At 67.8% G+C, this 57,671-nt stretch carries 43 protein-coding genes (2 of these 43 running past the window's edge); 10 read left to right on the top strand and 33 right to left on the bottom strand.

Going from position 1 to position 57,671, the window contains the following annotated elements; genetic code table 11:
* From ACZ3HV_RS35520 to ACZ3HV_RS35490, 7 genes are all read right to left on the bottom strand, one after another.
* On the bottom strand, positions 1–886 hold the 5' portion of the coding sequence (locus ACZ3HV_RS35520; RefSeq protein WP_465690953.1) for a sugar phosphate isomerase/epimerase family protein. The gene continues 8 nt to the left of window position 1, outside the view; 886 of the gene's 894 nt are visible here — the first part of the coding sequence; the start codon lies at positions 884–886; its stop codon lies off the left edge, out of view.
* A gap of 1 nt (position 887) precedes the next feature.
* Positions 888–2,801, bottom strand: a complete 1,914-nt coding sequence (iolD, locus tag ACZ3HV_RS35515) for a 3D-(3,5/4)-trihydroxycyclohexane-1,2-dione acylhydrolase (decyclizing) (protein WP_465690951.1) — start codon at positions 2,799–2,801, stop codon at positions 888–890.
* A gap of 54 nt (positions 2,802–2,855) precedes the next feature.
* A complete protein-coding gene (iolB, locus tag ACZ3HV_RS35510; RefSeq protein ID WP_465690949.1) occupies positions 2,856–3,758 on the bottom strand; it encodes a 5-deoxy-glucuronate isomerase in 903 nt (300 codons plus the stop codon).
* Positions 3,755–4,633, bottom strand: coding sequence for a Cgl0159 family (beta/alpha)8-fold protein (locus tag ACZ3HV_RS35505; protein ID WP_465691050.1), 879 nt, complete (start codon positions 4,631–4,633; stop codon positions 3,755–3,757). Before ACZ3HV_RS35505 ends, iolB begins: the two co-directional genes overlap by 4 nt.
* A 341-nt stretch (positions 4,634–4,974) precedes the next feature.
* Positions 4,975–5,925, bottom strand: coding sequence for a 5-dehydro-2-deoxygluconokinase (gene iolC, locus ACZ3HV_RS35500; protein ID WP_465690947.1), 951 nt, complete (start codon positions 5,923–5,925; stop codon positions 4,975–4,977).
* Positions 5,925–6,806, bottom strand: coding sequence for a TIM barrel protein (locus tag ACZ3HV_RS35495; RefSeq protein WP_465690945.1), 882 nt, complete (start codon positions 6,804–6,806; stop codon positions 5,925–5,927). The genes iolC and ACZ3HV_RS35495 overlap by 1 nt, the downstream gene beginning before the upstream one ends.
* A gap of 154 nt (positions 6,807–6,960) precedes the next feature.
* On the bottom strand, positions 6,961–7,959 hold the full coding sequence (locus ACZ3HV_RS35490) for a Gfo/Idh/MocA family protein (protein ID WP_465690943.1): 999 nt from the start codon (positions 7,957–7,959) through the stop codon (positions 6,961–6,963).
* Positions 7,960–8,223: 264 nt separating this feature from the next.
* Here ACZ3HV_RS35490 and ACZ3HV_RS35485 point away from each other — a divergent pair, with 264 nt between their 5' ends.
* A complete protein-coding gene (locus ACZ3HV_RS35485) occupies positions 8,224–8,964 on the top strand; it encodes a GntR family transcriptional regulator (protein WP_465690941.1) in 741 nt (246 codons plus the stop codon).
* Here ACZ3HV_RS35485 and ACZ3HV_RS35480 read toward each other — a convergent pair whose 3' ends face one another.
* From ACZ3HV_RS35480 to ACZ3HV_RS35440, 9 genes are all read right to left on the bottom strand, one after another.
* Complete coding sequence (locus ACZ3HV_RS35480) at positions 8,965–9,270, bottom strand: hypothetical protein (RefSeq protein WP_465690939.1); 306 nt, start codon at positions 9,268–9,270, stop codon at positions 8,965–8,967. It lies immediately after the preceding gene.
* A 4-nt stretch (positions 9,271–9,274) separates the two neighbouring features.
* Positions 9,275–15,613 carry an RHS repeat-associated core domain-containing protein gene (locus tag ACZ3HV_RS35475; protein ID WP_465690937.1) on the bottom strand — a complete coding sequence of 2,113 codons (6,339 nt, stop codon included), beginning with the start codon at positions 15,611–15,613 and terminating at the stop codon, positions 9,275–9,277.
* A 476-nt stretch (positions 15,614–16,089) separates the two neighbouring features.
* Positions 16,090–18,138 carry an HNH endonuclease signature motif containing protein gene (locus ACZ3HV_RS35470; protein WP_465690935.1) on the bottom strand — a complete coding sequence of 683 codons (2,049 nt, stop codon included), beginning with the start codon at positions 18,136–18,138 and terminating at the stop codon, positions 16,090–16,092.
* 338 nt (positions 18,139–18,476) lie between these two features.
* The gene (locus ACZ3HV_RS35465; RefSeq protein ID WP_465690933.1) at positions 18,477–19,151 is read right to left on the bottom strand and encodes an IMP cyclohydrolase; all 675 of its coding nucleotides are present in this window, start codon (positions 19,149–19,151) and stop codon (positions 18,477–18,479) included.
* 45 nt (positions 19,152–19,196) lie between these two features.
* On the bottom strand, positions 19,197–24,059 hold the full coding sequence (locus tag ACZ3HV_RS35460; protein WP_465690931.1) for an NAD-glutamate dehydrogenase: 4,863 nt from the start codon (positions 24,057–24,059) through the stop codon (positions 19,197–19,199).
* A 115-nt stretch (positions 24,060–24,174) separates the two neighbouring features.
* The gene (locus ACZ3HV_RS35455; RefSeq protein WP_360379945.1) at positions 24,175–24,372 is read right to left on the bottom strand and encodes a ferredoxin; all 198 of its coding nucleotides are present in this window, start codon (positions 24,370–24,372) and stop codon (positions 24,175–24,177) included.
* On the bottom strand, positions 24,369–25,577 hold the full coding sequence (locus tag ACZ3HV_RS35450) for an NADH-ubiquinone oxidoreductase-F iron-sulfur binding region domain-containing protein (protein WP_465690929.1): 1,209 nt from the start codon (positions 25,575–25,577) through the stop codon (positions 24,369–24,371). Before ACZ3HV_RS35450 ends, ACZ3HV_RS35455 begins: the two co-directional genes overlap by 4 nt.
* A complete protein-coding gene (locus tag ACZ3HV_RS35445) occupies positions 25,574–26,131 on the bottom strand; it encodes a hypothetical protein (protein ID WP_465690928.1) in 558 nt (185 codons plus the stop codon). The genes ACZ3HV_RS35450 and ACZ3HV_RS35445 overlap by 4 nt, the downstream gene beginning before the upstream one ends.
* Positions 26,131–27,039 carry an FAD:protein FMN transferase gene (locus ACZ3HV_RS35440; RefSeq protein ID WP_465690926.1) on the bottom strand — a complete coding sequence of 303 codons (909 nt, stop codon included), beginning with the start codon at positions 27,037–27,039 and terminating at the stop codon, positions 26,131–26,133. Before ACZ3HV_RS35440 ends, ACZ3HV_RS35445 begins: the two co-directional genes overlap by 1 nt.
* Before the next feature lie 24 nt (positions 27,040–27,063).
* Here ACZ3HV_RS35440 and ACZ3HV_RS35435 point away from each other — a divergent pair, with 24 nt between their 5' ends.
* Complete coding sequence (locus ACZ3HV_RS35435) at positions 27,064–27,441, top strand: hypothetical protein (protein ID WP_465690924.1); 378 nt, start codon at positions 27,064–27,066, stop codon at positions 27,439–27,441.
* 91 nt (positions 27,442–27,532) lie between these two features.
* Here the strand turns inward: ACZ3HV_RS35435 and ACZ3HV_RS35430 are convergent, their stop codons facing one another.
* Entirely contained in the window at positions 27,533–28,027 is a 495-nt protein-coding gene (locus ACZ3HV_RS35430; RefSeq protein WP_360379930.1) for a MarR family winged helix-turn-helix transcriptional regulator, read from the bottom strand.
* Between the two features lie 106 nt (positions 28,028–28,133).
* Between ACZ3HV_RS35430 and ACZ3HV_RS35425 the strand changes: the two genes are divergently transcribed.
* Positions 28,134–29,129 (top strand): NmrA/HSCARG family protein, encoded by a 996-nt coding sequence (locus ACZ3HV_RS35425; RefSeq protein ID WP_465690922.1) that lies wholly within the window; start codon positions 28,134–28,136, stop codon positions 29,127–29,129.
* 189 nt (positions 29,130–29,318) lie between these two features.
* Here ACZ3HV_RS35425 and ACZ3HV_RS35420 read toward each other — a convergent pair whose 3' ends face one another.
* The 7 genes from ACZ3HV_RS35420 to ACZ3HV_RS35390 all read right to left on the bottom strand — a co-directional run bounded on the left by ACZ3HV_RS35420 (position 29,319) and on the right by ACZ3HV_RS35390 (position 38,851).
* Positions 29,319–30,185 (bottom strand): GNAT family N-acetyltransferase, encoded by an 867-nt coding sequence (locus ACZ3HV_RS35420; protein WP_465690921.1) that lies wholly within the window; start codon positions 30,183–30,185, stop codon positions 29,319–29,321.
* A gap of 146 nt (positions 30,186–30,331) precedes the next feature.
* The gene (locus ACZ3HV_RS35415) at positions 30,332–31,282 is read right to left on the bottom strand and encodes a glycoside hydrolase family 43 protein (RefSeq protein WP_465690919.1); all 951 of its coding nucleotides are present in this window, start codon (positions 31,280–31,282) and stop codon (positions 30,332–30,334) included.
* A gap of 11 nt (positions 31,283–31,293) precedes the next feature.
* Entirely contained in the window at positions 31,294–32,721 is a 1,428-nt protein-coding gene (locus ACZ3HV_RS35410) for an alpha-L-fucosidase (protein WP_465690917.1), read from the bottom strand.
* Between the two features lie 65 nt (positions 32,722–32,786).
* Complete coding sequence (locus ACZ3HV_RS35405; protein WP_465690915.1) at positions 32,787–34,475, bottom strand: type 2 periplasmic-binding domain-containing protein; 1,689 nt, start codon at positions 34,473–34,475, stop codon at positions 32,787–32,789.
* Positions 34,476–34,510: 35 nt separating this feature from the next.
* Positions 34,511–35,461, bottom strand: a complete 951-nt coding sequence (locus ACZ3HV_RS35400) for a carbohydrate ABC transporter permease (RefSeq protein ID WP_465690913.1) — start codon at positions 35,459–35,461, stop codon at positions 34,511–34,513.
* The gene (locus ACZ3HV_RS35395) at positions 35,458–36,450 is read right to left on the bottom strand and encodes an ABC transporter permease (protein ID WP_329479041.1); all 993 of its coding nucleotides are present in this window, start codon (positions 36,448–36,450) and stop codon (positions 35,458–35,460) included. The genes ACZ3HV_RS35400 and ACZ3HV_RS35395 overlap by 4 nt, the downstream gene beginning before the upstream one ends.
* Positions 36,451–36,475: 25 nt before the next feature.
* Positions 36,476–38,851: a glycoside hydrolase family 95 protein gene (locus tag ACZ3HV_RS35390; protein ID WP_465690911.1), complete on the bottom strand. Its 2,376-nt coding sequence runs from the start codon at positions 38,849–38,851 to the stop codon at positions 36,476–36,478.
* Positions 38,852–38,991: 140 nt separating this feature from the next.
* Here ACZ3HV_RS35390 and ACZ3HV_RS35385 point away from each other — a divergent pair, with 140 nt between their 5' ends.
* The 3 genes from ACZ3HV_RS35385 to ACZ3HV_RS35375 are packed head-to-tail and all read left to right on the top strand — an operon-like array spanning position 38,992 to position 43,109.
* Entirely contained in the window at positions 38,992–40,311 is a 1,320-nt protein-coding gene (locus ACZ3HV_RS35385) for an L-fuconate dehydratase (RefSeq protein ID WP_465690909.1), read from the top strand.
* Complete coding sequence (locus ACZ3HV_RS35380) at positions 40,308–41,057, top strand: FadR/GntR family transcriptional regulator (RefSeq protein WP_465690907.1); 750 nt, start codon at positions 40,308–40,310, stop codon at positions 41,055–41,057. The genes ACZ3HV_RS35385 and ACZ3HV_RS35380 overlap by 4 nt, the downstream gene beginning before the upstream one ends.
* A gap of 9 nt (positions 41,058–41,066) precedes the next feature.
* Entirely contained in the window at positions 41,067–43,109 is a 2,043-nt protein-coding gene (locus ACZ3HV_RS35375; protein WP_465690905.1) for a glycoside hydrolase family 36 protein, read from the top strand.
* A gap of 21 nt (positions 43,110–43,130) precedes the next feature.
* Here the strand turns inward: ACZ3HV_RS35375 and ACZ3HV_RS35370 are convergent, their stop codons facing one another.
* Positions 43,131–43,940 carry an alpha/beta fold hydrolase gene (locus ACZ3HV_RS35370; RefSeq protein WP_465690903.1) on the bottom strand — a complete coding sequence of 270 codons (810 nt, stop codon included), beginning with the start codon at positions 43,938–43,940 and terminating at the stop codon, positions 43,131–43,133.
* Between the two features lie 105 nt (positions 43,941–44,045).
* Here ACZ3HV_RS35370 and ACZ3HV_RS35365 point away from each other — a divergent pair, with 105 nt between their 5' ends.
* Together ACZ3HV_RS35365 and ACZ3HV_RS35360 are read left to right on the top strand one after the other, a co-directional pair.
* On the top strand, positions 44,046–45,113 hold the full coding sequence (locus tag ACZ3HV_RS35365; RefSeq protein ID WP_465690901.1) for a LacI family DNA-binding transcriptional regulator: 1,068 nt from the start codon (positions 44,046–44,048) through the stop codon (positions 45,111–45,113).
* Positions 45,114–45,146: 33 nt separating this feature from the next.
* Positions 45,147–46,253: a LacI family DNA-binding transcriptional regulator gene (locus ACZ3HV_RS35360; RefSeq protein ID WP_465690899.1), complete on the top strand. Its 1,107-nt coding sequence runs from the start codon at positions 45,147–45,149 to the stop codon at positions 46,251–46,253.
* A gap of 31 nt (positions 46,254–46,284) precedes the next feature.
* Here the strand turns inward: ACZ3HV_RS35360 and ACZ3HV_RS35355 are convergent, their stop codons facing one another.
* The 5 genes from ACZ3HV_RS35355 to ACZ3HV_RS35335 form a co-directional block, all read right to left on the bottom strand.
* Complete coding sequence (locus tag ACZ3HV_RS35355; RefSeq protein ID WP_465690897.1) at positions 46,285–46,815, bottom strand: LacI family DNA-binding transcriptional regulator; 531 nt, start codon at positions 46,813–46,815, stop codon at positions 46,285–46,287.
* Positions 46,816–46,826: 11 nt separating this feature from the next.
* The gene (locus ACZ3HV_RS35350) at positions 46,827–48,383 is read right to left on the bottom strand and encodes an ABC transporter substrate-binding protein (protein WP_465690895.1); all 1,557 of its coding nucleotides are present in this window, start codon (positions 48,381–48,383) and stop codon (positions 46,827–46,829) included.
* A 28-nt stretch (positions 48,384–48,411) separates the two neighbouring features.
* Positions 48,412–49,323, bottom strand: coding sequence for a carbohydrate ABC transporter permease (locus ACZ3HV_RS35345; RefSeq protein WP_465691048.1), 912 nt, complete (start codon positions 49,321–49,323; stop codon positions 48,412–48,414).
* Positions 49,324–49,328: 5 nt separating this feature from the next.
* Positions 49,329–50,249, bottom strand: coding sequence for an ABC transporter permease (locus ACZ3HV_RS35340; RefSeq protein WP_465690893.1), 921 nt, complete (start codon positions 50,247–50,249; stop codon positions 49,329–49,331).
* Positions 50,250–50,355: 106 nt separating this feature from the next.
* The gene (locus ACZ3HV_RS35335; RefSeq protein WP_465690891.1) at positions 50,356–51,357 is read right to left on the bottom strand and encodes a hydroxyacid dehydrogenase; all 1,002 of its coding nucleotides are present in this window, start codon (positions 51,355–51,357) and stop codon (positions 50,356–50,358) included.
* 151 nt (positions 51,358–51,508) lie between these two features.
* Here ACZ3HV_RS35335 and ACZ3HV_RS35330 point away from each other — a divergent pair, with 151 nt between their 5' ends.
* On the top strand, positions 51,509–54,955 hold the full coding sequence (locus ACZ3HV_RS35330) for a putative Ig domain-containing protein (RefSeq protein ID WP_465690889.1): 3,447 nt from the start codon (positions 51,509–51,511) through the stop codon (positions 54,953–54,955).
* Between the two features lie 13 nt (positions 54,956–54,968).
* On the opposite strand, the gene ACZ3HV_RS35325 is transcribed toward ACZ3HV_RS35330, so the two are convergent.
* From ACZ3HV_RS35325 to ACZ3HV_RS35315, 3 genes are all read right to left on the bottom strand, one after another.
* Complete coding sequence (locus tag ACZ3HV_RS35325; protein WP_465690887.1) at positions 54,969–55,406, bottom strand: nitroreductase/quinone reductase family protein; 438 nt, start codon at positions 55,404–55,406, stop codon at positions 54,969–54,971.
* Positions 55,403–55,981: a dihydrofolate reductase family protein gene (locus ACZ3HV_RS35320; RefSeq protein WP_360371171.1), complete on the bottom strand. Its 579-nt coding sequence runs from the start codon at positions 55,979–55,981 to the stop codon at positions 55,403–55,405. The genes ACZ3HV_RS35325 and ACZ3HV_RS35320 overlap by 4 nt, the downstream gene beginning before the upstream one ends.
* 96 nt (positions 55,982–56,077) lie before the next feature.
* Positions 56,078–57,037 carry a sigma-70 family RNA polymerase sigma factor gene (locus ACZ3HV_RS35315; RefSeq protein ID WP_465690885.1) on the bottom strand — a complete coding sequence of 320 codons (960 nt, stop codon included), beginning with the start codon at positions 57,035–57,037 and terminating at the stop codon, positions 56,078–56,080.
* Positions 57,038–57,323: 286 nt separating this feature from the next.
* Here ACZ3HV_RS35315 and ACZ3HV_RS35310 point away from each other — a divergent pair, with 286 nt between their 5' ends.
* Positions 57,324–57,671: the 5' portion of an alpha/beta fold hydrolase gene (locus ACZ3HV_RS35310; RefSeq protein ID WP_465690883.1), read on the top strand. It continues 435 nt past the right edge of the window; the window shows 348 of its 783 coding nt (coding positions 1–348); its start codon is at positions 57,324–57,326; its stop codon lies off the right edge, out of view.

The following is a 57,671-nucleotide window of genomic DNA, read 5'->3' as shown; positions in this document are numbered from 1 at the left end:
ATTCGCCACCCCCGTGGGATCTCAGATAGGCCAGCGTGCGTTCCGCGATCGGGAGCGGCACGTCGGGCGGGCACGGGAACATGTCCTGCTCGACGATCGCGAACAGGTCGACGTCCAGTGCTGCGAGCGCGTCCAGCACCGGCGGCAGCTCGGGCACGCCGTACGGCGGCTCGCACATCACACCGCGCCGGACCGCCTCGTCGAGGCCGATCCCCTCGGCCTCGACCTCGGCCAGGACCTTCGGATCGACCTGCTTGAGGTGGACATAGCCGATGCGATCCGGGTACTTGCGGATCAGATCGAGGTTGTCACCGCCGCAGTAGCTGATGTGACCGGTGTCGAGGCAGAGGTTCACGTAGTCGCTGTCGGTCTCGTCGAGGAAGCGCTCGACGGTGTCCTGCGTGTCCACATGCCCGTCCGCGTGCGGATGGTACTGCGTCTGGAGCCCGAACTCCTCGGCGAGGCGCCGGCCGAGCTCGGTCACTTGCCGGCCGTGCCTGGCCTGGCCCTCGTGGTCGAGCCGGTCTTCGACGACTTCATCGTTGTCACCACGCCACATCGACGGCATGACAACCAGATGCTTGGCGCCCATTGCGGCTGTCAGCTCGGCGGTCGCGGCGACGTCTCGCCAGGTCGTCTCCCACCCGTCGGGCCGATGCAGTTGCTCGAACGTGGTGCCGGCGGTCATCGTCAGCCCGCGCCGGTCCAGCTCGTCCTTCAGCCGGGCCGGGTCGGTCGGCAGGTAGCCGTACGGTCCCAGCTCGATCCGGGTGTACCCCGCCGCCGCCACCTCATCGAGGAACCGGGTCCACGGTGTCTGCCGCGGATCGTCGGCGTACCAGACTCCCCAAGAGTCCGGCGCCGTACCGATGCTGACCTCGCCCATCTCAGTGGTTTCCCTCGGTCGGGGCCAGGTACGGCCGCTGGGTCTTCTTGGATTCCTCGTATGCCGCGGACGCCGCGCGGGTGGATCCGAGCTCGGACACCTCGCTGACCGGGACATCCCACCAGGACTCGCTGTCCGGGGCACCGATCAGCGGGTCGGTGGTGACGTGGATCGCGATCGGCCCGGTCGCGGCCTTCGCCGTCTCGATCGCCTTCTCCAGCTCGGCCCGGCTGTGCGCGTCCAGCACCTCGATGCCGAAGCTGCGCACGTTCGCGGCCAGGTCGACCGGAAGGTGATCGCCGTCCAATCGACCGTCCCCGGTGCGCTTGCGGTACGACGTACCGAAGCGCTGGGAGCCGAGTGACTCCGACAGTGCGCCGATCGAGGCGAACCCGTGGTTCTGCACGAGAACCACGATGATCTTGAGGTTCTCCTGGACCGCGGTCGCGAGCTCGCTGGACATCATCAGGTACGACCCGTCGCCGACCATGACGAACACGTCGCGGTCCGGCGCGCCGAGGCGGACGCCGAGACCGCCGGCGATCTCATAACCCATGCAGGAGAAGCCATATTCGACGTGGTACCCCTTCGGGTCGCGAGTCCGCCAGAGTTTGTGCAGGTCGCCCGGCATCGAACCGGCCGCGCACACCACCACATCAGACGGCGCCGACAATTCGTTGACCGCGCCGAGCACCTGGCCCTGGGTGAGCAGACCTTCGGCCAGCTTGGCAGTCACGTCCTCGGGAGGGTTGTAGGCGGCCTGCACAATGCCGTCCCAGTTCCTTGCGAGTTCCGTGGCCGAGGCCGTGTACTGGTCCGACACAGACCAGTCGCCGAGCGCGGATCCCAACGCAACAAGGGCTTCCCGGGCATCGGCCACCACCGGGAGGCCGGCATGCTTACCACCGTCGAACCGCGCCACATTGATGTTGACGAACTTGACCGCAGGGTTCTGGAAGACCGTCCGCGACGCGGTCGTGAAGTCGCCGTAGCGGGTGCCGATGCCGATGACCAGGTCCGCCTCCCGGGCGAGCGCGTTCGCGGCCGTGGTTCCGGTCGAGCCGATCGAGCCGACCGACTGCGGGTGGTCGTAGCGCAGCGATCCCTTGCCCGCTTGGGATTCCGCGACCGGGATGCCGGTCGCCTCGGCGAACTCGCGCAGCGCGTCCTGCGCGCGAGAATAGGCGACGCCGCCGCCGGCCACGATCAGCGGCCGATCGGCCGCCTTGAGGAGATCCGCCGCTCTGCCGACAATCGATGCCTCAGGCAATGGACGGGCGACGTACCAGGTGCGCTCCGCGAACAGCTCCTCCGGCCAGTCGTGGGCCTCGGCCTGCACGTCCTGCGGCAACGCGATCGTCGCCGCCCCGGTCTCGACCGGATCCGTGAGTACGCGCATCGCGTTCAGCAGCGCGGACGGCAGCTGTTCCGGTCGCCAGACCCGGTCGAAGTACTTCGAGACCGGACGGAAGGCGTCGTTGACCGAGACATCGCCGGCGTTGAAGGCCTCCAGCTCCTGCAACACCGGAGTGGCGACCCTGGTGGCGAACACGTCCGATGGGAGGAGCAGCACCGGCAGCCGGTTGACCGTAGCGAGTGCTGCACCAGTGATCATGTTGGTCGAGCCTGGCCCGATGCTCGCCGTGCAGGCGTAGGTCTGCAGCCGGTCACGGGTCCTGGCGAAGGCGGCGGCGGTGTGCACCATCGCCTGCTCGTTCCGAGCCAGGATGTAGGGCAGCGCGGCCGGATCCTCGAGCTCGGACTGCAACAGCGCCTGGCCGACCCCGGCGACATTGCCGTGGCCGAAGATCCCGAAGCAGCCCGCGAACAGCTTCTGCCGCTCGCCGTCGCGCTCCGAGAACTGGACGCTCAGGAATCGCACCAGCGCCTGCGCGACCGTGAGCCGTACCGTCATCGCTGTCCTCCGGGAAGAAGTGCGCGGGCCTCGGGCCGGCGCGGGTCGGTTGGGTCACTCATCGCCGGCCTCGCTACGCTCGAACGGCAGCCGGGGATCGATCTGCTGGGAGTTCCACAGCTCGCGGATCCAGGCGTGCCGGGGGTCGTCGCTGATCAGCCACGCACGTTCGGTGCCCGGGCCGGCCATCACGTTCAGGTAGTACATGTCGTAGCCGGGCGGTGCCATCGCCGGACCGTGCCAGCCGTGCGGGACGAGCACCAGGTCGCCGCTGCGGACCTCGGCGAGGACGTCGATCGGCCGGTCCTCGGTGCCGTACACCCGCTGGTAGCCGATCGGATCGTTGCTCTTGACACCTTCCGGTACGTCGTCGGACAGCTGCAGCTCGAAGTAGTAGATCTCCTCGAGCTCGCTCTCCTTGCCCGGCCGGTGCTCGTCGTGCTTGTGCGGTGGGTACGACGACCAGTTGCCGGCCGGCGTGATCACCTCGCAGGCGATGATCGAGTCGGCGTCGAGGACACCGGGGATGCCGAAGTTCCGGACCTGCCGGGAGGCGACGCCCGCACCGCGCAGTTCGGTCTCGACCTCGTCGGCCGCGATCCGCCGGAACGGGAAGTCCTTGGCGGCCTTGGCGTTCGGGAACGCGACCCGGGCGCCGCCGGCGCTGACGACGGCGAACGTCGTCTCGCGGGGGACGTAGGCGAGGTCGGTCGCGCCGGCGAACACGTCGGCACGACCGCCGAGCGGAACCGACTCGCCGTCGATGATGACCTCGGCCGATCCGCTCAGCGGGAGCACGAGGTACTCGCAGTCGCCGGTGTCGATCTCGACCGACTGGCCGGGAAGCAGGGTGCGAATCGACAGGCCTGTGTGATGCCAGTCGGCCTCGCCCGGGCGCACCACCAACTCGAACCCGTCGCGCGCAGTCGACCCCGCCGGCCTGAACCATTCGGTCATGCGGCACCTCCGTGGACGAGCGTCGCGGCGTGGTCGACGGCGGCCGCCACGTCACCGTCGGGTGGGAAGAGCAGCGCCCGGCCGACGACGAGACCGCGCACGGAGGGCAGGCTCAGCGCCTTGCCCCAGGACGCGTACGTCGCTTCCGGTGCGACCGTCGGGTCGCCGCCGAGCAGCAGCGTCGGGAGGGTCGTTGCCTCCATCACCCGCTCCAGTTCGTCCACGACCGGAAGCTTGAGCCAGGTGTAGGCGCTCGTCGCACCCAGCGCGGAGGCGATGTGGATCGACTTGATCACCGAGTCCGGGTCGAGCAGGTTCGTCACCCGGCCGTCCTCGGTGCGGGTCGACCAGAACGGTTCGACCATCGCCATCAGCTTGTGCTCGGCCAGGCCGGTGACGGCGGCAGCGCTGGACTCCAGCGTGGCCACGGTGCCGGCGTCGCCGAGGTCGATGCGGGTCAGCATCTTGCCGCCATCCAGCCGGCGGGCGGCGATCTCTTCCGCGGAGCGGTAGGCGGTGAAGCGGTCGTCGACCTCGAACGTGGCGCCCTGCAGGCCGCCGCGGTTCATCGAGCCGATGACGACCTTGCCCTCCAGCGCTCCGAGCAGCAGCAGGTCCTCCAGGATGTCCGGGGTCGCGAGGACTCCGTCGACGCCGGGGCGTTGCAGGGCGGTCATCAGGCGCGCGATCAGGTCGGGCCGGCTGGCCATCGCCATCCGGTCGCCACGGACACCGAGCGCACCGCGCGCCGGGTGGTCGGCGGCGACGATCAGCAGCCGGCCGTCGTCGCCGACGAGCCCCCTGGTCCGCCGCTGCTGCCAAGCCTCGGCCAGCCGCTCCGGGTGCCGCACCCGGATCTCGGTGAGCTCCGCCAGCCGATCGCCGTACTCCTGCCACCGCGGCGAGCTGACCAGCCGCCCCGGCTCGTCGACGGGCAGCTCGAGATCACCGATCACCGTGGTCTGCCCATCCGCCGCCCGCGGTACGGCGACCTCGACGGTGGGGTCGTTCGCACCCGGACGCTGGGCGACCACCGTCGGGTCGTTCGCACCCGGACGCTGGGCGACCACCGTCGGGTCGTTCGCACCCGGACGCTGGGCGGCGACCGTGGGGTCGTTGGGGCCGGGCTGGAAGACGGTTGGTCCGTCGTCGGGGCTCGCCTGTGGGCGCTGGATCGGGATCGGGCGCGCTTCTTCGGGGTATGGGTCCTGTGTGGTCATGCTTCCTCCCCCATGGATGTCAGGACTTCCTGGGTGGTGGGCATGGCGGTGGAGCACTCGAGGCGGGACGCGACGATCGCGCCGGCCGTGTTGGCGAAGCGGATGATCTTCTCCAGCGGCCAGCCGGAGAGCAGTCCGTGGCAGAGAGCACCACCGAAGCCGTCACCCGCGCCCAGGCCGTTGACGACCTCGACCGGGAACGGTGGCACCTCGACCCGCTCGTCCCGGGTGCGCGCGAGCGTACCCTTCGGTCCCTGCTTGACGACGGCGAGATCCAGGCCGCGGTCCAGCAGCGCCTGCGCCGCCTTGTCCGGGTCCGTCTCGCCGACCGCGACCTCGCACTCCTCGCGGTTGCCGACGGCAACGGTGCAGTGGTCGAGCGCGCGGCTGACCTGCTCGTGCGCCTCACTCGGATCGGCCCAGAACATCGGCCGGTAATCGAGGTCGAGCACGGTGATCGCCTTGCGGCCACGGGCTTCCCAGGCGGCGAAGTGCGCCGAGCGCGACGGCTCGGCCGACAGCCCGGTCACCGTCGACCAGTAGATCCGGGCGTCCCGGATCGCCTGCAGATCCAGCTCGGAGGGGTTGATGACGAGATCCGGCGCCTTCGGGAACCGGTAGAAATACAAGGGAAAGTTGTCCGGCGGAAAGATCTCGCAGAACGTGATCGGCGTCGGCAGCCCGTCGACCGGACTCACGAACCGGTCGTCGACCCCGAGCTCACCAAGCGTCCGGTGGATGAACGTGCCGAACGGATCGTTGCCGGTCCGGCTGATCACGGCCGACTTCCGCCCGTGCCGAGCCGCGGCCACCGCCACATTCGTCGCGCTGCCACCGAGGAACTTCCCGAACGACTCGACGTCCTCCAGGTGGGTGCCGACCTGCAACGGATACAGATCGACCCCGATCCGCCCGATCGTCAGCACGTCGTCCACTCGGCCGGCCATCACACGCTCCCCGCGATCTCGTGCAGGTGGGCGATACTCGCTCGTACGTCGACCACCGGGCCCTCGTCGGCCGGGCGATCCGGGAGAATCGTGTCCTGCTCCAGCACGTACCAGCCGTCGTACCCGGCCTTCTCCAGCGTGCTCACGATGGTGGCTAGGTCGATGTCGCCGGCACCGAGTGGGCGGTACATCCCCTGGCGGACGGCGTCGGTGTAGGTCACCTCACCGGACTGGACCTTCGCGGCCCACTGCGCGTCGACGTCCTTGAGGTGGATGTGCTTGATCCGGGCGGTGCTCCGGACGGTCAGCGCGACGGGGTCGACGCCGCCGATCAGGAGGTGGCCGGTGTCCAACGTCAGGCCGATCGACGAGCCGGCCAGTACGCGGTCGACGTCGTCCGCGTTCTCGACCATGGTGCCGACATGCGGGTGGATCGTGGCCAGCACTCCGCGGTCGGCGGCCAGCGCGGACAGCTTGTCCAGGTTGGCGAACAGGGTGCTCCAGCCGGTCGCGTCCAGCACCGGGCGGCCGTCGTACCCGTCCTGGCCGGTCGCTGCGGCCAGGACCAAGGTGGTCGCACCGGCGGCGACGAACCCTTCGAGCGCTGTGGCCACCTCGGGTGCCGGGTCGTGCGACGGATCGTGCAGGACGACCGGAACGAAGCCGCCGACGGCGCGCAGGCCCTGGTCGGCCAGCGTCTTCGCCTTCTCGGCCGGGTCGTCGGGCAGGAAACCGTCCGGGCCGAACTCGGTCGCAGCGATGCCGACGGCGCGCATCTCGGTGAGTACCGTCTGCGGGTCGTACTGCCAGCCCCACCCCGGGACCTCGCACACGCCCCACGAAATCGGGGCGCCGGCGATCCGGAGGCCAAGGTCAGTCATCGGTCGATCTCCCTACTTTTGGCCGGGCCTTCGGCGCCGGCGGGGTCATGGGGCCTTGGCTCCCGGCCTTCCCGCGTCGCTCCAGTCGCTTCGCTCCCTGCGCTCCTCAGTCCAGGCCGGGAGGCCCCATGACCGCGCCCGTTCGTCGACACTGTCATGCGATCTCGTCCAGGGTGACGACGCGGTTCTCGCGGCGGGAGAGTTCGCAGGCGTCGGCGGTCCGGAAAGCCTGGTAGGCGTCGCGGACCGTGCAGGGCACTCCGCGGCTGCCGGCGACGACCTCGGTGAATGCGGTCAGCTCGGCGACGTAGGCCGGGCGGAAGCGGTCCATGAACGTCGCGTGCGGCTCACCACCGGGGAAGCTGACACCGGCCTCAGCCGAGCGCAACGCGGTGTGCTCGTCCAGTCCGACCGCGACCGAGCCGAGGCTGCCGAGGACCTCCATCCGGACGTCGTGACCGGCGGCGTTGTACCGGGTCCCGCTCACTGAGACGAAGGTGTTGTCGTCCAGCGTGAGCAGAGCAGCCGCCGCGTCGACATCGCCGTACTCGCCGAAGAAGGCCTCACCACGGTTCGCGCCGGTCGCGAACACACTGACGACCTCGCGACCGGTGACGAACCGGAGGATGTCGAAGTCGTGCACGGTGCAGTCGCGGAAGAACCCGCCGCTCGTCGGGATGTACTCCTGCGGCGGCGGGAACGCGTCGTTGGTGTTCGCCCTGATGTGGTGGATGAACCCGAGCTCACCGGACCGCACCTGCGCGGCGACCGCCTGGTACCCGGCGTCGAAGCGGCGCTGGAAACCGATGTGCACCGGTACGGCGGAAGCCTCGACCAGCTCGACCACCCGCAGGGTCTCGGCAAGGTCGGTCGCGACCGGCTTCTCGCAGAACGTCGGGATCCCAGCGGCGACACCGGCGGCGATCAGGTCCGCGTGGGCCGACGTCGTGGCCGCGATCACGAACCCGTCCAGCCCGCTCGCCAGCAGCGCGTCCACGTCCGGGGCGAACTCCAGCCCCTGCTCCTTGGCCACCAGCTCGGCGCGGCTCGGGTCGGCATCCGCGACCACCACCTGGTCCACCGCCGGCAACCCCTTCAGCGTCGCGGCGTGGAACGCCCCGATCCGCCCGACCCCGACCAACCCGATCCGCATACGTCGACCTCTCTGCTCATCCCCGCACACCCCGGCTCCACCCCTTGTTGCCCGCCAGCTTCCCGGCCGCCGGAAGAGGTGTCAAGAGTTTGTTAACACATTTTGACGTCGAGACATACATACTGCTCTGTTGTAACATCCGTTCATGACTGTGCTATTGGCCTCGCTGCCGCTCGGCGGGTCATGGGGCTTCGACTCCCGCCCTTCCCTCGTCGCTCCGGTCGCTTCGCTCCCTGCACTCCTCAGTCCAGGGCGGGAGGCCCCATGACCGCCGCATTGCCGATCCAGCTCGATCGGTCGAGTCCGGTGCCGCTGTACCACCAGCTCGCCGAGCAGCTGACCGCTGCCATCACCGACGGCAGGCTGCGCCCCGGTGACCCGTTCGAGAACGAGCTCGGCATGTCCGACCGGCTCAGCCTGTCCCGCCCGACGGTCCGCCGGGCGATCTCCGAGCTGGTGAACCAGGGCCTGCTGATCCGCCGCCGCGGTATCGGCACCACGGTCGCGAACCAGATGGTGCACCGCAAGGCCGAGCTCACCAGCCTCTACGAGGACCTCCAACGCGAGGGCCGGACACCGCGCACCGAGGTCCTGTCGCTGGACTGCGAGGCCCAGGACGACCAGGCCGCCGCGGTCCTGGAGCTGCCGCCCGGCACCCCGCTGGTCTCGATCGTCCGGCTCCGGTACGCCGACGACCTGCCGCTCGCGATCATGCGCAACTGGTTGCCCCCAGCCCTCAACGACCTCACGCTGGAGCAACTCACCGCCTCCGGTCTGTACGCCGTACTCCGGGCCCGCGGGATCCGCCCCACGGTCGCCCGCCAGCGGATCGGCGCCCGCAACGCCACCGCCGACGAACGCCGCACCCTGCACATGTCCAAGGCCGAGCCCCTCGTCACCATGACCCGCTCCGCCTACGCCGCCGACGGCTCCCCCGTCGAATACGGCAACCACTGCTACCGAGCCGACCAATACTCAGTAGACGTCATAGTCTCCGAACGCTGATCACTCGATCGGCTCGGAGTCGTCGACCACGAGGGTGTAGTCGGGCACGTCCTCGGTGCCGGAGAGCGCGCGCGGCGCACCGGGAGGCACCACGGCTCTGAAGGGCATCAGGCCGAACAAGCAGTGGCTGCACCAGAACACCCCCGATCCGGACTCCGAGGCTTCGTCCAGGACGACGTACAGCAAGTTCAAGCAGGTGTGGCCGCAGTGCGGACAAGGCACAGATCGCACCTTGTCCGCACTCGCGTACACCACCTGGTAGGCATCCATCCAGGCCGCGAACTCCACACCCGGTTTGTAGGTCATACACCTATCCTGTCGGACCCTGCTGCGCAGCCCACCAAGCATCCTCGAACTCGTGTGCGGCCCGCTCCCACGCGTTGCCCTCGTCGTAGCTCTTCGGATACCCCATCCCGGACCGGATCTGGTCGACGTGGAAGCGCTCGTGAGCAAGCGTCCGAGCCAACTGCTCCTCGTTCTTGAACGCGTCCCGGTACAAGGTGACCCGCTGGTTCGGAGCGGTCGAGCCGGCCAGACCCGCCTTCGACTTGTCGATGCCGACCTTCACGTCCGAGATGTCGACCCCGTACTTCTTGGCGACCGCGCAGACGCACTCCATCGTCATCGGCAGCTTGGGGCCGCTGCCGGATGCCTTGGTGCTGCGGAGCGCGGGAGACTTGGCGGCCTTGGACGCGACCGACTTCGCCGCCGTGGCGACCTTGCCGGCCCCGGCCTTCACCGCGCCCGAGACGGCCGAGGTCGCCGATCTGGCGGAGTTGGCCAGCGAGGATCCGACCTTGCTCGCCGCGGCCGTGACAGCCTTGCCGGCCGTAGTACTGGCCAGGGCTCGGGCTCCGGCGCCGACACCGGCACCGATGCCCGCGCTGAGCCCGCCGATCGCGGCTCCCACGCCCACCTCGGTGGCGAATCCGCCCCAGGAGAAGTCCTTCTTGCCGTCGGCAACGTCGACTCCGTACCCGGCCGCGGCCCCGGCCGCACCGGCTGCCACGCCGGCCGCGATCACGCACCCGACACCCGTTGCGCAGACCGCGCCGATCGCGATGCCGACCCCGATGCCGACGGCGATGTTGGTGATCAGGCCCTTGTGTTCATCGACCCAGTCGACGGCGTTGCTGACGCCGCTCTTCACCGCGTTCCACGCTCCCGACAGACTCCACAGACCGGTCGGGTCGAGGTAGGTGACGGGGTTGTTCTCCGCATAGGAGTAGGCGTTCGCGGCCTGTGCGCTGGTGACGTCACTTGCCGGGTCGGTGGACAGGAACCGGCCCAGGTCCGGGTCGTAATAGCGAGCACCGAGCGCGACAAGTCCGGTCGTCGGATCCTTGGTCTTGCCGAGCCAGCCGTGCTCGGTGGGCAGGGCCGGCAGCAGGTTCCGGATCTCGCCGAACGGCGTGTAGTAGGTCCGGGCGGCAATCGACGTACCGTCGGCGACCGAGATCTGCGCGGAGCCCTGGGTATCGTTGAGCTGCCAGACCTTGTTGCCGAGGGTGAGTCGTTGTGCGACCCCCACACCGGCCTGGTCGTAGAACCGGGTGGCGGTCTTCAGCACCCCGGCCACCACGGTGATCTCGGCGCCGTCGATGTACAGCGTCGCCGCGATCCCGAGCGGATCCACCCGGGCCATCCGGGTGCCGTCCGGCGAGTACACGAACTCGGTCTTGCTGACGAGCGTGCTGGTCTCCGACTCCAGCTGGTGCTGCGAGTTCCAGGCGAGCCTGGTCGGGATCAGCCCACCGAGCAGTCCGGGCCGCTCGACCATCGCGCCGTTGGCGTCGTACGCGAACGACTCGACGCCTGCCCGGGTGACCGCATGCGGATGCGCGCTGTCGCCGTACGTGTAGTTCCTGGTGTGACCGAGCGACGTCGCGGACAGGACGTTCCCGTCCGGTGAGTAGGTCCACGACTGGTTGAATCCGGCTGGGCCGTCGTGGACCGACTGCTCCGACGCGTCGGAGCAATCGGTCTGGTACGTCGTCCAGCCATGCGCCAGCCTGTTCAGTCCGTCGTAGTCGAAACAGGTCGCGACCGGCTTCGCACCGGTCGTGTCGGTGATCTGCTGGATGTTGCCGGCGGGATCCCAGCCGTAGGTGTCGTCCTGCTCGGACTTCTCGTCGCCGGTCAGCGGATTGCCCACCAGAGTCTGGATCCGAGCCAGGCGCTGGGTGTCCTCGGCGTATCCGTACGCGCGCCGCAGGGAATGGTTGGCGTTCGCGTAGACTCGCGCGCCGAGCTTGCCGTCCGCGGCGTAACTCGTCGAGTCGATGTAGGCGTCGGTTCGCTTGTCGCCGGTCAGCGGATCGGTCAGTTCGCCGGACAGTGTCGAGGGATTGCCCAGTGCGTCGTACCCGGTGGTGACAGTCTCCTTCGGTGTGCCGAGCACGGCGTCCGCGTAGGTCTTGGTGACCACGTGATCCGCGTCGTCGTAGCCGTAGGCCACCGTGAAGTCCGAGCCGTGCAGCAGGCCACCGACGCCTTGCGGGAAGCTCCAGCGCTGCCCGCTCGCGCGGCCTCGCTGGTCGTAGCCGACGACCGATCGGGTGAACTCCCTTCCGTTCGCGATGGTGGTCTGCGCGGCGGCCCGGCCGATGCCGTTGGGAATCTCGGTCGAGTCGTAGCTCCACGTGGCGACCTGCTTCCCGGTGCCGACCGGACCGGACCAGCGAGCCGTCGGCCGGTTCAGTTTGTCGTACTGGGTCGAGAGCGTGGGTCCGCCGCCGGTGGCCAGCGCCTTGGCGTCCCAGGTGGCCACCGGATTGCCGACCGCATCGAACTCGGCGCGGGATCGTCCGGCATCGGGATCGGTCGCCTCGGTGCGGCGATCGAGGAGGTCGTAGCTGAAGGTCGAGCGGTGCCCGGCCGGGTCGGTGCTGGTCGCGAGCTGACCGGACGGGTGATACGTCATCGTGGTCACGGCCTTCGCCGCCCCGGCGCCGTCCTCCGAGCGCACCGGCCGCCCACGCACATCGGTCCAGGTCGTCTTGACCACACCACCCGACGGTGGCGTGGTCCGCGTGTGGTCACCGAAGTACTCAGTCGCCGCGGACCACTTGTCCGTGCCCTGGGCAACCTGGGTGGCCTTGGTCTCCCGGCCCAGCGGATCGTAGTCACGCCGGGTCTCGACCACCTTGTCCGCAGGGGCGGCCTGCAACCCGCTGCCTACGGCGGCCGGTACGACGAACGGAAGCGTCTCCGCCGCGACATGCCCGGCGTCGTCGTACCGGGTGTCGGTGACGATCATCTTGGGCTCGCCGGACGTCGAGGCCGGTGAGACCTCCTGGTCCTGCCGGTCGCGGCCATGGGAGTCGAGGAAGGACCACGTGGTCACGTAGGTCGTGCCTGACTGGAGTTGCTTGCTGACGATCAACGGCGGATTCTGGTGGGCCGGATCGAGCTTGTACTCGTAGGCCTTGGCGGCCGGTGCGTCAGCGGCTTGGCCGGGCAGGCGCACGGTCGCTAGTCGGCCCAGAGCGTCGTAGGTCGTGGTGGTGACCTGGTTGTTGGCGTCTTTGACTGTCAGGGGTTGCTGGCGGTCGGGGTCCGTCGTCGTGATGTCGACCTGACCGAGTGCGTTCGTTTCGGTGACCGTGGTCGGGCGGCCGGTGGCCGGGGTGTAGGCGGTTGTGGAGGTGTTGCCGTTGGCGTCGGTCTCGGTGAGGGTTCGGCCGTAGGCGTCGAAGGTGGCTGAGGTGGAGGTGGACTTGGTGATGTCGTTCGGGCCGGACGCGGTGACGGCGGAGACGGTCTTGGTGACGTCGCCCTTGGTGACGGGACCGCCGGCCGTGTCGGAGCCGTCGTAGGACTGGTCCTTCGCCGAGATCAGGCTCTTCGGTGCGGAGCAGCTGCCTTCGTACGTGCGGATCCGATACGGGAAGGCCAGCATCCAGTCGCTGATGGTGGCGTCGTCACGGGCGTAATTGGTGCGTGTGCAGCGAACGTCGTCGCCGGCCGTGTCGACCACGTCCGTGGCTTGGCCGTAGGCGTCGTACGTCGTGGTCATCGTCGTCGTCCGGGTGCTGCGTGCGCCACCGGACTCGGGTACGACGGCCTCCCGCTTGACCGACTCGCTCTCGACGACCAGGTGGGCGTCGTCGTCGGGATTGGTCTTGCCGGGATCGAGCGGGGTCGTGTGCGCCGAGATGTAGCTGTGCAGTGAGCCACCGAGCTCATACGAAGGTGCACCGGACGCGTCGAGCTGGAACTGCTGGGTCTCGCGATCCTTACCGCGCAGCCACGGCACGTCCTTCACCGAGGCGCCGGTGGAGTCGACCACGTCGACCGACTTGGTCCCGCCACCAGCCAGCCGGTCGCCGTCCATGCCCTGGAAGAACAGGTTGCGGGTGATCTCCAGTGGGCGCGCGGCCTGCTCGCCCCGGAAGCCCGGGTCGGACAGCTTCACCACGTCGACCGATCCGTACCCGCGCCAGTCACTCCACGTCTTCCGCTTGGCCGGCGTGACATCGTCATCGTCGTAATGCCAGGACGGCTTGCCGCGATAGCGATACTCGTTGACCTGCGGCGGTGCGCCACCAGCCTGGTCGACCACGGTCACCTTGCTGACCAGGTACCGGTGCCACCAGCCGAAGCCGGAGCTGTCCCCGTTCGAACGCCAACCCGGGAAGCAGGTCTGCGTGTTGGTGTCGGCCTTGCCCTCGGGGAAGTCGTCGATCGTGCACCCGTCCGGCTGGCCGTAGCCGACCTCGACCCGGCGGCCGAGCTCGTCGGTCACCGTGGTGACGCGCAGCTTCTCCAGCTTCGGTACGCCGCTGCCGGGCGCGGCGTCGACGCGGTTCGGCGACTCGCGACCGGCGATCACGACCGCAGGCAAGGACTCGGCGCCAGACCCACCGAGCCCGACCTGCTGGAACTTCTCCAGCCACAACGACGCACTGGTCCCGTCGGACGGCTTCGGGAACGAGTAGGTGAAGTCGACCCGGTCGACGTCCACGAAGTCGCTGCCGTCGTTGCGCTGGGCGCTGACCGAGCGGAGCAACTGATTGGTGAAGAAGCTCGGCGACTTCTGCTCGTCGCCGGTGCAACTGCCGGTGCACACCTGGTCCATCGGTACGTCGGGGTACGACGACGCGTGGTCCTTGTCGAACGCGGGACACGTCCCGGACCCGTCGGCGGCCTCGATGCAGCGCAGCTCGGAGGTGAAGTGCAGTCGGGCCGGTGCCGTCGTACCCTCGTCGCCGGACCGTTGCGAGTAGACGATGTCGCGGACGTGACCGCCGCGGACGTACTCGGTGGACTTGCCCGACTCGCCGTTGCGCGCGTACTTGTTCTTCTCGACGTCGTAGAAGTACGTCGTACTGTTGCCGTGGGCATCGACCACGCCGTCGAGGTTCCAGCGCCAGGCCTGGGTGCACCAGGAATCCTCGACATTGCCCTGGTGACACGGCTCGCCGTCGTCGTCACCGAAGACCGGAACCGTGAAGACCGAGTTGGTCGCCGTCCCCGTGGTCGCCTGCTTGCCGCGGCCGAAGGTGAACGTCATCCCCTGCGGCGTCTGGACGACCCAGTACTCGCCGTCGTTGTCGCCGTTGTCCGCGTCCTTCTTGCGCTCGACCCGCCAGCCCGGGTCCTGCTTGGCCCGCCAGACGTCACCGCCGGCGGCCTTGTCCTTCACGAGTTCGGACGACGTACCTTCGAGCGACAGCATCAGCTGGTCACCGGCCCAGCACAGGTCGCCGGTGTCACCACCGTCGTCCGAGCAGCCGTTGTACCGCCGCTCCAGGTACGGCGTCTCGAGGCTCCAGCCGAGGCCGGCCCAGGAGGGCTGCGCGTTCTCGGCCGCGGTCATGCCGTCGACTGATTGGGAGGAGTACGAAAGGTCCAGATCCGGAGCCTTGCCGGAGATCGCGGCGACCTTGGGGATCGGGTAGCTCCAGTTGAAGTCACCCGATTGCAGGCCGACGGACCACTTGCTCGACGAGGACAGCTTGGTCGCCGTGTACGAGCCGGCTTCGCCATTCGCTGCGGCGGCGACGACGTACACCATCCCCTGCTGCGCGGCCGGCAAGGTCGCGGTGAGCTTGTGGTCGACCAGGTTGATCTTGCTCGGCACCGGAATGCTCCTGGTGCAGGCGGCCGACGCGGGTGTGGTCAGCGCGCACGCGGGCTTGGCGATCAGGCGGAGCCGGGACTCGAAGTTCCCGCCGTACGCACCGGCGAAGCCGGCCACGTCGACGGTCACACCGACGGGTGCGGCGCGGCGGCTGCCGTCGGCGCGGATCAGCTTCAGCGCGACACCGTGACCACCGAGTTTCTCGGCGACCTGGTGGTCGTACGTCGCCACCGTCACCTGCTCGGGACCGCCGGCGACCGGTTGCAAGGAAACGGCTCCAGCGCTGCGAGAGCTGCTGGAGCCGGTGAGATCGACGGTCGTCGTGCCGGCGGACGGCCAGACCACTTTGACCGGTGTCGCCTGCGGACGAGCGGTGCCGGCGGTGGACGGATCGAGTTGCTGCGGGACCGATCTGCTCGGAACGGTGATGACCGAATCCTCGGCCGACACCGCCGCCGGTTTCTTCGGATCGGCCGCCGCGGCGGGTGGTATGCGAAGCCCACCGGTCAGTACGGCGAGTGCTACGACACCTGCAGTGATGGCTTTCGGACGGGACGAAACCATGCCTCACTCCCCCAGAGTGTTGGCGTCACATCGTGTTCGGGCGTAAACACGATGTGACCAAACCTCTCCGAGGTTGGAGGTCATTGTCAACTGTGGCCTAGACAAGTACCCCGCGCCGCCGAGGGGGGTCACTGCCGGCCAGGTGAGGCAGAGCGTCATTTCTCCCCTCGCCGCTGCGATGGTGTCCGCTGACGTGCCCATCGACCAGATCTGGGGACACGTCATCGCCGTAGGTTGACCAATGCCGCGACCACGCTGTTGGCCGATCCGGGTTGGCGGGTGGAGCCGACTTGGGTCCACGCGGGTGGGCAGTGCCTGAGGCCCTCCGATGGGCGTGGCGAGCATCGGCCTGATCCAAGCCGGCCTGCTTGTGACGAGCCAGTTGCTAACAGCCGGGCTGCCGGCGGCTGATAGCAACCCGGCACAGGGCTTGCGGGTCGGGCAGCCCAACCTCGCTCCTGGCCAGGCCGCCGGGCTTACGCCGCGGTGGTGCCAGCACCACGAAGCTCCGTGGAGTCGCCCCATGGGTCGGGGGTGTGGCGGTCGAGCTTCGGACCGTCGCCACCAGGAACGGGGTCGTCGGCGGACTCCGATTCTCCCCTGCCTGATGGGTCTGCGGTGCGGCGGTCGAGTCTCGGACCGTCGTCAGCACGGCGGGGGCCAGTGGCGGAGTCGGACACAACATCACCCCACGGGTCGAAGGCGCCACGGGTATCTGTGCAGGACTTGCTGCCGCGATCACCGTCCGGGATCGGACCCACGGCATCACCCCAGACATCGACGCGTGTACTCACCAGCCGTTTGCCGGCTGGCTCGTTGCCGGCTGGCTCGTTGCCGGCTGGCCCGTTGCCGGCTGGCCCGGTGTCGGCTGGCCCGGTGGGTACCCCGCCAGGCGTGCCGTCGGAGCCTTCGCCCCACGGATCGAAGTCGGTGGCGGATGAGCGCGGCCGGGCACGCGCGGGTCGTTCGTTCGGGGTGTCACCCCAGGGGTTGAGGCAGGCGGCGTCCTCAGCGGTGATCCAGGGTGGGTCGGTGTCGCGTGGCCAGGCCCGGGCGGGCCTGCTGGATGCGTCGGCTGCAGTCACGTCGGCTGTGGTCGCGTCGGCTGCTCGGCGCGTGGTTGAGCCGGGTGTCGGTTTGGTGGTGTTGGGTGTGTTGGTTGGTGGCCGGTATCTGTCGCGGGGGATGGGGTCGGAGGTGGCCCAGGCGGGGCGGTCGACGTGGACGGTGCCGTTGGTGATGTGGATGTTCCAGTGGCCGGCGTGCAGGTCGCGGTGGCAGCGTTTGCAGAGCAGGACGAGGTTGGTGATCTTGGTTTCACCGCCGTCGATCCAGCTGATCACGTGGTGGGCGTCGCAGTAGATCGGTGGGGCTCCGCAGCAGACGCAGCCCTTGTCGCGGGCGATGAGGGCTTTGCGGATCGGGCCGGTCGCGAGCCGCACGGTGGTGCCCACATCGAGGGGCTGGGAGTCCGAGCCGAGCACGATCGGCAGGATGTGGGCGTCGCAGGCCAGCCGCCGGATGGTGGCCGCCGACAGGCCGTCGCCGTAGGTCAGGTGGCCGATCTTGTCGGCGGTGGCGGCCTTGAGGTCGTTGAAGTCGATCGTGACGGTGATGTGCGGCTTCGGGCCATGCCCGGGAGCTGACCCGCCGCTGTTCGTGCGGCCCGCATCGCTGACCGAGCCGCCCGCACTGTCCGTGGTGGTGGCGGTTCCCGCGGGCACAGGGGCGCCTGAGGTGGCGACCGTGGTGCCGCCTGCGGCGCCTGCGGTGGTGAGGATGGTGGTGAGGGCGTCGGCCTGGCGTTTGGCGCGGGGCCGGGGATCCAGCGCGCCGTCGATGGTCTTGTGGGGTTTGGCGTGGGCGTGGATGAGGGTGCGGAACAGTTCGGCGTTCTCGTTGGCCAGGTACCTGGTGAACGCGACGCCGTTGTCGGCGTTCTTCAGGGTGAGTGTTTCGCGGTCGTAGGCCTCTTGCTCGGCGGGCTCGGGGCCGTCGGTGTCGAGCCGGTCGCGGACGAGCCGGCCGGCCCTGCGCAGGTCGAGGGGGCCGTGAGTGCGGCCGAGTTCCACCAGCTGCTGCTCGGCGACCCGCAGGTCCTCGGCCGGGACCGTGGCCGGAACCTTGTCCAGCGCGGACACGATCGCCTCGGCCTGCGCCGGATGCAACAACACACCCGCCCCCGCACCATCCACGCCCGCACCATGCTCGTCGTCGTGGGCGGTTTCTGCCGAGTGTGGGTCGGGGTCGGGGAGGGCGGCGGCGACGGCGGGGTAGTTGGGCAGGGCGGTGGCCAGGTGGACGTCGCGGCGGGCCTTGGTGGCGTCGATGCGGTAGCGGAAGGTGAGGAGCCGGGCGGTGGTGCCGGCGCCGAGTTCTTGGGCGTGGCCGGTGGTCTCGAGACCGGCGATGAGGTGCAGGGCGGAGGTTTCCAGGCGGGCGATCTCGGCGTACACGGCGTCGAGGGTCGACAGCATCTCGCTGCCGCTCATCGACCACACCGGTCGCTGTCCGAGAATCTCCATACACAAACTGCAGGCGGCGCCACCGACAGTTTCAAACCCAGAAGCCCTTGTTTTCAAGGGATTCCAGCCACCACGGCTATCCACAATGATGCAGACGCGTGGACAACCCCTGGAGTGACACGAGTTATCGCGTTGCCGCTAGAACGTAGGTTCCACGACTGTTGTCATCGGCAACAACTTTGATCAGTGCACCGATGTGGGTACTTCGACGTGTACTGCGCCGGTTGCCCGTTCGCAGCACACCGCGATGGTCAAGCGGAGCACGGTGCGTCGTCGCCTGCGCGGCCCTGTGCCCAGGTCGTGAGTGGCGCGAGTCCGGCCTTGACCGGCAGCACCGGTCAGCGCTGGGTCGCGTCCGCGAAGCTCGGAGCGTCGAGCGGCACCACGAAGAGCCCCACCCGCAGCTCCGGGTCGAGCCGGCCCCAGACGAGATCGGCCGCCGACGTCCAGGCCGCGCCGATGGACACGAGTGATGGGATGCCGGACGTGATCACGTCGGCGGCGGTTCCGGCGTACGTGCTGATGGTGACGGCCGTGGCCGGCGGCAGCGCCGCGATGTACAGCGACAGGTGCTGCACCAGGTCCTCCGCGCCAGGCACGGCCCGGGCAGAGCCGATCGTCACGCCGGTCCCATCGGCCGACGCGGTCGCGAAGATCCGCGGTGTCCGGATCGGCGGGTCCGGCTCGTAGGCGTGATCGCGTAGCGCCACCTGTGGGTCGCGCCCGGCCCTGCGCGCCTCCGCCAGCTCGCTGACCTGCGTCCCGTTACCGACGACGATCCAGCCATCGGCACGGACCGCGGCGGTGTAGTGCCGCAAGTCGTCGGTGGATCCGCCCGAGACGTCCTGTACGACGATCTCGTCGTCGGACACCACCAGCTTCCGCTGCTTCGACGCCGGACTGCGCCCGGTCAGCCAGTACGCGGCGAACCCGGCACCGTCCCGATCCCTACCCAAGGCGAGACCGCGCCCTGGGTATTCAGCCGCGCCAACCAGGTCCTCGAGTGTTCGCACACCCCCATTGTCGCAAGCCGGGCGAGGAGGTCGGCGCGGCGACGGTCAGGCCTGGTTGGCGATCAACGTGCGGACGAGCCGGAGGCCGACGGACAGGTGCGCGAGCTCCGGGCCTTCGGTTTCGACGATCTCCTCGAGCATGGAGGCGGCGCGGGACAGGGCGGCCGCGTTCTGGTCCTGCCAGGTGATGACGCGGTCCTCGGGCCCGGCCGAGGCGTCGGTCGTGGCGAGCACCTGGCGGGTCAACCGGGCGTGCACCGCGTGCAGGTCGTCGCGCAGCGCGGCGCGGGCCATCGTCTGCCAGCGGTCGGTCCGCGGCAGGCCGATGATGCGCTCCAGGAAACGGCCCAGCTGCAGCCGCTCACCGAGGGCGAAGTGCACCTTGGCGACCTCGAAGATGTCGATGTCGTCGCGCGATGCGGTCTCGACCACACCCAGACCCGCGTACGCCGGTGGCAGCACGGCGATCCTGGTCGCGAAATCGGCCGGAACCCCCTTCTGCACCAGGGATTCACGCCGCTGCTCGAACAACGCCAGCTCACGGCCGCGCAGCACGTCGGGCAGTGCCTCGGTGAGCTTCGCGATCCCCGGACCGAAGAAGTCGATCAGGTCCGCGATGTCCAGCGGTGGCCGCCGGTTGCTGACCAGCCAGCGGGTGGCGCGCTCGACCAGCGTGCGGGTCTCCAGCCGCATGTGCGTCTGGGTCGCCGCGTCGACGACGTTGTCCAGCTCGGCGTTGCGGGACAGCAGCTCCGGCTGGGCGAAGATCCGCGACGCCGCGAGGTTCCCGCGGACCACGTCCTCGACGCTCCCGCCGGTCTCCAGCGAGAGCCGGTGGTACGCCGTGATGCCGGAGGTGTTCACGAACTCGTTCACCACCTGGGTGGTGATGATCTCGCGCCGCAGCTGGTGACTCTGCACCTGCTCGGGGAACCGCTCGTGGACCGCCTTCGGGAAGTAGCTGGCCAGCTTGTGCGCCAGGTACGGGTCGTCCGGCAGCGTCGTCTGCAGCAGCTCGGCTTCCATGACGATCTTGGTGTAGGCCATCAGCACCGACAGCTCCGGCGAGGTCAGGCCTTTACCTTCGGCCTTGCGCCGCTTGAACTCGGCGACGCTGGGCAGGAACTCGAGCTGCCGGTCGAGCAGTCCTTGCTTCTCCAGCCGCCGTACCCAGTCCTGGTGGACGTGCATCAGGGCCGGCGCCTGCGCGGTCGCGTTGGCCAGCGCGATGTTCTGCCGGTAGTTGCTCTTCAGCACCAGCGCCCCGACCTCGTCGGTCATCGACGCGATGATGTCGTTGCGCTGCTTCTCGGTCAGGTCGCCGTCGGCGACCACCTTGTCCAGCAGGATCTTGATGTTCACCTCGTGGTCGGAGGTGTCCACGCCGGCCACGTTGTCGATGAAGTCGGTGTTGATCCGGCCGCCGCCGGCGGCGTACTCGATCCGGCCCAGCTGGGTGAAGCCCAGGTTGCCGCCCTCGCCGACCGCGCGGGCGCGCAGGTCGGCGCCGTTGATCCGGATCGGGTCGTTGGCCTTGTCGCCGACGTCGGCGTTGGTCTCGCCGGACGACTTCACGTAGGTGCCGATGCCGCCGTTCCAGAACAGGTCGACCGGCGCCTTCAGGATCGCGTTCATCAGCTCGGCCGGCGTCAGCGTCGCCGGGCTGCCCTCCAGCCCGAGCACCTCGCGCACCTCGGGCGAGATCGGGATCGCCTTGTCCGTGCGCGGGTAGACCCCGCCGCCGGCGGAGATCAGCGACGGGTCGTAGTCCGCCCACGACGATCGCGGCAGGTCGAACAGCCGTCGCCGTTCGGGGAACGACGTCGCCGCGTCCGGCGCCGGGTCCAGGAAGATGTGCCGGTGGTCGAACGCCGCGACCAGCCGGATGTGCTCCGACAGCAGCATCCCATTGCCGAACACGTCACCGGACATGTCGCCGACACCGACGACGGTGAAGTCCTCGTTCTGGCAGTCGTGGCCCAGTTCGCGGAAGTGCCGCTTGACCGATTCCCACGCGCCGCGGGCGGTGATGCCCATCGCCTTGTGGTCGTAGCCGACCGACCCGCCGGACGCGAACGCGTCACCCAGCCAGAAGCCGTACTCCTTGGCGACCCCGTTCGCGATGTCCGAGAACGTCGCCGTGCCCTTGTCCGCGGCAACGACCAGGTACGCGTCGTCACCGTCGTACCGGACCACGTCGCGCGGCGGGACGATCTCCCCGGCCACGATGTTGTCGGTGATGTCGAGCAGCCCGGAGATGAATGTCTTGTACGACGCGATGCCTTCGGCCAGCCAGGCGTCCCTGTCGACGGCCGGGTCGGGCAACTGCTTGGCGTAGAACCCGCCCTTCGCGCCGACCGGCACGATCACCGAGTTCTTCACCATCTGCGCCTTCACCAGGCCGAGCACCTCGGTACGGAAGTCCTCCCGCCGGTCCGACCAGCGCAGACCACCGCGGGCGACCGCGCCGAAGCGCAGGTGCACACCTTCGACCTGCGGTGCGTAGACGAAGATCTCGTACGCCGGCCGTGGCTCCGGCAGCTCCGGAATCGCCTTCGGCTCCAGCTTCAGCGAGATGTAGGTCCGTGGCCGGCCGTCCGGGCCGGGCTGATAGTAGTTCGTCCGCAGCGTCGCCTTCATCACGGTCAGGTAGGACCGCAGGATCCGGTCCTCGTCCAGGCTCTTCACAGTGTCCAGCGCAGCCAGGATCTCCTTCTCCAACTGGGCCACCCGGCTCGTCCGGTCCGGGTCGTCCGCGGCACCGCGCGCCGGGTCGAAGCTGGTCTCGAACAGCTGAACCAGGAGGCTCGCGATGTCCACGTGGGTCAGGAACGCGTTCTCGATGTAGCTCTGGCTGAACGGCGTACCGCCCTGCCGCATGTACTTGCGGTAGGCGCGCAGGATCGACACCTGGCGCCAGCTGAGGCTGCCGCGCAGCACCAGCGCGTTCAGCGCGTCCGACTCGGCCCGGCCCTCCCAGACCGCCTGGAACGTGTCGGAGAACAGCCTGCGCAGCTCCTCGCGCTCATCGGCGTCCTCGGGTGCCTTGAGCCCGAAGTCGTAGATGTACGCCGTACTGCCGTCTTCGCAGCGGATCTCGTACGGGCGCTCGTCGATCACCTCGACACCCATGTGGGTCAGGTGTGGCAGCACCTGTGACAGGGACAGCGCCGTACCGGTCCGGAAGACCTTGAAGCGGCGTTCGCCCTCCCACTCCTCGTCGATCGGGCTGTACAGCGACATGGCCAGCCCGTTCTCGGCCGGCAGGCTCTCGAGCACGCTGACGTCGTTGACGGCGACGCGGGCGTCGAAGTCCTCCTTGTACGCCTCGGGGAAGGCGTTCGCGTACCGCCGGGCCAGCTTGGCGACGGCACCGTCGCCGCCCTGCAGGTGCAGAGCCGCGGTGAAGTCGTCCGCCCAGGCCCGGGTCGCGTCGATCACCTTCTGCTCGAGCAGCTCGGAATCGTAGTCCCCGACCGTCTCGCCCTGCTTCATCCGGACGACGAAGTGGACGCGGGCGAGCACGGACTCGGTCACGTAGGCGGCGTAGGTGACGCTCTCGGCGCCGATCGCGTCCTTGAGGATCTGCTGCATCTTCAACCGGACCGCGGTGGTGTAGCGGTCACGCGGCAGATAGACCAGGCAGGACAGGTACCGGTTGTAGACGTCACGCCGGACGAACAGCTTGACCGCGCGCCGCTCCTGCAGGTGCAGCACGGACTGCACGATCGGCAGCAGGTCCTCGACCGGCGCCTGCAGCAGCTCGTCGCGCGGATAGGTCTCGAGGACGTCGAGCAGACCCTTGCCACTGTGGCTGTTCGGGTCGAAGCCGGTCAGCCGGAACAGCTCCAGCGCCTTGCGCCGCAGCACCGGCACCTGCATGACGCTCTCGGTGTACGCCGTGGACGAGAGCAGACCGATGAAACGGCACTCCCGGACCGGCTCGCCGTTCTCGTCGAACTGCTTGATCCCTACATAGTCCAGGAACGTCGACCGGTGCACGGTGGACCGGGAGTTCGCCTTGGTCAGGATGAGCAGCTTGCGCTCCTGCGCCTTCGCGCTCACCTCGGGCGGCAGCTTGCCCGAGCCCGGCTTCGGGTCCGGGCGGAGGATGCCGAGCCCGGTCCCGGGACTGCCGCGCAGGATGCCCTGCTCGCCCTCCATGGTGAAGTCGTACTCGCGGTACCCGAGGAAGGTGAAGTGCTCGTCGGCGAGCCACTCGAGCAGCTCGCGCGCCTCCTCCACCTCGTGCTCCCCGACCGGGAGGTCGGCCGAGTCCAGCCCGGCGGCGATGGAGACCGCCTTCTCGTGCATCTTCGGCCAGTCCTCGACCGCCTCGCGCACGTCGTGCAGCACCTTCTGCAGCGCCTGCTCCAGCGACCGGTGCTCGGCGACGTCGGCGATCCGGTCGATCTCCAGGTGCATCCAGCTCTCGCGGACCAGGTCGTGCCCGTCGGAGGACTCGGTGTCGTCCAGGACCTCCTGCAGGGTGCCGGCGATGTCGCGGCGGACGACGAACTGCGGGTGGATCAGCAGCAGCAGCTCGAGGTTGTGCTCGGTGATCGCCATCGAGGCGCTGTCGACCAGGAACGGCATGTCGTCGATGACGATCTCGACCACGGTCCGCCCGTTCGCGGACCAGCCGTGCTCCTCCAGCGTGGGGGTGAAGACATGCACCTTCGCCGTACCCTGCGGGCGGGACGCGGCGGTCTTGTAGTGGTGCCGGGCCGCGCCCAGGCAGTCGTTCGGCTGGCGCTCGGCCACGTCCTCGGCGGCGACGTGGCGGTAGTACCGCTCGAGGAAGGTTTTCAGCTTCGCCGGATCCACCGACTTGTCGTGCCCATGTGTTCCCGCGGCCACCGCCTTGGCGAGCACATCCGCCTTCTGGACGTCCAGCTTGCTCTGCATTCCCCACCGTCTCCACACGTGATCTCGGCGCCACTCACGCCGTACCGCACGACATTGTGCGATCACTCAGAGACTAGTCCACCTTTGTCACTGGTGTGATCTCGGGACGAGCCTGTCATCGTTTGTTGAGGCGTAGTGCGAGAGCGGGACATGCGAGGACTGCGCGACGTGCATCCGGTAGCTCACCGGCGGTGATTTCACGACCTCTCAAGACCGGGAAACCCCACTCGTCGAGGACGACGTCGTCCGGCAGCAAGGTGGCGCAGAGGCCGTGTCCGTCGCACCGCGTCCAGTCGATCTCGACCTTGTTCACCAGGCACCTCCGGGGACGGACAGGACACCCTTCGCCGGCCGGCCGCAGCCGCCGTCGAGGTGCAGTCGTACGTCGTCGCCGAACACCTCGAGCGCCGACGCGAGGAACCGCGCCGAGCCGTCCGGGTGCGCACAGGCTCCCCGGCCTGGGACGAGACCCAGGTGGCGCTGGGCGTCGTGCCAGCCGGCCGGGTCGCCCCTGAGCAACCTGTCGAAGTCGTCGACGAGTGCGGCCAGGCCGAACACACACGGGCCACACTGGCCGGCCGACTGACTAGCCAGCCACTGGGCGACCCGGTGCACCTCGCCGAGCGGGCAGGTTTCCGTGCCGAGCGCCAGGATGATGCCCGCGGACACCTCCGGTCGCTGCAGCGTCAGGCCGTCGGTCCGCGGCAGCCAGCGGCCGTGGTACCCGCCGAGCAGTACAGGCCCGGGTTCCGCGCCGGCGAACTGCAGGACCGTGTCGAGCGGCACACCGGTCGGTGTCTCGATCACACCGGGCCTCTGCACAGCCCCATCGATCGTCAGCAGCTGCGTCCCCGGCTCACTGATCAGTCCGGTACTGCTGAACCCCCTGGACCCGAGCCGCGCGAGTACTGCGAGCTGGGCGAACGTCTCCACATTCGACAAGAAGGTAGGCCGCCGGTGGTAGCCCTTGCGCGTCGGCAGCACCCTTCGACCAGGCGGTACGGCGGCACCACCTTCCAGCGCACTCAGCACCGCACGGGCCTCGCCTGCGACGAAACGCCCTGGAGTGTCGCTCACCTCGATCGCCAGTCGGTCGTCGCGCTCCATGAGCGCCTCACGGATGGACGTAGCGGCAGCACCGTCGTGTACGGCGATCAGCACGTGGGATGCACCGAGTGCGCGGGCCAGGCCGGTGGCACCGTCCAGGACGAGGTGCGGCGCAAGGGTGAGGAGCAGACGGTCCTTGCGGCTGACCGGCTCGCTCTCGGAGCCGTTCACGACGACGGCCTCGATCCCCTTCGCAGGGAGATCGGCGAGCTTCAGCGCGACCGGGAACGCAGCACCACCGCGTCCCCTGAGGCCGACTGCCTCGGTGAGCCGGAGGTAGTCCCCGCGGTTGAGGTCCGGCTGCGGACCGTGCGTCCAGAGGTGCCGCTGCCGGTCCAGCCGGCCTTGGTCGAGTCCGGCCAGCACTCGGGCGTCACCGATCACTCTGGTTTCCTGCATGGTCATCGTCATCGGATCCTCCCGGCCCGTGCGAGGTTGAGGGGCGTCGTGGCACGGGCGCGGTAGGCACCGGCCGCGCCGACTGCGGCCAGACAGCCGAGGGTCAGGGCGAGCATCCACGGCGTACCCCGGTCGGTACCGGCCAGGAGCGCGTGCCCGATGGACAGCAGCCAGCCGACCGATGCGGCGATGTGGATCTTGCGCCAGTGCTTGGTGAAGGACTCGGAGCCGGCGAGCCGGCCGCGGGCAGCACCGACGACGGATGCGAGCACCAAGCCGTAGAGCGCGAGTACACCGACGACCATCGCGAACGGCCGGTAGCCGGAGCCGAACGGCCAGACCAGGACGGTCGGACTGATGTCGACGTAGCTGTCGGCCATGACGGCGATCACGTGAGCGGTCAGCAGGACCAGTCCGGTCGCGGCGGCCGAGCGGTGCACGTACTGCAGCCAGAACCGGCGCTCCGGCCGGCGATTGCCGGACATCGCGAGGCCGAGCGTGGCCGACAGCGTGAACATGATCATCGCGACCACTCCGGCCGCCCGGGCCAGGTACCACAAGGTCATCAGGCGGCCCTGCTCGCTGCCGGCCACCCCAGCAACTCGGTGACCTCACCGTCGTCGGCGACCAGCCGCGCCGGGTGACCCGCCAGCTTCAGTCGCCCGAGAGCACCTTCCCCTGTCGCGACAAGCGCCGTACTGAAGGTGTTCGCGCGTACGGCGGTCGGAGCCCAGACGGATGCGGTTCGGTAGGGCCCGTCGGCCGGGCGTCCGGTGCGCGGGTCGATGACGTGGTGGCCATAGCCGGACGGGGTCTGCCAGCGCCGTACCGTCCGCGTCGAGGTGGTCAGACCGCCGTGCGAGAGGGTGACCAGGACGCCGGTATCGCCGGCGCGTTCGGCGACCGTGATGATCCACGGCTTGGCCGGCTGGCCGGCGGCACGCAGGTCCCCGCCGATCTCGACGAGTACGGCGCAGCCGTAGCGCTTACTGAGGATGTTCGCGGCACGGTCGGCGGTCCAGGCCTTCGCGGTGGCGCCGAGGTCGAGAGCGGAGTCCTTCGGGACGCCGAGCAGCGCGAGCTTGCGGTTCAGCTGGACCGCCTGCCAGCCGGCGACCGGCTTCGGGTCGTGCGGTGCCTGCGGGAAGCGCCGTCGGACCGCCTCGATGTCGGCGTCGTACCCGGCGGCGATCACCGCGGAGCCGACGGTCGGGTCCACGGCGCCACCGCTCATCGAGGCCGCGACCAGGCTGACGTCGATCAGATCGATCAGCAGCCGCGACACCGGTACGAGCGCACCGGCCCGATTGTTGACAATCGACAGCTCGGAGTCCGGGCGGAACCGGCTGGCCGCCTTGTCGACGCGATCCATCAGAGCCTTCAGCTCACCGCACGCTGCCCCGAGTACGGCGGGGTCGTCGACGGTCAGGCGGACCGTGCAGCTCCACGCGGTCCAGGTCCGGGAGGCGGTCATGATCCGTTGCTCCCGCCCTGCGACGTGGAGCCCGAGCTCGACGACCCCAGTCCGCTGCTGGAGCTACTCGAGTCATCGGAGCCGGAGCTGGAGGAGCTGGATCCCGAGCTGCCCGCGCTGGACCCGGAGCTGTCAGAGCTGGAGCTGCTCGAGCCGGAGCTGCTCGAGCCGGAGCCGCTGCTCGTGCTGCTCGAGCCCGAGTCGTCGTCGGATCTCGTCGAGCCGGCCGTCGTACCGGTGCTGCCGGAGTCCGAGTGTTTCGCGGACACGACCGCGACGGACAGGCCGGTGCCGCCGATCCCGAGCACAGCGGTCGCGATCGCCGCGGCCCCGGCCCGGCGCAACCAGCGCCGCCTGGATGAATGGGAATCGTCGAACGCATCTGGGGTGACCATGCCGTAAGCCTCGCCGGAGGCTCCTCAGCCGCACTCCAAGAGAAGGTCAAGCGACCATCAAGTTCTCCTGAAAGCTCTCTGAGAGCGATCCTCAGGGATCACTGGTCGAGGCCGCTGACCGCCGGTGGGCAGTCGGTGTGGCAGTGCTTGCCGATCGTCTCGACGATGTCGTCCGACACCTCGCCGAGCACGGCCAGCCGGTCCGGACCGAAGACGTCGACGAAGAACTGACGGACCCGGGCCGCGTGCGCCGGCGCACACGCCTCGATCGCGGCCAGCCCCTCCTCGGTGATGGCGATCTCCGGGTAGCGGGACTCGCAGGACTCCTTGCGGATCAGCCCGCGCTTCTCCATCCGGGTCAGGTGGTGCGACATCCGGCTCTTCTCCCACTGGGTCGCCTTGCCCAGCTCGAAGGCCCGCATCCGGCCGGACTCGGACTCGGACAGGTTGACCAGGATCTCGAAGTCGGATTTGGACAGGCCGAACTCCCGCTGGAGGTGCCGCTCCAGGTGCGTCTCCAGCGTCCGGTTCATCAGCAGGTAGCTGCGCCACGCCTGCTGCTCGTCATCGTCCAACCACGGTCCCTTGCCCACGACATCCATCCTACCGGGTCGGGTTGACACATCAACCAAACGAGCTACGATCGGTTGGGTTGACACATCAACCCAAGAACTTTCCACTGCTGAGGAGCTGCTGGATATGACCGATAAGAAGCTGATCGCCGTCGTCGGAGCCACCGGGTCGCAGGGCGGCGGACTGGTCCGGGCGATCCTCGAGGACCCGACCGCCGAGTTCGCCGTACGGGCGTTGACCCGGAACCCGGAATCCGCCAGGGCGAAGGCGGTGGCAGCGGCCGGCGCCGAGGTGGTCGCCGCTGACCTGGACGACGAGGCGAGCGTGCGTGCCGCGTTCGACGGCGCGCACGGCGCCTTCGTGGTGACGAACTACTGGGCCGAGCGGACCCTGGAGCAGGACGCGGCCCAGACCCGCGCCGAGATGGAGCTGGCCCAGGCCGAGACCGCCGCCCGCGCCGCGAAGGAGGCCGGCATCGCGCACCTGATCTGGTCGACCCTCGAGGACACCCGGCCGTTCTTCGCCGGGCGGGACGACGTACCGAGCCTGGACGACGGGCGCTACAAGGTGCCGCATTTCGACGCCAAGGGCGAGGCGGACGCGCTGTTCCCGAAGTACGGCGTACCGACGACCTTCCTGCGTACGACGTTCTACTTCGACTCGCTGATCGCCGGGATGGAGCCGAGCCGGAACGCCGAGGGCAAGCTGGTCCTGAACATGCCGATGGCCGACCAGCCGCTGTCCGGCATCGCGTCGGAGGACATCGGCCGCACCGCGCTCGGCATCTTCAAGCGCGGCGCCGACCAGCTCGGAAAGACCGTGTCCATCGCCGGCGACCACCTCACCGGCGACCAGTACGCCGCCGCCCTGACCGCGGCCCTCCGCGAAACCCTCGGCGAGGAGATCACCTACCAGCCCCTCACCTGGGACGAGTACCGCGCCCTCCAGTTCCCCCTGGCCGTAGAAATCGCCAACATGTTCCAGTTCTACGCCGAAGACTCAGCCCGCTTCACCGGCGACCGCGACCTCGCAAAGGTCCGCGAGCTCAACCCGGCACTGCAGTCCCTCGAAGAGTGGCTCACGAAGCGCAAGGCCGACTTCAAGCTCGAGCCCACGCTGTAAGGGGACAACAGGATCGAGGGCAGCTCGAAGGCTGCCCTCGATCCAGTCATCCGCACCCACCAAGTCGCGCCACTGACCATCGTTTGGCAGCACTCCACGGAACAGCGACGGGAGTCCCTCGGAGTTGGGCAGCGGATGTTCGATCGAGTCGAGAGCAGAGCATGGTGAGAAGGTCCGGAGACCCCGAGGTCAAACCTTCCGGATCCGGTCGGCGATCTCCTGCCTCGCCGCGAACCCGGCCGCCTTGTACGTCGCGACGCCGCCGACGTTAGAGCTCGGAGTACACACGCGCACGCTCGACGAGCCCATCTCCCGCAGTGCGGCCGCCCCGGCGACGGTGATCGCCCGGCCATAGCCGCGGCCGCGGTGGTCCGCATGGACGCCCATCGGCTCGACCAGTCCCGGCTTCCCCGGGCCGGCCGACCAGACCGTCACCACCGCCGCAGCGTTGCCCTGGTCGTCGTAAGCACCAAGGCATCGGGCGTCGGCGTAGAACGGTCCCGCGGACATCTCGTGCCGGTACTCGCGCGTGGGCCTCGTGGTGTTGAACGCGGACCGCAGGACGTCGGCGAAGTCCTGCGCCTGCTCCAGGCCGATCTCCTTGATCCACACGCCGGGGTCCTCCACCGCTTCGGCGAGGTCGCGGAAGAGCGGCGTCCATGGCTCGTCGACACCCCAGCCCTCCTTGGTCAACAGGTCGTGGAGCAGCAGGCCCTGCGGCGCCTCGATGGACACCGCTCCTTCCGGCAGCACGCCGCGCTCAGGCAGCGAAAAGTCCTCGACGAGCCGCCGCGCCAGATCCTCGTCCTGGAAAGCGTCAGGAGCGACCGTCATCCGCACCAGCGTCGGCGAGTCCAGCATCCCGACAGCGAGGATCCGTCCGTTCCGGCTCCAGGTCCGCACCACCGCGGCCGTCTCGGCCGTTCCGAACCGGTAGTTCCAGCCGATGTCCCCGGGATGCAGCTGCATCGGCGCTTCGTCGTGCTGCCACTCCCGCAGCGCCGCCATAGCCTCGCGCACCCCGCCGGCCGTCGGCGTACTCAGCTCAATCGTCATAGCCGGGATCTGACACCCCCGTCTCGGCGGCGTGCAACCGATTAACTGAGAACGCCAGCCACCCCACCGCGCTCTCAGCACGAACTCACCGCAGCCTTCCGCCACCGGGTGGGAGGCCTGCGGCTGGAAGTCAGCGGGTCCGTGTGTCAGGTCCAAGCGGCTGCGAGGCGCTCGTACTCTTCGGGGGTCACCGGCAGTACTACGCCGTGGCAGGGATCTTGCGGCAACCGATGGTCCTTGGACGGGATCCACGAGCCGCCGGCGAGGTCGGTTGTCTCGAAGGGGACGTAGCGGCGTTCCGGGGTGAACTCGTCGATCCAGAGGTACCACTTGTTCTCGGTGTTCGACTTGTAGACCAGCGGTCCCTCGCCCTGGGTGATCGCGCCCAGGCCGATGCCTTCGGTCAGCGGCTTCCAGTCGGCGGCCGTCAGCGAGGTCGATGTCTCAGAGAACACCGTCTTGCCGAACGGCGCCTCGCCACCGCGGCTGCGTTCGTCTTTCAGGAAGCGGTAGTAGACGCCGTCATGATCGATCACCGTGGTATCGATCGTTTGCCAACCTCGGTCGATCCATACGCGCGGCTCGGAGAACTCGCGGAAGTCGCGGGTGGTGGCGTACATGATCCGGTTGTAGCTCTCGCCCTCGTGTTCGGCGTTGTCGTAGAGCGTCGAGGACCAGTGGACGAGGTAGGCATCTTGCTCAGGGTCCCAGACCGCCTCCGGGGCCCAGGTGTTGCCGGCCTCGGGCGGTGCGACCTCGACAAGTCGGCCTTCCCCCCAGTCCACCAGGTCCGCCGACTCCCAGACCATGATCGAGCGGCTGCCGCGGCGCTGGTGCCGGTCCCAATCGAGGCTCACGTAGAGGCGCAGATCGGTCGCGACCAGATAGAACCGATCGCCGTCCGGGGAACGCACGATGTGCGGGTCGCGGACACCGCCTTCACCAAGGGTGGAGTACAGGACTGGCTTGCCGCCGTTGAGGTCGTCGAAGTGCAGCGGGTCGTCGCCGTCGCTCAAGGCGAAGTAGATCTGCTCGCCGTCGACCGATTCACGCTTGAAATGCGCGAAGAGGTAACCCGCGAATGTCTGCTGCTTCATCTCCACTCCGGTCAGCCTGCGCGAAGCTCGATGGCGAGGCAGTTCGCCACCTCGAGCGGCGCCGACGAGGGCAGCCGGACGACGAGGATGCCGTGGGCCTGCTCGAAGGGTACGGCGCCGTGGCCGAGCAGGCGGACGCCGGTGACGGATTCGCCGGCGATGCTGCGGATCACGGCCCGGCCGTCGTCCGGCCAGGCCAGCTGGAAGGCGTACACGGTGTTGTCCCGGCGGGTGAAGCGGTAGTCGGAACTCGTCCAGCTCACGCGGTCTTCGGTGAAACCGTCGATGATCACGCTCGAAGGCCCCTCACCGAACACCGTGAAGGGTCGCGTGCCGTAGATGCCCTCGCCGCAGACCTTCATCCAGGCGCCGAGCTCGTCGAGCAGGTGCTTGCATTCGAGGTCGAGCGAGCCGTCCGGCAACTGCGGCACGTTGAGCAGGAGGTTCCCGTTCTTCGACACGATGTCGACGAGCATCTCCACCACGTGGCCGGCGGTCTTGTAGACGTCGCGAACGTTGTAGAACCAGTCTCCGACCGACGTGTCCGTCTGCCAGGGCTTCGGCTGGATCCCGGGCGTCTGGCTGCGTTCGATGTCCATCACGCCGACGGCGCTGATCGCGGGCCGGCGGTCCTTCTGCTGGTAGACCGCACGGTTCGTGCCATGGATCCGCGCACTGGTGTTGTACAGATGGGACACCGCCTGCAGACCGGGCGTGTAGTCGATCTCTCCGAAAGGCAGCGGCCCGTCCGAGTACAGAACGTCGGGCTGATAGCGATCGATCATCTCGGTCGCGGCCTCGAGCCAGTGCCGGTGCCACCCGGGGTCGTCGCAGTACCACGGATCGGGCACCTCGACGTCTTGCTGGTAGCGGCTGTTGTCGAGGTACAGGTCCCGGTTGGCCGGATCAGTTCCGTCGTACGGCACCCCGGCGAACGGTCCGTGGCGGTCACTGCCCTTGTTGACCGACAACCATCCCAGTGCGGCACCGAGGTGTTCGGTGATGCCGAACGGCAACCCGTGATCGTCCGCGGCGGCCTTCCAGAGCGCGAGGATGTCCTTGCCCGGCCCCACCTTCACCGAGTTCCAGCGGTGGATGGCCGACTCGTAGTTGAAGAAGTTGTCGTGGTGCACGGCCTGCGCCACGAAGTAACGGGCACCGGCCGCCGTGAAGCGCTCCATCAGCTCGTGGGGGTCGAACTTCTCGGCCTTCCACAGCTGTACGACGTCCTTGTAGCCGAACTCCGACGGGTGCCCGTAGGTCCGCAGGTGGTAGCGGTACTGATCGCTGCCCTCCCGGTACATGTGGCGTGCGTACCAGTCGCCGTACCGCGGCACCGACTGCGGTCCCCAGTGCGACCAGATCCCGAGTTTCGCGTCCCGGAACCAGTCGGGGCATTCGAACGTTGTCAAAGACTCGAAGGTCGGGTCGAAAGGCACTGGTCGCTCCTCGTGGGATGGGAAGTTGGACCGGCCGGAGGGGCTCCGGCCGGTCCGGACGTGACTTACTTGCCGGGCATCTTGTCGTAGGCGGTTTGCTGGATCTCGAGGTAGCGCTTGAGTCCGAGGCCGTCGAGGCCCTTCACGTAGGCGTCCCAGTCGGTGTCGATGTTCTTCGAGCCGGTGACGAACTGGAGTGCGTTCTGCTGCACGTAGCTGTCGATGTTGGTCTGCATCGTCGCGACCTCGTTGGCCAGGGACGGATCGATCCACACCTTCCAGTACGGGTAGATCTTGGCCTTGTCCTCGTGGCCGGCGTACAGCTTGGTCGCCTCGTAGAGCCGTCGCTCGTAGCCCGCCTGGGAGTAGAGGTCGGTGCTGATCGCCTCGGAGTTCCGGAACCTGGCCGTGTTGTTGTACTGCGCGAGCGCGCCCCAACCCGAGTTCGGCGGCTTGGTTCCGACCTTTTGCGGGATCTGCTTGAAGATCGGCGTCAGCGACTTGTCCAGCGCGACATCGCCGGTCGCCGGCTTGGTCCAGGTCTTGCCTTCGGTGCCGAACTGGCCGTTGATCTGACCCTCGTCGGTGAAGATGTAGTCGAGCAGCTTGATCGCCTGGATCTGCTCCTCCTGCGTCGCCTTGCTGGTCAGTACGAACGTCGCACCCGGCGCGCTCGGGAAGTTGTAGCCGGTGAAGTTCGCGCCGTCCGGCCCGGTCAGCGGCGGTACGGCGTCGTACTGCTTGTCCCGTCCGTCCGGCGAACCGGTCGTGACGAAGATGCCCGGGTGCAGCACGGTCGCGGAGCCGAGGACGACCGTTCCGGCGTGATTGCCCTGCTGCTGCAGGGCGTCCGGGTTCTGGGTGAAGGCGCCCTTGTCGATCAGGCCTTCCTTGTAGAGCGAATTCAGGTACTTCAGGCCGGCCCTCCAGCCATCCTTGTTCGCCTGGATGTCGACCTTGCCGTCGTTCAGTACCAGGGTCGAGTTGTTGTTCCCGCTGGTGCCCTGCGGGTCGTAGATGAACGCGTTCATGAAGTACGGGATCAGCACGTCCCGCACGTCAGCACTGAGCGGGATCTCATCGGCCTTGCCGTTGCCGTTCGGGTCCTGGGTCTTGAACGCCTGCAGGACCTTGCGCATGTCCTCGGTGGTCTTCGGCTGCTCCAGGCCGAGCTTCTTCAGCCAGGCCGAATTCATCCACAGCTTGTCCTGGTACGTGCAGTGGAAGCAGTCGACCCACTGGGGTATCCCGTAGATCTTGCCGTCCGGCGCGGTCGCCATCGCCTTCCACTCCGGCGTGGCGTCCAGCGCCTTCTTGATGTTCGGCGCGTATTGATCGATCAACTGGTTCAGCGGTACGACGACACCCTGGGTCGAGAGCTTCAGCAGGTCGGTCTGGGTGAACTGGTCGACCCACGGGATCAGCAGATACAGGTCCGGATAGTCACCGCTGGCCAACGAGATCTGCCGCTTCTCCTTGGCCGGGCCGCCGTCGAACGTCGTGTTCTGCCATTTGATGGTGAGGTTGAACTTCTCCTTCACAGCCTTCGTGAAGTCGTTCGTGCCCAGGTTCCAGTCGGCCGACTGCGGCGCGAACACATCGAGGGTGACCGCAGGATTCCCGGTGATCGTGGGCAACGGCTTACCCTGCTGATCGTCCGATCCGCCGCCACCGGAACAGGCGGCGAGCGTGAGTGCCAGGAGACTCAGGCCGGCGATCGCGGCACGCCTCCGCTTTGTGAACTGTACAGACATTAGGTCCCTCACAGGGGTCGAGGTGATGCGGAGGATCAGCCCTTGACGGCGCCGATCATGATTCCCTTGGTGAAATAGCGCGCGACGAACGGATAGATGAGCAGCACCGGGACGCTGGCCACCACGATCAGCGAGTACTTGAGCAAGTCAGCCAGTTGCTGGCGTTGCAGGACGACGGAGGCGTCGACAGCTCCACCGCCGGTCGTGTTCAGGATGAGGATGTTGCGCAGGACCAGCTGGAGCGGGAACAGGTCAGGGTTCTTCAGGTAGATCAGCGCGTCGAAGTACGAGTTCCACTGCATGATCGCGTACATCAGCGCGACCACCGCGATCATCGGTTTCGCCAGCGGGATCACCACCGACCACAGGAACCGCAGGTCACCACACCCGTCCAGCTGGGCGGCCTCGACCAGTTCGTCGGGGATCGCGGTCCGGAAGTAGGTTCGGGCGATGATGACCTGCCAGACCCCGATCGCCTGCGGGATGATCAGCGCCCACCGCGTGTCCAGCAGGCCGGCCGACTGGACCACGAGGTACGTCGGGATCAGGCCGCCGGTGAACAGCATCGTGAACAGGATCAACGTCATCACGACGTTCCGGCCGACCAATGTCCGCCGCGACATCGGGTAGGCGATCGCGATCGTCATGATGACGCTGACGATCGTGCCGACCACCGTGTAGAACAACGAGTTCAGGTAGCCCTGGACGATCTGCGGGTTCTGGAACACCGCGTGGTACCCACGGAGCGAGAACTCCACCGGCCAGAACAGCACCCGCCCCGACGAGACCGCCGCCGGACTGCTGAACGAGCTGGCCACGATGTACAGCAACGGCAGCAGGACGACCGCGAAGAACACTGCCAGCAGCAGATACACACAGAACAGGAAGATCCGGTCGGTCCGCGGCTCGCGGATCCGGCGTGCCCGCGCCGCACGGCGCTCGCCTCTCTTGCTCGGCAGCGTTCTCGCTTCAGTCTGAGCGCTCATGACCACAATCCGTTCCCGGTGATCCGCTTGGCGATCGTGTTGACCATCAGCAGCAGCACCAGGTTGATCACCGAGTTGAACAGCCCGACCGCGGTGGCGCCGCTGAAGTCCGCGTTCAGCAGACCCGTCTTGTACACATAGGTGGCGATGATCTCGGACTGGCTCAGGTTCAGCGGGTTCTGGAACAGGAACGCCTTCTCGAAGCCGATCGCCATGATGTTGCCTACAGCAAGCACCAGGATGATCACAGCCGTCGGCATGATGCCCGGAAGATCCACGTGCCGAATCCGCTGCAAGCGGCTGGCACCGTCGATCCGGGCCGACTCGTGCAGCGCCGGATCGATGCCGGACAACGCGGCCAGGTAGATCACCGCGGAGTACCCGGTGGTCTGCCACACGTCGGACCAGACATAGATGTGCCGGAAGTAGTCCGGGTTCCCGAGGAAGTCGATCGCGGGAACGCCGAAGAACCCGAGCCCCTCGTTGACGATGCCCAACCGCGGCGACAACACCAGGATCGTCATCGATACGACCACGACCGTGGAGATGAAGTACGGCGCGTACGTCACCATCTGCACCGTCCGCTTGAACACGCCGGTGCGGATCTCGTTCAGTGCCAGCGCGAGGATGATCGCGATCGGAAAGCTCGCCGCGACGGTGTAGACCGACAGGATGAAGGTGTTCTTCACCAGGGTCCAGAACACCGGGTTGTGGAAGAACAGGTCGAAGTTCTGCCAGCCCACCCACGGGCTTCCCCAGATGCCCTTGATCACGTTGAAACTCTTGAACGCCAGGACCGCGTTCGACATCGGGATGTACTTGAAGACCGCGAACCAGATCAGCGGCACGACCATCAGCAGGTACAGCGTCCAGTGCCGTTGAAGGCTGCGCCGCAGCCCCTTGATACCGGGGCGCTCCCGTCCCCGTCGTCGCCTGGGCCGCGCTGGTGTCTCACCGGCCGGTGGCCGGATGGTTGTCAGGGTTGCCATGAAACCTCCTCGTCCAAGCCGGCGATCAACTCGAGCTCACGCGGTGGCCGACGCCGGCCGTCAACGTGACCGGCATCCGATCGTCGCCGTGGCGTACGACCCGCTCCTGATCCCGATCGGCGGTCAGGACCGCTTCGACGCCGCGTGGCGTCCAGGCGATGTCGACGGTGACCCCGCCACGAGCCCTCAGACCCGTCACCCGCCCGCTCGGCCATTCGGCGGGCAGAGCGGGCAGCAGTTCGATCTCGCCGGTGTGACTGTGCAGCAGCATCTCCGCAATTCCCGCCGTCGCACCGAAGTTGCCGTCGATCTGGAAGGGAGGATGTGCACAGAACAGATTCGGGTAGACGCCCGCGCCGCTGCCAGGTCGCCCCGTCGCGGAGTCGTCCGCGGGCCTCAGGAACGCCTGGACCAGGCGGTGCGCCGCTACCGCATCGCGAAGACGTGCCCGCAGATTGATCTTCCACGCCAGCGACCAGCCCGTGGCCTCGTCGCCCCGCAGGTCCAGCGTCCGCGCCGCCGCGGCCGCGAGGACCGGTGTGCTGTCCGGCGTGATCGCATCGCCGGGATGGAGACCGACCAGATGTGACATGTGCCGGTGGTGCGGATCTTCTTCGAGCAGGTCCGCTGCCCACTCCTGCAGCTGTCCCTGCGCACCGACCGGCGGCTCGGGCAGTCGCTTGCGGGCAGTGGACAGCTCAGCGACAAGGGAGTCGACGACATCGAGCAGCTCGGCAGCCTGTTCGACCCGCTGGAAGAGATCCGAGATCAGGGTCAGGTCCATGGTCGCCGACCGGGTCACCGATGCGGGCTGTCCGTCGTCGGCGATGTAGTCGTTCTCCGGCGATGTCGACGGCGCCGTACCGAGGGTGCCGTCCGGCATCTCCACCAGCCAGTCCAGGCAGAACTCCGCGGCCCCCCGCAGCACGCGCCACGACTCGCCGAGGAACTCCAGATCCCCGGTGAACTCGTAGTGGTCCCACAGATGGCGCGACAGCCAGGCACCGGCCATCGGCCAGTTCGACCACCGCGGATCACCCTCGACGGGGAAGGTCCAGCACCATGCGTCGGCATTGTGGTGCGCGGTCCAACCGCCGCAGCCGTACCGCTCGCGAGCCGTCCGACGACCCGCCTGGGCAAGCTGATCGATATACCGGAGCAGCGGTTCGTGACACTCGGACAGGTTGGTCGTCTCCGCCGGCCAGTAGTTCATCTCGGTGTTGATGTTGATCGTGAAGTTCGAACTCCACGGCGGCCGCAGGATGTCGTTCCAGATCCCCTGCAGATTCGTCGGCAGGCCACCCGATCGCGAACTCGCGATCATCAGGTAGCGACCGTAGTTGAACAGCAGCGCCGCCAGCGCAGGATCCTCGGCATCGCCCGCTCGCGCGACCCGCACGTCGGTCGGCAGATCGGCCTGACCTGCCGGACCGGCCAGCTCGAGCGACGAACGACGGAACAGCCGCTGGTGGTCCTGCCGATGATCAGCCAGGAGTTGGGCGTACTCGCGATCGCGCGCCCCCAGCACCGTCTGATCCGCGGCAGCCCAGCAGTCCGCTGCCGATCGAGTCGGCGAGGTCGACGGCCCGGCGTACCCAGTGCCGGTGGAGAGGATCAGCGTGACTTCGGTTGCGTCTTCGACCGTGAGCTCGGCTTCCCCGGCTCGGATCTCCCCGTCGCTCGCGGCACGCAGCGCGATCGCCGCTGCCATGCCGCGGTCCGCGCCCTCGGAGTACCGGATCGGTTCCGGAACATCGCGATGCGGAGGAGCGACATCGGCCGGAGCCTGCAGCAGCAATCCGAGCCCGTCCTCGACTGCGTGCGCTCGCGAGTGCAACTGCGATGTCAACCGGCAAGTCAGCGCCAGCACCGGCTGGGAGGCGGTCATTCGCACAACCAGGACACCGACCGGCGCACTGACGAAGGCCTCCTGCCGCACCACAACTCCGCCGATGTCGAACTCCGCCGTTGCCGTCGCGGTATCGAGATCAAGCTCCCGCCGGTAGTGCGCCACATCGCTTGCGGCAGGCGTGGCGCCATCGACACGAAGGTCCAGCAGGAGATCACCCAAGGGCAGGTACGCCTGGCAGTAGCCGGAGTGAAGACCGCGGGCCAACTCATGCGCCCGGCGAATGTCGCCGTCCCCGAGCGCGTCGCGCACAGCCTGTACGGCGTCGGCGCCGGTCGCACCGAGCGGAGTCGACAACGAGCGAGCGGTCTCCGGACCGCCGGACCACAGAGTCTCGTCGTTCAGTCCGATCCGATCCCTGCCGATACCACCGAAGCACATCGCCCCGATCCGCCCGTTGCCGAGCGGCAACGCCTCCAGCCACGTTGCGGCCGGCCGGTCGTAGAACAGCCGCTGCATGCCGGAGCGGTCCGAGCTCACCAGGTTGCCCATACCACGGTCCTCCGTCGAGATGACGAGGTATTAATCCTATGAATTGTCGGGATCGTAGCGCTCGCTCGCACACTGGTCCATACTGAACGGCATCAAAGCTCAGAAAGATCCCATCTATCGCTGATCGACAGGGGCCTGCCATGCCACGCATCACCTCGGTGGAGGTCGTCGACGTCCGCTTCCCGACCTCGCTGACCAGCGACGGATCCGACGCGATGAACAAGGACGGCGACCACTCCGCGGCGTACGTCGTCCTGCACACCGACGACCCGGATCTCGCCGGGCACGGCTTCACCTTCACCATCGGGCGCGGTAACGACCTGTGCGTCGCGGCCGCCGCTCAGCGCGCCGAGCCACTGGTCGGGCGAGACGTCGGCGAACTGTGTGAAAACCTCGGCGGGACCTACCGCGAACTGCAGTCGGACAGTCAGTTGCGATGGCTCGGCCCGGACAAGGGCGTCATCCATCTGGCCCTGGCCGCGGTGATGAACGCGGTCTGGGATCTGGCTGCGCGACGGGCCGGCGTACCACTGTGGCGGCTGCTGACGGACATGTCGCCCGAACAACTCGTCGAGGCCGCCGATCTGCGGTATCTCACCGACGTGCTGACACCGGAACAAGCTGTCACCCTGCTCGAACAGCAAGAATTGGGCCGCAAGCAACGAATCGGGGAACTCGAGGCATCCGGCTACCCGTGCTACACCACCTCTGCCGGCTGGCTCGGATACTCCGACGCCAAGCTACGCAGGCTCTGCGAGGAAGCCGTTGCCTCAGGCTACAAACACGTCAAGCTCAAGGTCGGTGCCGACCTGGACGACGACATCCGGCGCTGCGGCATCGCCCGCGAGGTCCTCGGGCCGGACGGTCACCTGATGATTGACGCGAACCAGGTGTGGGACGTGCCGCAGGCGATCGAATGGGTCAAGGCGCTGGCCGAGTTCGACCCGCTGTGGATCGAGGAACCGACCAGTCCCGACGACATCCTCGGTCACGCCGCGATCCGCAAGGCCGTGGCGCCCATCGGCGTCGCCACCGGCGAGCACGGGATGAACCGGGTGCTCTTCAAGCAGATGTTCCAGGCCGGCGCCATCGACTACTGCCAGCTCGACGCAGCCCGCCTCGGCAGCGTCAACGAAGTACTCGCGGTCTACCTTCTCGCCGCGGTGTTCGACGTACCGGTCTGCCCACACGCGGGTGGTGTCGGCCTGTGCGAGCTCGTCCAGCACCTCGCGATCTTCGACTACGTAGCCGTATCAGGCAGCCTCGACCGCCGCGTGACCGAGTACGTCGACCACCTGCACGAACACTTCGTCGACCCCTGCGTGATCCGGAACGGTGCGTACGTGCTTCCGACCGCACCGGGCTACAGTGCCGAGATGTACAGAGCGTCACTGCAGACCTATCAGTTCCCGGACGGTGCCTACTGGGCAGCCCGCACGGACAGTGAGCCACTTCCATGACCCCCGGCAAGCTGGCCGAGCAGTCGCGCACCCCCGGCGTTTCACAGACCGATGTCGTAGTCGAGAGCATCCGGCAGATGATCATCGACGGCCGGCTCCGGCCGGGCGACCGGCTGCCCGTCGAGAAGGACCTCGCCGCGGCATTCGGCGTGTCCAGGAACCCCTTGCGCGAGGGGGTGCGCGCCCTGTCGATGATGGGGGTCCTCGAGACGCGCCAAGGTGACGGTACCTATGTCACCAAGCTGGATTCTTCGATGCTGCTGGCCCCGCTCGGCTTCGTTGTCGACCTGCAGGACGGCAGTGGGACCCATCACCTGCACGCAGTACGCCGGATCCTGGAGACCGAAGCCGCCGCCGCGGCCGCGCTGCGGATCGGCTCCGCGGAGCTCGACGCCGCCGCCGAACTGTTGCGCCACAACGAGGCCCAACTGACACTCGACGAACCCAACCACGAGACGGTGATCGAGAATGACATCGCCTTCCATCGCATTATCGCGGAGGCGGCCTGCAACCCTGTGCTGGCCGCGCTGATCGACGCGCTGGGTGGACGAACGATGCGCGACCGACTGCGCCGATCCATCTCCCAGCCCGGCGCCGACGAGACCGCCCACCGCGAGCACCTCTCGATCCTCGCCGCGCTCACAGCCCAGGACCCCGACCGGGCACGCACCCGCATGGCCGCCCACCTGTTCACCGTCGAGGACTACCTCCTCGAACGAAGCATCGTGAGCCCGACCACGAAATGAGGGCTGTGGATGAAGCTGCTGCGCTGGAGTACGCCTGACCTGACGCTCACCTTCGCGCTTGACGACGGCCCGGTGCGGCTCATCGCCGTACGCCCAGCCTCACAGCCGGACGGCAGAGCGGCGGACCCCAGCCAGCCACTCGTCGAGGTCTCCGCCGTCGGGCACGGACTCTCGCCGAGCACCAACCGGCACGTCGACACCAGTCTTGGGCAACAGTTGCGCTACGTCCGTCACGAGGAAACCCAGACGACGTTGCGCATCACTCAGGAGGAGCCCACCACCGGTCTGCGCGTTACCACTGTGTTCGAAGCCCGCGCCGGCGTACGCGCCTGGTCCGAAGCCTCGCTAGCCGGCCCGGGGAGGCTTGAACTCACCTTCCTGTCGTCCCTGGTCGTCGGCCTCGCGTCGATCGACGCCGAGCTGTACTCCGCCGCCAACAGCTGGATGGCGGAGAACCGATGGTCAGCCCAACCACTGCGCGCTGAGGCACTGGCGAACATCGTCCGCGATCCGCATCATCACGTCGCCCGGAGCCGGCAGACGGTGACCAACACCGGCTCATGGTCGAGCGGGGAGCGGCTGCCCGTCGGTGTGCTGGTCGAGTCGGGTACGCCGTACGCCCTCGGCTGGCAGATCGAGCACAACGGACCGTGGCACTACGAGATCGGCGAGACCCGGCGCGGCGGCTACCTGCTGCTCAGCGGCCCCACCGACCAGGAACATCAATGGAGTGTCGAGCTCACAGCCGGCAAGCCATTCACGACGGTGCCCGTGTCACTCGTCGTCGGAACGGATCGAGACAGTGTGTTCGCCGCACTCACCCGTCAACGCCGCGCCGTACGCAACCGACGTCCGATCGACGACCGGATGCCGGTGATCTTCAACGACTACATGAATACCCTCGTGGGTGATCCGACGACCGAGAAACTCCTGCCGCTGATCGACGCGGCCGCGGACGTGGGGGCGGACTACTTCTGCATCGACGCCGGATGGTACGCCGACGGTGACTGGTGGAACACCGTCGGAGCCTGGCAACCGTCGACCACCCGGTTCCCGAACGGGCTCACCGAGGTGATCGACCGGATCCACTCCCACGGCATGGTGCCCGGCCTCTGGCTCGAGCCCGAGGTGATCGGCGTACGCTCACCGATCGCACGTGAACTCCCCGACGAAGCTTTCCTCACTCGCCGCGGCACTCGGGTCGCAGAGTCCGGCCGCTACCTGCTCGACCTCCGCAGCACAGCCGCCCGCAAGCATCTCGACGACACGGTCGACCGCCTGGTGTCCGACTTCGGCGTCGGCTTCTTCAAGTTCGACAACAACACGATGACCGGTCCCGGCACCGACAAGGGCGGTACGTCGCTCGGCCACGGGCTGCTCGAACACCAACGGGCGCTGCTCGACTGGCTCGACGGCCTCCAGACACGCCACCCGGACCTGCTGATCGAGAACTGCGCCTCGGGTGCGATGCGGATGGACTACGCGATGCTGTCCCGCCTTCATCTGCAGTCGACTTCGGACCAGGAACATCCGTTGCTCTACGCACCGATCACCGCAGCGGCTCCTGCCGCGGTACTGCCGGAACAGGCCGGCCACTGGGCCTACCCGATCAGCGGCACCACCCGCGAGGAATTCATCTTCGCCCTCGTCAACGGCGTCCCCGGCCGCCTCTACCTGTCGGGCCACCTCAACCACATGACGCCGACCGAGCGCGACCTGGTCCGGTCCGCTGTTGCCGCGCATCGCGTCGTACTCGACGATCTCGACACCCTGGTCCCCGCCTGGCCGCTAGGTCTCCCAGCCTGGACCGACGAGTGGATCGCCCTCTCACTCAACGGCCCCGACGTCTCGTACCTGACCCTCTGGCACCGCGCTCCCGGCCCATCCACCATCACTCTCCCCATCCGCCGAGCAAAGATCGATCCTCATTTCCCCACTCGCCTCACCGACTGGACCCACACCTGGACCGACGACGCACTCACCATCACCACCAACACTCCCGAACCCTCCGCCCGCGTCCTCCGCCTGACACCCACCACGGAGCGAACGTGACCGACTCCTCGCACCGCAGTGTCAAGATGTCGCCGGCGTCCCGTCGGTGGAGAAACCTTCGGTGCGTGGGGTGTCGCATCGGCGGTCCGGCAACGCCGTCAGCCAGCTCTCGACCAGATCGACGAACTGCGTCGGGCGCTCGTGATGGAGGAAGTGTCCGCAGCCGTTCCACAGGACGACTCGCGATCCGTACGGCAGTGAAAGGCTGAGGTCCCACGCGGCCATCGAGGGAACCGGCCGGACGCAGAGCAAGGGCCGAGTCAACGCCGCGAGCCGCGCGGCAGCGGCCGAACGCGCACCGAAGGCGTCTGGATCCGTGTACATCCCCGCATAGCTCTCGGCCAGCACAGGTCCCGGCGTCGCGAGCAGCTGGTCGCGAACCTCGCCGGCGAGCGCCTCCAGCTGACGGAGAGCTGCCTCTGGTCCGTCCTGCCTGAGCGCTGCCAGGCGCTGCCTGAACGTCGCTGCTTCTTCCTCATCCGCGCCGTACGCAGGATCAACGACGACAACCGCTGCGACCAGCTCCGGGTACTCGAGGGCGAGCTCGGCGACGATTTGCCCACCCATCGAGTGCCCGATCGCCACGACCGGACCAAGATCCAGCCGTTCGACGAGCGCCGCGAGGTCTCGTGCGTAGTCCGATGGCCGATACCCGTGCCCGGGTACGGGCGAGCGTCCGTGACCGCGCAGGTCGACCGTGACGACCCGGTGTCGCGCGAAGCTCAGGCCGCTCCAAGCCCGGCCGTCACCACCCCAGCCATGCACGAGCAGCAGCGGGTCACCGGCGCCGGTGTCAGTCAACCAGAGCGGGACCGTGACGGGATCCGTCATCAGGACTCACGAGCTTCGACAACCGCCGCCATGAATGGCAGCATAGTTAACGTTTTCTACGCGGTGCCAGGACAGAAATTTTCGACCGGGACAAAGGGGTGGCGCGTGGCCAGAGTGAGCCTCGGGAACCGTCCGACGGTGAAGGACGTCGCCGCGGCCGCCGGCGTCAGCGCCACGACGGTTTCGAGGGTGCTCGGCGGCACCTATCCGGTGAGCGCCTCGACCCGCAAACGGGTGCTACGGGCCGTGCAGGACCTCGATTACGTGATCAACGCGCAGGCCCGCGCCCTGGTCGGTGGCTCGACCCGAACTGTCGCGTTCGTCGTCCGCGACCTGGTCGGCCCGCTGTTCGCCTACATCGGGCAAGGCGTCGAGCAGCAGGCCACCGCCGAGGGCCGGCTGTGCCTGGTGTGCACTCATCACGGCGATCCGGACCGCGAACTGGAGATCATCGAACTGATGCGCGAGCAACAGGCCGAGGCGGTGGTGCTGGTCGGCGGCGGACTGCGTACTGCGGAACACATCGAGCGCATGGCACAGATCGCTCGGTCCCTGGAGCGGGTCGGCTCCCGCCTGGTGCTCTGCGGACGTCCGCCGATCGGCCCGGATGCCCCGGCAACCGTCGTCGAGTACGACAACGAAGGCGGAGCGTTCGCGGTGACGAACTACCTGCTCTCGCTCGGTCATCGCCGCATCGCGTTCGTCGGAGCCGCGGAGCCTGAACACACCACGACCAGCGCGCGTTTCCACGGCTTCAGCCGCGCCCACGCGGCACACGATCTGGCCGTCGATCCCGACCTCGTTGTCGGCGGCAACTTCGATCGCGAGTCCGGTTACCGTCACACCAAGGCGTTGCTGGCCAGGGACACCGGCATGACCGCCGTCATCGGAATCACGGACATGGTCGCGACCGGTGTCCTCGCCGCGCTCCGCGAGGCGGGCCTGCGGGTTCCCCAGGACATCTCCGTCGCCGGGTACGACGACATCCCCCTCAGCGCCGACCTCAGCCCAGCTCTGACGACGGTACGCATCCCCCACGAGGAGCTCGGGCGTGCCGCCGTACGGCTCGCACTCCATCGCGACGAGTACGCGCTGGATCAGCACATGATGCTCGGGACGCACGTGGTGATCAGAGAGTCGACCGCTCCGCCCAACGGTCACACGCGAAACTAGACTCGGCATCGACGGCACGGGAGAGCGAGGACCATGGCACGCAGGAGTTCGGCGGGGACGGGCGCCGACGACCGCACCGTCAGCCGTCGCAAGTCCTCGACCTCCCCCACACTGGCCGATGTCGCCGCGCACGCCGGAGTATCGCCCGCGACGGTTTCCCGCGTCCTGGCCGGCAACTACCCGGTCTCCCGTTCGGCGAACCAGCGCGTTATGCGATCGATCCGCGAGCTCAACTACTCCGCCAACACCCACGCCCGAGCCTTGGCCGGAGTGCAGTCGAAGACCATCGCCTTCATCCTCGCCGATGTCCGCGGGCAGTCTTTCGCGGACGCGGCACACGGGGTCGAGCAGGAGGCGTCACGCCGTGGATGGCTCAGCCTGATCGGAACCACCCAAGGCGATCCGGTGCGTGAGCTCGCCCTGGTGCAACTGATGCGCGAACAGCGCGCCGGTGCCGTGATCCTCATCGGTGGTGTGACCGCTGAAGCCGCCGATTACCGCACGAAGATGAAGGATCTGGCCCGCTCACTACACTCCGCCGGTTCGCTTCTCGTGCTGTGTGGACGACCTCCACTGGGCGAGGACGTGCCCACCGCAGTGATCGAGTACGACAACGAGCAGGGCGCCTACGCGATGACCAGCCATCTGTTGTCGCAGGGCCACCGCCGGATCCTCTTCCTTGCCGGTCCCGAGCGCCAGAGCACCAGCATCCAGCGGCTGTCGGGACATCGGCGAGCTCTCCTCGACTTCGGCGTACCGGACGCCGCGGGGCTGGTTGAGCACGGTGTCTTCACCCGGGCGTCCGGCTATCAGCTGACGAAGGCCAGGCTGACCGCGGGTCAGGACTTCACGGCGGTTTTCGCGGCCACCGACGTCGTGGCCGCTGGGGTCTACGCGGCCGCCGCCGAGTTCGATCTGAGCGTTCCCGGGGATCTCTCGGTGGTCGGTTACGACGACGTCGAGCTGGCGCAGGACCTCCGCCCCCGCCTGACCTCGGTCCACGTGCCTTACGAGGAGCTCGGACGAACGGCGGCGAAGATCGCGCTGGACTCCCGGCACCAACAGCCCGACTGGACCGGAGACCACCGGCTCTTCAGGACCCATGTGGTGGTCCGCGACTCGGTCAGCAGGCTCGGCTGAACGGGCGACCGTTCAGCGCCTTCGCCGCAGGTCAGCCAGCGGCCATGGATCGTGCCGGCGGCGCGCCGTCGAGGATCGCCGCGAGGACGTCGGGGAGCGACAGCTCGGCACCGGCGTGGAGCATGACGCACGGGATCTCATAGGCCGCGAGATACGCCCGCTGGCCGTCGGTGAAGTCGGCGTCGATGCCGATGACGCCACGGGTGCCGCGGGCGAAGAGCTGCTCCAGCCACAGCCGGGGTACCGGCTCCCCGGCATCAACCATGGTGACGACGACGGCCAGCCCCGGCTCCCGGGCGAGGCCGGCCAGGCCGGCGAGAACCTCGCCGGCCCAGCCGTTCCGCTGAGTCGCGACCACAACGTCGACCAGGCTCGACTCGTCGCGCCGGTTGCCCGTAGCACCGGAATCCAGCGCGTACCCGGCACGGCGCAGTGCGTCACGCACCCGGGCCCTGGTCGCCGGCGCGACGTCCGGATAGGCGCGCAAGACTTTCGAGACCGTCGAGATCGACACACCGGCGTCACGGGCGACCACTGCGAGCTTCCTCCGTGGGGCGGACATCGAGAACGACCTCACTGACCCTTGAGATACGCGTTCGCCTGCTTCTCCATCTCAGCCTGAAGGTCGGCGAGTCCGGCTTTGTCGACCGCCTTCTTCAGCGTGTCGAGGCCTTTGTCGACGTCGACCGCGCCGATCCACAACGGATTGCCGTACTGCGTCATCGCCGCGCTCACCTGACTGTCCTGCCGTTTCACCGCGGTCACGTCCGGGACGAACGACGCGTACGGATCGAGGGTGAAGTTGTCGTAGCTCTGCGCCCATTCGAACCAGGCATCCTCGGTCGGTGTGATGTCCTTGATCTTGAGCTCGAGCTTCTGTCGCCAGCACAGCGCGTAGCCGGGGAATCCGTACTGCGAGAGCTGCTCGAACTTGTCCGGCCCGGCCGGCTTCCAGTCCTTGCCCTCGACACCGTAGCTGAGCAGATCGTGGTTCTCCTTGATGGAGACCCAGTCCTCCAACTGCATCGCGCGCTCGTTGCTCTGTCCCTTGACGTTCAGGACCACGAAGTTGTCGGCCTGGAAGGTCTGGTTGGGCTTGGCGTCCTTCCCACCGCGCAGTGGTACGACGTTGGCGATCTGCGCCGCCGGGACGGCCTTGCGCAGCGGGGCCAGCGACTGGGACGACAGGCCGTCGGTCATCGCCCACCGGGTCGCGATGCGGCCGGCCTCGAACTGCGAACCGATCGTGCTCGAGTCCACGTTCAGTGCGTCCTTGTTGATGATGCCGTCGAGGTAGTACTGGCGTACCTTGCGCAGCGCGTCGACGACCCCCGGAGCCTCCCAGAAGGGAATCGGCCGGGCCGAGCCGGTGCTCTTGCCGTCCTGCGCCAGGAAGAACGGGAACGAGCCACCGCTGAAGGTCTGCACGCTGACGTGCGGGTTCTCCCAGTCGTGCTGATTCAGCCAGCCGACCGGCGCGAAGGCGACCAGCAACTTGGGCATGTTGGAGGAGATGCCGACCGGCGTGATCTTCTCCTTCTGCTTGACGTCGTACCAGTACTTCTCCAGCTGGACGTACGTCGAGATCTCGCCGAAGCCGAGCTTGTCCGCCAGGTCCTGGCGCACTGTGAAGTGGTGGAACCGGGCGGCGGAGTTCACCTGCGGGATCCCGTACAGCTTGCCGGACCACTTGTTCTGCTCGAGCAGCTGTGGATCGAGGCTCTGGCTCAGATTCGGGTACTTCTTGATCAGGTCGTCGACCGGAACCAGCGACTTGCCGGCGACCAGCTGGATCATGTTCAGCCAGCGCGCTTGCAGCGCGGTGTCGAAGTTCTCGCCGGCGGTGAACTTCAGCAGCGCCTGCTGCTGGTAGTTGGACCACGCGATGAACTGTGGCGCGATGGTGAAGCCGAGATCCGTCTTGAGCTTCTCGTTGACCTTCGCAAGGACTGCGTCCCAGCCGGTGGGGGCGTCACCGGGCAGCAGCAGCGCGAGGGTGTCTGTGGCCTTTCCGGAGCCGGATGACGAGTCTCCACAACCGCTCAGACCGAGCATGGCTGCGAGGGACAGGCCACCACCGGCGGCCAAGAAGCCGCGCCTACTGAGGCCGGCTGGAGATGTGGCGGGCACGATGCCTCCTGAAGAGTGGTGGGAACCATCAGCCTTTGGTGGCTCCCAGGGTGATGCCTTTGACGAAGTAGCGCTGCGCGAACGGGTACGCGAGCAGGATCGGGCCGATGGTGACGACCGTGAGTGCGAGCCGGAGCTGGTAGACCGGCGTCGTCTGTTGCGCCGCTGTGGGCAGCATCTGCGAGAACGACACGTTCGAGATCAGGTTCTGCAACAGCAGCGGTAGCGGGTACTTGTGGACGTCCGACATGAACAACAGTGCGGTGAACCACTCGTTCCAGTAGTGGACCGCGTAGAACAGGCCGACGACGGCCAGGATCGGCTTCGACAACGGCAGACCGATCCGGAAGAAGATCTGCATCTCCCCCGCACCGTCGACCCGCGCCGAGTCGAGGATCTCCTCCGGCAACTGACGGAACGCCGACACCTGGATGAACACCAGGAAAGGTGCCACCAGCAACGGCAGGATCACCGCGAAGTAGCTGTTCTGCAGTTTGAGGTACTGGGTGACCAGCAGGTACAGCGGCACGAGCCCGCCGCTGAACAGCATCGGGATGTAGGCGAAGATCGCCAGCGGCCGGCTGACGTACGGCAACCGCCGCGCGATGACCCAGCTCAGCCCGGACGTGAAGCTCAGCGCCAGCATCGTGCCCACGACGGTGATGAAGATGCTTGCGACGTAGGCGCTGACGAGTGTCGGACCGGTGAAGATCAGCTGGTACGCCGCGGTCGAGAACGGGTGTGGGAGCAGGCTGTATCCCTTGACTGCCAGGGTCTGCTCGTCGGTGAACGATCCCGAGACGATCACCCAGAACGGAACCAGGCAGACGAGCATGAACAGGCCGACGCCGACGATGCTGACGACGGTGAACGGTTCCAGGCGACGGGAACGTCGCTTGACCGAGGTGCGCTCGGTCGCCTTGGCCAGGCTCGAGGTCATGGTGGTCACAGCAGACTCGTCTCCTTGGAGTACCGGCGCTGGATCAGCACCGCGGTCGACACCAGAACGAAGCCGACCACCGACTGGAAGAGGCCGATCGCCGCGGTGGTGCCGAAGTCACCGATCTGGCGCAGGGACCGGAAGACGTAGGTGTCGATCACGTCGGTGGTCGGGAACAGCGTGCCGTTGTCCCCGACAATCGCGTAGATCGTGCCGAAGTCTCCGTAGAAGATCCGGCCGACGCCCAGCACCAGCAGGACCGCGGCCGTCGGCTTCAGCAGCGGGAAGGTGATCCGCAGCGCCATCTGCGCGCGGCTCGCACCGTCGATCTGGCCGGCTTCGTACACGTCCTCGGGTATCGACGTGATCGCGGCCAGGAAGATGACGCTCAGATAGCCGCCCAGCTGCCAGACCTTGACGAACGTCAGGATCCACGGCCACGGTCCCGGCTCCGTGTACCAACTGACCGTCGGTAGACCGAAACCGGCGAGCGCGTCGTTGACGACGCCCCCGGATCCCGCGGGCCCGGACAGCAGGACCTGGAGCATGATCGCGATGACGACGGGCGAGACGAAGTACGGGAAGAAGATGGTCGACTGTGCCGCTCGCTTGAAGAAGCGGCCGCGGATCTCGTTCAGCATGATGGCCAGCGTCACTCCGGCGGCGAGCGTCGCGGCGAGGAACAGGACGTTCAGCACGATGGTGTTGACGAGGATCCGCTGCGCATCGCCGGAGCTGAAGAAGTAGCGGAAGTTGTCCAGCCCGTTCCACGGACTCCCGAAGATGCCCTCGCGGATGTCGAACTCCTTGAACGCCACCACCAGGCCGGCCAGCGGCGCGTAACTGAAGACCAGGAAGAACGCGACCGCGGGCACTGCCAGCAACCCCAGCCAGAGGCTGGAGCGAACAGGGGTCCGAGTGGTCATGGCGAAAGGCTCCTTCAGCGGAAGATCTAGAAAGCGCTTTCCATCTGCCGAGAAGGTAGCGCTGGCATGTAGACGTGTCAAGGCGTAGCAATCGTTGTCTTTGTTCTCAGGCTGCGCGGTCGAGATCGGCAGCGCCGATCCCGAAGCGGAGCGGCTCGCCCGCCACGAACCGGCCCAGCTCATCCGCGACGCAGAGGCCGAGACGCGCGAGTTCGTTGCCGTGTGAGCCGGCGATGTGCGGGGTGACGAACGCGTTCGGCAGCGTGAACAACGGTGAGTCGCCCGGCAGCGGTTCAGGTTCCGTGACATCGAGGACCGCCGTGATTCGCCCGGAGATCAGCTCCGCGGTCAACGCCTCGGTGTCGACCAGTTGCCCCCGTGCCGTGTTGATCAGCGTCGCACCGTTACGCAGCAGAGCGAGTTCGGATCGCCCCAGCATCTGGTGCGTTTCCATGGTCAACGGGGCGTGCACGCTGACGATGTCGCTGGTGCTCAGCAGTGTCCGGAGATCGACGGCCGGTACGCCGAGATCCTCGGCGTACGGGTCGTACACCTGGACCCGGAACCCGAACGGTTGCAGCAGATCGAGCACCTGCCGGCCGATCCGCGAGGCACCGATCAGTCCGACCGTACGGCCATGATTGCCGACGTGCGAATGGATGTAACCGAGCTGGAAGGTTCGATCGCGGCGATATCGCTCCCGCAGGCCGAACGCACCTTTGCCGGCGAGCAGGATCGCGCCGAGCGTGAACTCCGCGACCGGCACGGCGTTCGCCGCCGCGGCGGACGAGACCGCGATGCCACGCTCCCAGACTTCGCGGCTCAGGTGACCCTTCACGCTCCCGGCGGCGTGCAGCACGGCCCGCAGCTTCGGGGCCGACTCCAGGAACCGGTGATCGACGACCGGGCATCCCCATCCGGTGACCAGAACCTCCACGTCGGCCAGGCGATCCAGGGCCCGAGGGTCGTCGAACCGGTCGACGGGGCCGGCCGGATCGAAGAACACGAACTGCTCGAGGCGCCGGCGGACGTCCTCGGGGAACAGCAGCGGCCAATGCTCAGCGGACATGGCGACGAGCGCCGGCAGTTTTTCGACTACGGGAGGCATGCCGTCAGGTTGGCATAGAAAACGTTAACTATCAGGGGAGCAAAAATTTCGGGAGCTGCTGCGCGCTGGCGGCCGCGGGGCGCCGGTGCGAGGCTCCGACGCGTCCGATCCCTCCCGCTTCCGGACCGTCACAACGCTGGAGAGTGTCCCGATGGCTTTTCTGAGATCGACCGTACTGGCCGCCGCCCTCGCTGCGCTGCTCGCAGCCGTCGGCGTCGTACCGGGAACCGCCACGCCCTCGGCGGCGACCGGTGATCGGCTGCCGACGCTGACGCCGGTGACATCAAGCGCCGGCTTCGTCCATCCCGGGCTGGCCGTGAGCGCGTCGTCCCTGGAGCTCGCTCGCAAGCAGACGCGCGCCGGGGTCGAGCCGTGGGCGTCGTACTACGCCGCGATGACCGCCACATCGTACGGCTCCCGGACCTTCAGCTCCCGCAACCAGGGGACCGTCGTCGACCGGCCGGCCGGCAGCGCCTTCAACTCGCAGGGCATCGAGTCGCGATTCATCGACGACGCGTTCCGTGCCTACACGCAGTCGATCCTGTACTTCATCACGGGCGATCCGGTCTACCGCGAGAACAGCCTCAGGCTGATCCGGATCTGGGCGCACATGGATCCGGACGGCTACGTCTACTACCCGGACGCGCACATCCACAGCGGCACGCCGCTGATGCGCATGCTGGCCGCCGCCGAGATCCTGCGCTACTCGACTGTCACGGGACCGGCCGACGACGGTTACGACCTCCGATGGAGCGACAGCGACACCGCGGATCTCACCAGCAACCTGATCGTGCCGCTCACCCAGACGTTTCTCTACCGCAACCGCAACTTCATGGGCCAGCACAGCTACTCGCTGATCGGCGCGATCGCCGGCTACATCTTCACCGACAATCTCGTCCGCTACCGCGAGGCGGTCGAGTGGTTCTCGGTCAACTCCGGCAACCCCGACGACGACACCAATGGTGCGCTCAGCAAGGTCATGCCGGTGATCGCCAAGGACGATCCGCGGAACCCGTACCACACGTCGTTCGTCCAGTTGCAGGAGATGGGACGCGACCAGGCCCACGCCTGGGACGACGTGACCATGCTGACCCAGCTCGCCCGCGTCATCGACGTCCAGGGAACCGAGCTGGATCCGGTCCGCGGCACAGTATCGACGCGGCGGGACGCGGTCTCGGTCTACGCCTTCGGCGGCAACCGGCTGCTGCGTGGCTCCGAACAGTTCTTCGCGTTCATGATGGGCAAGACGATCCCGTGGATCGACACCACCCAGCGCGGCGGCGTGCTGTCCCAGGCATACCGCGGACGGATCTTCGACCCGACCAACGAGCTCTACACCATCTACCAGCAGAAGCTGGGTCCGGCGATCGCCGCGGTCGCGCCGAGTATCACCGAACTGGCCACCACTCAGGACGCGGGCGCACAGTTCTACTGGGGCACTTCGCCGTACAACTTCTGGAACAGCAACCCGGACTTCAACCCGGACTCGTGGCTGTCCTTCCCCGCCTCCATCGCCGGATCGACTCCTCCCGTCCAACACGACGCACTTGTGCAGGCGGAGACACGGACCACTCCCCTCACACCTGGTACGTCGGTTGGCGGCGGCTTCGTCCGGATGCGACCCCGCTCGACCGGCACGACGATCGCCGTACGGACGTTGCTGTACGACAATCGCAATGGCTACAGCCCAGTCGGCGTCCGGATCCGCACGAACGGCACAGCCACGCTGCAGATCCGGAAAGAACAGGGACTCGATCCCTACTACACGCTGACGCTCCCGGACACGCACGGCGCATGGCGGTACATCAACTACGACATGGACACGAGCAAACTCCGCGGAAGCACCGGCGGTGAGTACCTCGCGTACTACACGGTCGTCGGATCACCTGCGGTCACCGTCGACATCGACGCGATCAACCTTCAGGCGAAGACCCAGCTCTCGCCTCCACGGTTCACGCAAGGCTCTGACGTCCGGCTGCTCGCGATCGCCGGTGAACCGCTCTCTTCGACGCTGCCGGCTGCCGGCTCCGACCAACTGTCCTATGCCGCCGGGACGGGGCTACCGGCGGGCGCAACTCTCGACCAGACAACCGGCGCCCTGACCTGGCAGCCGACCGCAGGACAGGTCGGTGATCACGACACCTTCGTCGTCGCATCCGACGCCACCACGGACGCCGTCCTCCGCGTGCGACTGACCGTCAGCGCGACCCGCCACGACGCTGTGAACGCCGCGCTTACGGGATACGACAGCGGTACGACGTACGTCCGATCCGCACGCTCTGCGGTCGATACGGCGAGGGCAGCCGCCGAGGCAGACATCGCAGTCGCGGACCCGGCAACCTTCGCAGCAGATCTCGTCACACTGCAGACCGCGGTGGCGCGGCTGGAGAAGCTGACGCCGACCATGGCCGACGACGGCTCGTTCGACTATTGGGGCCGTGCCACCTCCGCCTCGCTGTCTCAGGTTGCCCTGGGCAACATGCTTGACGGCGACTTCAACACCATCTCCGGCGACCTGACCGCTCCGGCGATCATCGACCTCGGTGCCGGCTTCCGGGTCACCGCCGACGCGTTCGGGCTGCAGGCCCGGTACAACTTCGGCAACCGCACCCAAGGCGCCAACGTGTACGGCGCGAACGACGGCAGGACCTGGACCCTGCTCACGTCGCGCGAGACCACCGACACCTCCGATCAAGGTTTCGCGCTCGAGAGGATCCCGGTCCGTGACGAGGTCAAGGGGATGAGCTTCAGGTTCCTCAAGATTCAGGTCGACCATCCCGGCGTGCCCACGGACCCGGCGTACCCGGGACTGTCGAGCTTCAGCGAGTTCCGCATCTACGGCCAGCGGCTCGAGATGAGTACCGCGATGAACTCGGTGTCGATCGCATCCGACGACAGCGACCCGAAACGCGCCCAGAACCGCGACACCGTCACACTGACGATGACCGCCACCGAACCACTGAGCCACGTCGACGCCTCGGTCGAGGGTCTTGAAGCTCAGGTCACCGTCCAGGACAGCCGGCACTGGAAGGCGATGGTCACGCTGCCCGACGACGTCGCCTACGGTCGCACGCTTCGCTTCACCGTCGACTACACGACCGTGGCCGGCCAGACCGGCGCAACGATCGTCGACACTACCGACGGCACGTCGCTCGATCTCTGGAACACGCGCGTCCGCACAGTCGAGGTGCAGCAAGGCTGGGTGGTTGCCTCCAGTCCGGCCTTTCCCGGCGTAGGCACTCCGGAGGCCAACGGCTGGCGGATGTTCGACGGGAACCTCAACACTTTCACCGACACGACATCCGGCAACGGATGGGTCTCCGTCACTCCCCCGACCGGCACGAACCTGACCTTCGACACCGTTCGGCTCCACCCCCGCAGCAATCTCCCGGGCCGCGCCAACGGCGACCTCGTCCAGGGGTCGGCCGATGGCGGCACGACCTGGACGACCCTGACCACGATCAACGGCATCACCGACGGCAACCAGTGGTACATCTTCCCGCTGGCCAGTCAGGCGTCGTACCCGATGATCCGCATCACCGACCCACACGGCGGCTTCACCAACCTCGCCGAGGTCCAGCTCCTCGTCGGCCCATAGCCTGCCCCGACCACTACGCGAAAGCCGCCGCGGTGGGCGCTGGGATTCGCCGCAAGATGACCAGCGGGATCGGGCGGTCTGTCCGCGAGCCGAACCGTCCGACATCCGGGTAGCGGGCCACCACCTCCTGCCAGAGTTCGTCGCGCTCGACCCCGCCCGCTTCTGTCGTGTGAACCGCAACGATGTCGGTGCCGATCTCGACTGCGGCGTCCGGATGGGTTCGGAGATTGTGCAGCCAGGCGGGATCGCCCGGCTGGCCTCCGTTGGACGCGACGACGACCACGCGGTCGCCGGCATGGCAGGAATACACCAAGGGCGTGACCCGCCGCGTGCCGGTTCGCGCCCCGACGTGGTGCAGGAGCAGGACGGGCGTTCCAGCCAGGGGCCCGCCCAGCCGGCCGCCGTTCGCGCGGAACTCGGCGACCACCTGGCTGTTGTCCGGACCTGTCATGAGGCGAATCCGTAGGTCAGCGCGACCTTGCCACGGTCGAGCTTCCGCACCTCGAGCAGCTCGGCACTGCGGCGTGGTGAGGTCGCGAACAGCGCGGTGCTGTCCGTACCGGCGACGAGCGGGTACGTGATCAACCGCAGCTCGTCGACCAGGCCGGCGTCGATCAGCGACGCGGCGATGCGCGCTCCACCGACAAGGTAGATGTCCTTGCCCGGCTCCTGCTTGAGCGCAGCCACGTCGTCGACCGAACGCAGGAAGGTCGTGTTCGGCCACGACGTGGTCTGCAGGGTGCTGGACAGCACGTAGTGGGGCGTCTGCTTGATGAAGTCGGCCCACTCCCGCTCGGCCGGCGTCGGCGGCTCGCTGGTGAGCCACGCCGGCGTCTGCGGCTTGGTCTGGATCCCGGTCCAGTACGACTCGTAGCCGGGGTACATGCCTCCGCCGAGCAGGCAGGCGTCGATCTGCGGCGTCAGGCCGTAGTCCTCCGACCAGGCCTCGACCCAGTCGGCGGTACCGTCCGGGCCCTCCACCTTCGCGTCGAGTGACATCTTCATGGCGGCGATGAGCTTGCGCATTGTGTCCTCCGTCTGCGGTGCGGCCACCCGTCCGTCGGACGGCCTACACAGACAGACCCGCACCGGTCCGCCGATTCGTCGCGCGCAGCGAAAGTTCTATTCGGACGGCAGTCCGAACGCCGGGAACAGGCCGGGATCCTGGAACGCAACCATGCGCGTAATGCCGGTCGGAGAGACGCTCAGCACGATCACCGCGTGCGGGTGGTGGACACCATCGGGACCGCGTGAGTACACGCCCAGCGCGTCCTGATCGTTGGCCCGGGTCCGGACGGTGCGCAGACCACCAGGCTCGAGCAGCAGGGTGGCACCGAGGAAGCGGGCCACCGGATCGCGGCCGGCGAACCAGGTCAGCAGCGGCGGCATCTCCAGGACGGCGTCCACGCGCAGCAGCTCGGCCACCGCGGAGACGTCCGCACGCTCGATCGCTGCCGCGAACCGCTCGACGAGTCCACGCCGCTCCGCCTCGCCCGGCTCCGCGACGTCGTCGACGGCCGGCGTCGAGCGGGCCACGTCGGCACGAGCCCGCCGCAGTGCGCTGTGCACGGCGGTCGGGGTCGTCTCCAGCAACTCGGCAACCTCGGCAGCCGACCACTGCAGGACATCGCGCAGGATCAGGACGGCGCGGGACCGGGCCGAGAGATGTTGCAACGCGGCGACGAACGCGAGCCGGATCCCCGCTCGCGACATCGCAACCGCCGCGGGGTCGTCCGGGAGGTCACCGAGGAGAACGTCCGGGTACGGCTGCAGCCACGCCACCTCCGGTCCGGCCACCAATGGCACGTCCGGGTCGGTGCTCGGTGCGCCGAGACCCGATGGCAGCGGCCGACGGCCACGGCGCTCGATCGCGGTCAGGCAAGCGTTCGTGGCGATGCGATACAGCCACGTCCGAGCCGATGACCGGCCCTCGAAGCCGTCGTACGACCGCCACGCCCGCAGGTAGGTCTCCTGCACCGCGTCCTCGGCCTCGTCGATCGAACCGAGCATCCGGTAGCAATGCGCGAGCAACTCGCGGCGGTATGTCGCGGTGAGCTCGGTGAACTCGACACTCGTCGTCACAACTTCCCAGGCTACTGGGGCTCAACGCCTCCCCGATCCGACCCGCCTTCACGCGAGCGTGCGAACCGCCGCCATCGAGGACGGCCCCAATAGACAAGCTGGGGTTGCGGCATCCATCAGCCCAAAGTCCGGTGCGCGCCGGTCATCGCCCTAGTGCAGGAGCCCGGCTGGCCGCGGTGTGCTGTTTCCGTTGGTGCGCTCCACCGTTCAGGCTTAGCGTCTCGCGCTGGTCGCCTTGTGACAGTGCGCTCGCGTGATTGCGATATTGTCCGCAAGCATGTTCGGCGTGCGAGGTAGGACGGCCCATCTGGCGTGGTACCGGACCGATGAGGCGGTGGCCGAGGTCGCCTTCCTGCACGGCTTCTCCGACTCCGCGCAGTGCTGGGAGCCACTGATCGGCGCGATGCCAGGGGTTCGGGCGCTTGCGATCGATGCGCGCGGGCACGGCGAGTCCGGGCTTCCGGAGGGCCTGCTCGGCTATCCCGAACTCCGCGACGACGCCGCCCTCGTGCTGTCGAGTCAGCCCCGTGAGGGCGGGGTGGTTGTGGTCGGCCACTCGATGGGCGCGATGTCGGCCGCCTACCTGGCCGCGGCGAGGCCGGACCTCGTCCGTGCGGTTGTGCTCGAGGACCCG

This window comes from Kribbella sp. NPDC020701 (genome assembly GCF_055562215.1).
The sequence above is the reverse complement of the archived record's forward strand: the minus strand, read 5'-3'. Positions and strand labels throughout refer to the sequence as shown.

Coding starts and splice junctions, on each gene's coding strand:
- ACZ3HV_RS35355 (WP_465690897.1), bottom strand. CDS start 46,815: ATGTCCGCCCCACGGAGGAAGCTCGCAGTGGTCGCCCGTGACGCCGGT.
- ACZ3HV_RS35485 (WP_465690941.1), top strand. CDS start 8,224: ATGACCGCCGCATTGCCGATCCAGCTCGATCGGTCGAGTCCGGTGCCG.
- ACZ3HV_RS35335 (WP_465690891.1), bottom strand. CDS start 51,357: ATGCCTCCCGTAGTCGAAAAACTGCCGGCGCTCGTCGCCATGTCCGCT.
- ACZ3HV_RS35405 (WP_465690915.1), bottom strand. CDS start 34,475: ATGTCTGTACAGTTCACAAAGCGGAGGCGTGCCGCGATCGCCGGCCTG.
- ACZ3HV_RS35470 (WP_465690935.1), bottom strand. CDS start 18,138: ATGGAGATTCTCGGACAGCGACCGGTGTGGTCGATGAGCGGCAGCGAG.
- ACZ3HV_RS35445 (WP_465690928.1), bottom strand. CDS start 26,131: ATGACCTTGTGGTACCTGGCCCGGGCGGCCGGAGTGGTCGCGATGATC.
- ACZ3HV_RS35375 (WP_465690905.1), top strand. CDS start 41,067: ATGAAGCTGCTGCGCTGGAGTACGCCTGACCTGACGCTCACCTTCGCG.
- ACZ3HV_RS35370 (WP_465690903.1), bottom strand. CDS start 43,940: ATGACGGATCCCGTCACGGTCCCGCTCTGGTTGACTGACACCGGCGCC.
- ACZ3HV_RS35415 (WP_465690919.1), bottom strand. CDS start 31,282: ATGAAGCAGCAGACATTCGCGGGTTACCTCTTCGCGCATTTCAAGCGT.
- iolC (WP_465690947.1), bottom strand. CDS start 5,925: ATGGCCGGCCGAGTGGACGACGTGCTGACGATCGGGCGGATCGGGGTC.
- ACZ3HV_RS35340 (WP_465690893.1), bottom strand. CDS start 50,249: ATGACCACTCGGACCCCTGTTCGCTCCAGCCTCTGGCTGGGGTTGCTG.
- ACZ3HV_RS35325 (WP_465690887.1), bottom strand. CDS start 55,406: ATGACAGGTCCGGACAACAGCCAGGTGGTCGCCGAGTTCCGCGCGAAC.
- ACZ3HV_RS35385 (WP_465690909.1), top strand. CDS start 38,992: ATGCCACGCATCACCTCGGTGGAGGTCGTCGACGTCCGCTTCCCGACC.
- ACZ3HV_RS35495 (WP_465690945.1), bottom strand. CDS start 6,806: ATGACTGACCTTGGCCTCCGGATCGCCGGCGCCCCGATTTCGTGGGGC.
- ACZ3HV_RS35475 (WP_465690937.1), bottom strand. CDS start 15,613: ATGGTTTCGTCCCGTCCGAAAGCCATCACTGCAGGTGTCGTAGCACTC.
- ACZ3HV_RS35320 (WP_360371171.1), bottom strand. CDS start 55,981: ATGCGCAAGCTCATCGCCGCCATGAAGATGTCACTCGACGCGAAGGTG.
- ACZ3HV_RS35490 (WP_465690943.1), bottom strand. CDS start 7,959: ATGCGGATCGGGTTGGTCGGGGTCGGGCGGATCGGGGCGTTCCACGCC.
- ACZ3HV_RS35360 (WP_465690899.1), top strand. CDS start 45,147: ATGGCACGCAGGAGTTCGGCGGGGACGGGCGCCGACGACCGCACCGTC.
- ACZ3HV_RS35450 (WP_465690929.1), bottom strand. CDS start 25,577: ATGACGATGACCATGCAGGAAACCAGAGTGATCGGTGACGCCCGAGTG.
- ACZ3HV_RS35395 (WP_329479041.1), bottom strand. CDS start 36,450: ATGGCAACCCTGACAACCATCCGGCCACCGGCCGGTGAGACACCAGCG.
- ACZ3HV_RS35330 (WP_465690889.1), top strand. CDS start 51,509: ATGGCTTTTCTGAGATCGACCGTACTGGCCGCCGCCCTCGCTGCGCTG.
- ACZ3HV_RS35440 (WP_465690926.1), bottom strand. CDS start 27,039: ATGACCGCCTCCCGGACCTGGACCGCGTGGAGCTGCACGGTCCGCCTG.
- iolB (WP_465690949.1), bottom strand. CDS start 3,758: ATGACCGAATGGTTCAGGCCGGCGGGGTCGACTGCGCGCGACGGGTTC.
- ACZ3HV_RS35420 (WP_465690921.1), bottom strand. CDS start 30,185: ATGACGATTGAGCTGAGTACGCCGACGGCCGGCGGGGTGCGCGAGGCT.
- ACZ3HV_RS35460 (WP_465690931.1), bottom strand. CDS start 24,059: ATGCAGAGCAAGCTGGACGTCCAGAAGGCGGATGTGCTCGCCAAGGCG.
- ACZ3HV_RS35480 (WP_465690939.1), bottom strand. CDS start 9,270: ATGACCTACAAACCGGGTGTGGAGTTCGCGGCCTGGATGGATGCCTAC.
- ACZ3HV_RS35390 (WP_465690911.1), bottom strand. CDS start 38,851: ATGGGCAACCTGGTGAGCTCGGACCGCTCCGGCATGCAGCGGCTGTTC.
- iolD (WP_465690951.1), bottom strand. CDS start 2,801: ATGACGGTACGGCTCACGGTCGCGCAGGCGCTGGTGCGATTCCTGAGC.
- ACZ3HV_RS35425 (WP_465690922.1), top strand. CDS start 28,134: ATGACCGATAAGAAGCTGATCGCCGTCGTCGGAGCCACCGGGTCGCAG.
- ACZ3HV_RS35380 (WP_465690907.1), top strand. CDS start 40,308: ATGACCCCCGGCAAGCTGGCCGAGCAGTCGCGCACCCCCGGCGTTTCA.
- ACZ3HV_RS35345 (WP_465691048.1), bottom strand. CDS start 49,323: ATGACCTCGAGCCTGGCCAAGGCGACCGAGCGCACCTCGGTCAAGCGA.
- ACZ3HV_RS35400 (WP_465690913.1), bottom strand. CDS start 35,461: ATGAGCGCTCAGACTGAAGCGAGAACGCTGCCGAGCAAGAGAGGCGAG.